At 61.1% G+C, this 57,671-nt stretch carries 50 protein-coding genes (1 of these 50 running past the window's edge); 30 read left to right on the top strand and 20 right to left on the bottom strand.

Annotation, left to right across the window (positions count from 1 at the left end; genetic code table 11):
- Together PMI37_RS07790 and PMI37_RS07785 are read right to left on the bottom strand one after the other, a co-directional pair.
- A protein-coding gene (locus PMI37_RS07790; protein ID WP_008079656.1) for a non-ribosomal peptide synthetase crosses the window boundary here: on the bottom strand, positions 1–222 show its start. It extends 12,789 nt beyond the left edge of the window; 222 of the gene's 13,011 nt are visible here — the first part of the coding sequence; its start codon is at positions 220–222; its stop codon lies beyond the left edge, outside the window.
- A gap of 251 nt (positions 223–473) precedes the next feature.
- The gene (locus tag PMI37_RS07785) at positions 474–6,884 is read right to left on the bottom strand and encodes a non-ribosomal peptide synthetase (RefSeq protein ID WP_008079655.1); all 6,411 of its coding nucleotides are present in this window, start codon (positions 6,882–6,884) and stop codon (positions 474–476) included.
- A gap of 486 nt (positions 6,885–7,370) precedes the next feature.
- Here PMI37_RS07785 and PMI37_RS07780 point away from each other — a divergent pair, with 486 nt between their 5' ends.
- The 6 genes from PMI37_RS07780 (at position 7,371) to PMI37_RS07755 (ending at position 11,705) form a co-directional block, all read left to right on the top strand.
- Positions 7,371–8,165, top strand: a complete 795-nt coding sequence (locus PMI37_RS07780; protein WP_008079654.1) for a helix-turn-helix transcriptional regulator — start codon at positions 7,371–7,373, stop codon at positions 8,163–8,165.
- Between the two features lie 190 nt (positions 8,166–8,355).
- Entirely contained in the window at positions 8,356–9,756 is a 1,401-nt protein-coding gene (locus PMI37_RS07775) for an efflux transporter outer membrane subunit (protein WP_008079653.1), read from the top strand.
- A gap of 156 nt (positions 9,757–9,912) precedes the next feature.
- A complete protein-coding gene (locus tag PMI37_RS07770; RefSeq protein ID WP_008079652.1) occupies positions 9,913–10,518 on the top strand; it encodes an SCO family protein in 606 nt (201 codons plus the stop codon).
- On the top strand, positions 10,518–10,997 hold the full coding sequence (locus tag PMI37_RS07765) for a copper chaperone PCu(A)C (RefSeq protein ID WP_008079651.1): 480 nt from the start codon (positions 10,518–10,520) through the stop codon (positions 10,995–10,997). Before PMI37_RS07770 ends, PMI37_RS07765 begins: the two co-directional genes overlap by 1 nt.
- A gap of 139 nt (positions 10,998–11,136) precedes the next feature.
- On the top strand, positions 11,137–11,511 hold the full coding sequence (locus PMI37_RS07760) for a hypothetical protein (protein ID WP_008079650.1): 375 nt from the start codon (positions 11,137–11,139) through the stop codon (positions 11,509–11,511).
- Positions 11,508–11,705 (top strand): helix-turn-helix transcriptional regulator, encoded by a 198-nt coding sequence (locus tag PMI37_RS07755; RefSeq protein ID WP_008079647.1) that lies wholly within the window; start codon positions 11,508–11,510, stop codon positions 11,703–11,705. The genes PMI37_RS07760 and PMI37_RS07755 overlap by 4 nt, the downstream gene beginning before the upstream one ends.
- Positions 11,706–11,811: 106 nt before the next feature.
- Here the strand turns inward: PMI37_RS07755 and PMI37_RS07750 are convergent, their stop codons facing one another.
- The gene (locus PMI37_RS07750) at positions 11,812–13,302 is read right to left on the bottom strand and encodes an aldehyde dehydrogenase family protein (protein ID WP_008079645.1); all 1,491 of its coding nucleotides are present in this window, start codon (positions 13,300–13,302) and stop codon (positions 11,812–11,814) included.
- Positions 13,299–13,691: a c-type cytochrome gene (locus tag PMI37_RS07745; protein WP_008079644.1), complete on the bottom strand. Its 393-nt coding sequence runs from the start codon at positions 13,689–13,691 to the stop codon at positions 13,299–13,301. Before PMI37_RS07745 ends, PMI37_RS07750 begins: the two co-directional genes overlap by 4 nt.
- 344 nt (positions 13,692–14,035) lie before the next feature.
- Here PMI37_RS07745 and PMI37_RS07740 point away from each other — a divergent pair, with 344 nt between their 5' ends.
- The 5 genes from PMI37_RS07740 (at position 14,036) to PMI37_RS07720 (ending at position 17,548) form a co-directional block, all read left to right on the top strand.
- The gene (locus PMI37_RS07740) at positions 14,036–15,184 is read left to right on the top strand and encodes an amine dehydrogenase large subunit (RefSeq protein WP_008079643.1); all 1,149 of its coding nucleotides are present in this window, start codon (positions 14,036–14,038) and stop codon (positions 15,182–15,184) included.
- Between the two features lie 12 nt (positions 15,185–15,196).
- The gene (locus tag PMI37_RS07735) at positions 15,197–15,736 is read left to right on the top strand and encodes a MauE/DoxX family redox-associated membrane protein (protein ID WP_008079642.1); all 540 of its coding nucleotides are present in this window, start codon (positions 15,197–15,199) and stop codon (positions 15,734–15,736) included.
- 3 nt (positions 15,737–15,739) lie between these two features.
- The gene (gene mauD / locus PMI37_RS07730; protein WP_008079641.1) at positions 15,740–16,366 is read left to right on the top strand and encodes a methylamine dehydrogenase accessory protein MauD; all 627 of its coding nucleotides are present in this window, start codon (positions 15,740–15,742) and stop codon (positions 16,364–16,366) included.
- A gap of 14 nt (positions 16,367–16,380) precedes the next feature.
- Positions 16,381–16,902: a methylamine dehydrogenase light chain gene (locus PMI37_RS07725; protein WP_008079640.1), complete on the top strand. Its 522-nt coding sequence runs from the start codon at positions 16,381–16,383 to the stop codon at positions 16,900–16,902.
- A gap of 124 nt (positions 16,903–17,026) precedes the next feature.
- Entirely contained in the window at positions 17,027–17,548 is a 522-nt protein-coding gene (locus PMI37_RS07720) for a c-type cytochrome (RefSeq protein WP_008079639.1), read from the top strand.
- Between the two features lie 3 nt (positions 17,549–17,551).
- Here the strand turns inward: PMI37_RS07720 and feaR are convergent, their stop codons facing one another.
- From feaR to paaY, 3 genes are all read right to left on the bottom strand, one after another.
- On the bottom strand, positions 17,552–18,466 hold the full coding sequence (feaR, locus tag PMI37_RS07715; RefSeq protein ID WP_008079638.1) for a transcriptional regulator FeaR: 915 nt from the start codon (positions 18,464–18,466) through the stop codon (positions 17,552–17,554).
- An 84-nt stretch (positions 18,467–18,550) separates the two neighbouring features.
- Positions 18,551–19,474 (bottom strand): phenylacetic acid degradation operon negative regulatory protein PaaX, encoded by a 924-nt coding sequence (gene paaX / locus PMI37_RS07710; protein WP_008079637.1) that lies wholly within the window; start codon positions 19,472–19,474, stop codon positions 18,551–18,553.
- A gap of 168 nt (positions 19,475–19,642) precedes the next feature.
- On the bottom strand, positions 19,643–20,236 hold the full coding sequence (gene paaY, locus PMI37_RS07705) for a phenylacetic acid degradation protein PaaY (RefSeq protein ID WP_008079636.1): 594 nt from the start codon (positions 20,234–20,236) through the stop codon (positions 19,643–19,645).
- A 370-nt stretch (positions 20,237–20,606) separates the two neighbouring features.
- On the opposite strand from paaY, the gene paaF reads away from it, so the two are divergent.
- From paaF to paaZ, 14 genes are all read left to right on the top strand, one after another.
- Positions 20,607–21,377, top strand: coding sequence for a 2,3-dehydroadipyl-CoA hydratase PaaF (paaF, locus tag PMI37_RS07700; RefSeq protein ID WP_008079635.1), 771 nt, complete (start codon positions 20,607–20,609; stop codon positions 21,375–21,377).
- 33 nt (positions 21,378–21,410) lie between these two features.
- On the top strand, positions 21,411–22,202 hold the full coding sequence (gene paaG / locus PMI37_RS07695; RefSeq protein WP_008079634.1) for a 2-(1,2-epoxy-1,2-dihydrophenyl)acetyl-CoA isomerase PaaG: 792 nt from the start codon (positions 21,411–21,413) through the stop codon (positions 22,200–22,202).
- Between the two features lie 2 nt (positions 22,203–22,204).
- The gene (gene paaH / locus PMI37_RS07690) at positions 22,205–23,719 is read left to right on the top strand and encodes a 3-hydroxyacyl-CoA dehydrogenase PaaH (RefSeq protein WP_008079633.1); all 1,515 of its coding nucleotides are present in this window, start codon (positions 22,205–22,207) and stop codon (positions 23,717–23,719) included.
- Positions 23,706–24,155: a hydroxyphenylacetyl-CoA thioesterase PaaI gene (paaI, locus tag PMI37_RS07685; RefSeq protein ID WP_008079632.1), complete on the top strand. Its 450-nt coding sequence runs from the start codon at positions 23,706–23,708 to the stop codon at positions 24,153–24,155. The genes paaH and paaI overlap by 14 nt, the downstream gene beginning before the upstream one ends.
- Positions 24,148–25,359 (top strand): 3-oxoadipyl-CoA thiolase, encoded by a 1,212-nt coding sequence (gene pcaF / locus PMI37_RS07680; protein ID WP_008079631.1) that lies wholly within the window; start codon positions 24,148–24,150, stop codon positions 25,357–25,359. The genes paaI and pcaF overlap by 8 nt, the downstream gene beginning before the upstream one ends.
- A 99-nt stretch (positions 25,360–25,458) precedes the next feature.
- Positions 25,459–26,784 carry a phenylacetate--CoA ligase PaaK gene (gene paaK, locus PMI37_RS07675; RefSeq protein ID WP_008079630.1) on the top strand — a complete coding sequence of 442 codons (1,326 nt, stop codon included), beginning with the start codon at positions 25,459–25,461 and terminating at the stop codon, positions 26,782–26,784.
- A gap of 268 nt (positions 26,785–27,052) precedes the next feature.
- Positions 27,053–28,042, top strand: a complete 990-nt coding sequence (paaA, locus tag PMI37_RS07670; RefSeq protein ID WP_008079628.1) for a 1,2-phenylacetyl-CoA epoxidase subunit PaaA — start codon at positions 27,053–27,055, stop codon at positions 28,040–28,042.
- Positions 28,043–28,204: 162 nt separating this feature from the next.
- Positions 28,205–28,486, top strand: coding sequence for a 1,2-phenylacetyl-CoA epoxidase subunit PaaB (gene paaB / locus PMI37_RS07665; protein WP_008079627.1), 282 nt, complete (start codon positions 28,205–28,207; stop codon positions 28,484–28,486).
- An 8-nt stretch (positions 28,487–28,494) separates the two neighbouring features.
- Positions 28,495–29,256, top strand: coding sequence for a 1,2-phenylacetyl-CoA epoxidase subunit PaaC (gene paaC / locus PMI37_RS07660; RefSeq protein ID WP_008079625.1), 762 nt, complete (start codon positions 28,495–28,497; stop codon positions 29,254–29,256).
- On the top strand, positions 29,243–29,776 hold the full coding sequence (gene paaD, locus PMI37_RS07655) for a 1,2-phenylacetyl-CoA epoxidase subunit PaaD (protein ID WP_008079623.1): 534 nt from the start codon (positions 29,243–29,245) through the stop codon (positions 29,774–29,776). The genes paaC and paaD overlap by 14 nt, the downstream gene beginning before the upstream one ends.
- 30 nt (positions 29,777–29,806) lie before the next feature.
- A complete protein-coding gene (paaE, locus tag PMI37_RS07650; protein ID WP_008079621.1) occupies positions 29,807–30,883 on the top strand; it encodes a 1,2-phenylacetyl-CoA epoxidase subunit PaaE in 1,077 nt (358 codons plus the stop codon).
- A 168-nt stretch (positions 30,884–31,051) separates the two neighbouring features.
- Entirely contained in the window at positions 31,052–31,360 is a 309-nt protein-coding gene (locus PMI37_RS07645) for a DUF485 domain-containing protein (RefSeq protein WP_008079619.1), read from the top strand.
- Entirely contained in the window at positions 31,357–33,003 is a 1,647-nt protein-coding gene (locus PMI37_RS07640) for a cation acetate symporter (protein WP_008079618.1), read from the top strand. The genes PMI37_RS07645 and PMI37_RS07640 overlap by 4 nt, the downstream gene beginning before the upstream one ends.
- Before the next feature lie 23 nt (positions 33,004–33,026).
- Positions 33,027–35,090, top strand: coding sequence for a phenylacetic acid degradation bifunctional protein PaaZ (paaZ, locus tag PMI37_RS07635; protein ID WP_008079617.1), 2,064 nt, complete (start codon positions 33,027–33,029; stop codon positions 35,088–35,090).
- A 36-nt stretch (positions 35,091–35,126) separates the two neighbouring features.
- Here the strand turns inward: paaZ and PMI37_RS07630 are convergent, their stop codons facing one another.
- Positions 35,127–36,143 (bottom strand): ABC transporter substrate-binding protein, encoded by a 1,017-nt coding sequence (locus PMI37_RS07630; protein WP_008079616.1) that lies wholly within the window; start codon positions 36,141–36,143, stop codon positions 35,127–35,129.
- Positions 36,144–36,652: 509 nt separating this feature from the next.
- On the opposite strand from PMI37_RS07630, the gene PMI37_RS07625 reads away from it, so the two are divergent.
- Together PMI37_RS07625 and katG are read left to right on the top strand one after the other, a co-directional pair.
- Complete coding sequence (locus PMI37_RS07625) at positions 36,653–38,863, top strand: LTA synthase family protein (RefSeq protein WP_008079615.1); 2,211 nt, start codon at positions 36,653–36,655, stop codon at positions 38,861–38,863.
- A gap of 222 nt (positions 38,864–39,085) precedes the next feature.
- On the top strand, positions 39,086–41,359 hold the full coding sequence (katG, locus tag PMI37_RS07620) for a catalase/peroxidase HPI (RefSeq protein ID WP_008079614.1): 2,274 nt from the start codon (positions 39,086–39,088) through the stop codon (positions 41,357–41,359).
- A 150-nt stretch (positions 41,360–41,509) separates the two neighbouring features.
- On the opposite strand, the gene pepN is transcribed toward katG, so the two are convergent.
- The 8 genes from pepN to PMI37_RS07580 form a co-directional block, all read right to left on the bottom strand.
- Positions 41,510–44,167, bottom strand: a complete 2,658-nt coding sequence (gene pepN, locus PMI37_RS07615; protein WP_008079613.1) for an aminopeptidase N — start codon at positions 44,165–44,167, stop codon at positions 41,510–41,512.
- A 10-nt stretch (positions 44,168–44,177) separates the two neighbouring features.
- Positions 44,178–45,008: a DUF2797 domain-containing protein gene (locus PMI37_RS07610; RefSeq protein ID WP_008079611.1), complete on the bottom strand. Its 831-nt coding sequence runs from the start codon at positions 45,006–45,008 to the stop codon at positions 44,178–44,180.
- On the bottom strand, positions 45,005–45,265 hold the full coding sequence (locus PMI37_RS07605; RefSeq protein ID WP_008079610.1) for a YeaC family protein: 261 nt from the start codon (positions 45,263–45,265) through the stop codon (positions 45,005–45,007). The genes PMI37_RS07610 and PMI37_RS07605 overlap by 4 nt, the downstream gene beginning before the upstream one ends.
- Before the next feature lie 107 nt (positions 45,266–45,372).
- A complete protein-coding gene (locus PMI37_RS07600; protein WP_008079609.1) occupies positions 45,373–46,296 on the bottom strand; it encodes a tetratricopeptide repeat protein in 924 nt (307 codons plus the stop codon).
- Entirely contained in the window at positions 46,296–46,781 is a 486-nt protein-coding gene (locus PMI37_RS07595) for a hypothetical protein (protein ID WP_008079608.1), read from the bottom strand. The genes PMI37_RS07600 and PMI37_RS07595 overlap by 1 nt, the downstream gene beginning before the upstream one ends.
- Positions 46,781–48,130, bottom strand: a complete 1,350-nt coding sequence (locus PMI37_RS07590; RefSeq protein ID WP_008079607.1) for an ATP-binding protein — start codon at positions 48,128–48,130, stop codon at positions 46,781–46,783. The genes PMI37_RS07595 and PMI37_RS07590 overlap by 1 nt, the downstream gene beginning before the upstream one ends.
- A 57-nt stretch (positions 48,131–48,187) precedes the next feature.
- On the bottom strand, positions 48,188–49,159 hold the full coding sequence (locus tag PMI37_RS07585) for a metallophosphoesterase (protein WP_008079606.1): 972 nt from the start codon (positions 49,157–49,159) through the stop codon (positions 48,188–48,190).
- Positions 49,159–50,049 carry an NAD(+) kinase gene (locus PMI37_RS07580; RefSeq protein WP_008079605.1) on the bottom strand — a complete coding sequence of 297 codons (891 nt, stop codon included), beginning with the start codon at positions 50,047–50,049 and terminating at the stop codon, positions 49,159–49,161. The genes PMI37_RS07585 and PMI37_RS07580 overlap by 1 nt, the downstream gene beginning before the upstream one ends.
- A 115-nt stretch (positions 50,050–50,164) precedes the next feature.
- Here PMI37_RS07580 and PMI37_RS07575 point away from each other — a divergent pair, with 115 nt between their 5' ends.
- A complete protein-coding gene (locus PMI37_RS07575) occupies positions 50,165–51,115 on the top strand; it encodes a DUF1853 family protein (protein WP_008079604.1) in 951 nt (316 codons plus the stop codon).
- 103 nt (positions 51,116–51,218) lie between these two features.
- Here PMI37_RS07575 and PMI37_RS07570 read toward each other — a convergent pair whose 3' ends face one another.
- Together PMI37_RS07570 and PMI37_RS07565 are read right to left on the bottom strand one after the other, a co-directional pair.
- Entirely contained in the window at positions 51,219–52,502 is a 1,284-nt protein-coding gene (locus PMI37_RS07570; protein ID WP_008079603.1) for an arsenic transporter, read from the bottom strand.
- Positions 52,503–52,694: 192 nt separating this feature from the next.
- Positions 52,695–53,252: an NADPH-dependent FMN reductase gene (locus PMI37_RS07565; protein WP_008079602.1), complete on the bottom strand. Its 558-nt coding sequence runs from the start codon at positions 53,250–53,252 to the stop codon at positions 52,695–52,697.
- Between the two features lie 184 nt (positions 53,253–53,436).
- Between PMI37_RS07565 and PMI37_RS07560 the strand changes: the two genes are divergently transcribed.
- On the top strand, positions 53,437–53,667 hold the full coding sequence (locus PMI37_RS07560) for a hypothetical protein (RefSeq protein WP_008079601.1): 231 nt from the start codon (positions 53,437–53,439) through the stop codon (positions 53,665–53,667).
- 85 nt (positions 53,668–53,752) lie between these two features.
- Positions 53,753–54,646 (top strand): LysR family transcriptional regulator, encoded by an 894-nt coding sequence (locus PMI37_RS07555; protein WP_008079600.1) that lies wholly within the window; start codon positions 53,753–53,755, stop codon positions 54,644–54,646.
- Here the strand turns inward: PMI37_RS07555 and PMI37_RS07550 are convergent.
- Both PMI37_RS07550 and PMI37_RS07545 read right to left on the bottom strand, forming a co-directional pair.
- Positions 54,612–55,226: a GNAT family N-acetyltransferase gene (locus PMI37_RS07550; RefSeq protein ID WP_008079598.1), complete on the bottom strand. Its 615-nt coding sequence runs from the start codon at positions 55,224–55,226 to the stop codon at positions 54,612–54,614. The two genes, PMI37_RS07555 and PMI37_RS07550, sit on opposite strands and share 35 nt — an antisense overlap.
- A gap of 14 nt (positions 55,227–55,240) precedes the next feature.
- Positions 55,241–57,496, bottom strand: a complete 2,256-nt coding sequence (locus PMI37_RS07545) for an Orn/Lys/Arg decarboxylase N-terminal domain-containing protein (RefSeq protein ID WP_008079597.1) — start codon at positions 57,494–57,496, stop codon at positions 55,241–55,243.
- Positions 57,497–57,671: the final 175 nt, after the last annotated feature.

The raw sequence follows: 57,671 nt of genomic DNA, 5'->3' as shown, positions 1-57,671 counted from the left end.
CACCAGTGGCAGCATGTCCGGGGTAATGCGAAAGGCCGGGCTCAGCCAGTCACCGCCGTGTTCGGCGACCAGTTCCAGCAATTGCGCCTTGTGCGCCGCGAGGCTGTCCCACAACGCGTCATCCAGCGCGTCGTCGCTGCCCAGAATGACCAGGTCTTCATCTTCCTGTTGAAGGCGGATCGCATGGGTGGAAATAACAGCCATCAGTTCGCTGAAATGCATGAGGTAACCTGCTGTAAATACGAAAAAAAGGAGCGCGCAGCAGCGAGTCCGTGCACGCGGCGCGCAGCCTGGAAAAACTAAAACATCGGGGCGTGGGTGTCTGACATGGGAAGCGGGGACAAGCCGCCCTGCCCATTAGCCGTAGCGCCTCGCTAACCCCTGTAGGAGCTGCCGAAGGCTGCGATCTTTTGATCTTGTTTTTAAAAGCAGATCAAAAGATCGCAGCCTGCGGCAGCTCCTACAGGGAGAGGTCAGAGGCGGCGTTTGCGGTTGAGGTTGGGGATGGTGGTCTGGGCGATCTCGACCTGCCTGGCCTGCCGCGAGGTCTGGGCCGCCAGCGCGGCCAGTGTCGGCTGGCTGAACAGCGTCCGCGCATCGACATGCAGCCCGGCCAGACGCATGCGCGCAACCAGACTCACCGCCAGCAACGAATGCCCGCCCAGCTCGAAGAAGTTGTCGTCGCGCCCGACCTGCTCGACCTTGAGCACCTGCGCCCAGATCTGCGCCAAAGCCGTTTCAACGTCCCCTTCGGGTGCCGCATAAGGCCGACTGAGCAGTGCCTCCGCCCCCGGTTCCGGCAAGGCCTTGCGATCAATTTTGTCGTTGGGCGTCAACGGCAGCGCCGCCAGCAGCACGTAAGCGCCGGGCACCATGAACTCCGGCAACCGCGCCAACACATGCGCGCGCAACGCTTCAAGCGTCGGAGCAGCCAGCCCGGCACGGACGCTGTAATAAGCCACCAGTCGCTCATCGCGCACCAGTACTACCGCCTCACGAATGGCCGAGTGTTCGAGCAGACGCGCTTCAATCTCGCCCAGCTCAAGACGAACCCCGCGCAGCTTGACCTGGAAGTCATTGCGCCCGAGGAACTGGAGATTGCCGTCAGCGCCGTAACGCACCAGATCCCCGGTGCGATACAAACGATCACCCGCCACGAACGGGCTGTCGATAAAACGCTCGGCCTGCAGTTGTGGCAGTCCCAGATAGCCGCGCGCCACGCCCACTCCGCCAATGTGCAAATGCCCGCTGACGCCAAGCGGCACCGGTTGATCGCAGCCATCAAGCACATACAGCCGCGTGTTGCTCAGGGCCTTGCCGATCGGCACCAGTGTCGGCGGCAGCGGCTCGCCGGGCTCCAGGGTCCAGCCGCTGCTGTCGACCGTGGTTTCGGTCGGCCCGTAGACGTTGTGCAGGCGCACCCACGGCAGGCGTTCACGCACTTGCCGGGCCAGCGCGACGGTCAACTCGCCGCCACCGTTGAGCACGTCGGTGAGGCTGGTGCACTGGCTGACGTCGTCCTGTTCGATGAACTGCTGCAACAGCGCCGGGACGAACTTGACCACCGTGATGTTCTGCTCGCGGATCACTTGCGTCACATACGCCGAATCGCGATTGCCATCGGCGCGCGCAAGGACCAGGCGCATGCCCGAACACAGCGGCCAGAAAATCTCCCACACCGAACTGTCGAAACTGTACGGGGCCTTTTGCAGCAACGCGCCGTGTTCAGTCGGCGGCGCCAGTTGCGAGCCCCAGTGCACCATGTTGCAGGCGCTGCGGTGCTCGATCATCACGCCCTTCGGCGTGCCCGTGGAGCCGGAGGTGTAGATCATGTAGGCCAGATTGGTCGCGCCGAGACCCGGCACCTGCGGATTGTCGTGCGGCTGCTCCTGCCAGGCGCCGAGGTCGAGATCGATCAGCGGCACGCCGGGTTCGCCGAGCAGATCGCGCGTCGCGGCATGCACCAGCAGCGCGACCGGCGCACTGTCCTGCAGCATGTAGTTCAGCCGTTGCAGCGGGTAATCCGGATCGAGCGGCACATACGCACCGCCAGCCTTGAGAATGCCCAGCAGACCGACCACCAGTTCCAGCCCGCGCTCGACGCAAATCGCTACCCGCGAATCAGGCTGAACGCCCAGCCCGCGCAGATGATGGGCCAAGCGGTTGGCTTGCTCGTTCAGTTCGCGATAGGTCAGGCACTTCTCGGCGAATTGCACCGCAATGGCATCCGGCTTGCGCAGAACCTGTTGTTCGAACAGCGCCTGCAGCGGCTGATCCATCGGGCAATCGACTGTCGTATCGTTGAACTCGATCAGCAGCTGTTGCAGCTCCTCTTGCGGCAGCAACGGCAGACTGCTCAACGGCCGTTGCGGGGTAGTTTCCAACGCCTCGACCAAACCGTTCAAAGCGGCCTGCACGTAAGCGCAAATCCGCTGCGCGCCAATGCTCGACAAGGTTCTGCTGGTCAGCCGCAAACCGCTGCCGAAGTCATCGACACTCAAGGTAAACGGGTAATTGGTGCGTTCCTCGTTGGCCAACGTTTCGATGCCCTGCCAGGTTTGCCGGGAGGTGTCTTGCTCGACATCATCGCTGTGCCGGTAGTTGAGCAAGGCGCTGAACAGCGGCGCGGGTGCGGCGACGCCACTGCAACGCTGGGCCAGCGCCAGAGAAGCGTGCTCATGGCCGAGCAAAGCACTCAGCCGGGCGTGGGTGGATTTCACCGCGCTGCGCGCGCCTTCGCCGACATCGACCCGCAGCGGCAAGGTGTTGATGAACACCCCCAGCGCACGGTCGGCCCCCGCGCCACCCTGCATGCGGCCCATCAGCACCGTGCCGAACACCACACTTTGCTGGCCGGACGTCGCCGCCAGCACCTGCGCCCAAGCGAGGTGGATCAGGCTGGCAACGCTCACGCCGGCCACACGCGCCTGTTGTTGCAGGCGCTGGTAAAGGTCGCTCGCCAGGGTTTGCTCGGCTTCTTCGATGTTGCTGCCGTCGCCCTGGACGTTCTGCAAAGCGAACGGCAAGGTCGGTTCGTCGATGTCGCCGAGCATCTGCCGAAAGAACTGTTCATGCTCCTGCTCGCTGACGCCGAATCGCGTTTGCGCCACATAGTTGCGGTACGGCACCGGTGCTGCCAGCGGTTCGCCGTGCCCGGACAGGCTGGCGTGAATTTCTTCGCGCATTGCCTCCAGTGCGACGTGATCCATCGCCAGATGATGGAATAGCAAAATGCCGACCACGCGGTTATGTGCGGGATCGCGGGCAAACATCAGGCGCAGCAGTGGAGCCTGACTCACATCGAGGCGATAGCGCCGCGCGTCAAAACGCTCGTGCAATTGATCGATGATCGCGCCGTGAGCAGGATCCAGTTCGACCTCCTGCACCGGCAAAATCGCCTCGCGCCACACCACTTGCACCGGTGATGTCAGCCCTTCCCAGACCACGGCCGTGCGCAGGATGTCGTGGCGCGCCATGACCTGACGCAACGCAGCGGCGAAGGCCTCGACCCGCTCGATGCTGTCGAACGCCAGCAGTGATTGCAGCAGGTACGGATCGCCCTGTGCGGCGGTGATGTGGTGATAGAGAATGCCTTCCTGCAACGGCGCCAACGGGTAGATGTCCTGCACATTGGCGGCACCGCCTGGCACGGTTGCGACGATACGCTCGATCATCGCCTGATCCAGTTGCACCAATGGCAACAGGTCCGGCGTGATGTGCGTGCAATCGGCGGCAATGCGGTTGGCCGGCACCTCGACTTCACGGCCGCTGCCCTCCGCCGCGGCCAACGCGGCCAGAGTCGGTTGGTTGAACAGCACCCGAACGTCGCTGCTCATGCCGATCTGACGCATGCGTTCGATCAGGCCGACGGCCAGCAACGAGTGGCCGCCCAGCTCAAAGAAATGATCGTGACGCCCTACCCGCTCGACCTGCAGGACTTCGGCCCAGATCTGCGCCAAAGCGATTTCGACATCACCCTGTGGCGCCTCGTATTCGCGACGGATCAACGCTTCCGGCCCCGGTGGCGGCAGGGCCTGGCGGTCAAGCTTGCCGTTGGCGGTCAGGGGCAGACTCGCCAGACGAACGTAAGCGGCCGGCAACATGGCGGCTGGCAAGCGCGAGGTCAGGTGCGCATGCAGTTGCAGGATGTCCAGCGATTGACGTTCGGTGAACCACGCCAACAGCTGGCCGTCACGCACCAACACCACGGCTTCCTGCACCGCTTCATGGCTGGCGAGTGCCGCTTCGATTTCACCCAACTCGACACGCACCCCACGGACTTTGACTTGGTCATCGTTGCGGCCGACGTACTCAAGGTTGCCGTCGGCGCGCCAACGGGCGAGATCGCCGGTGCGGTACATGCGCGCGCCTGGCAGTGCGCTGAACGGGTCGTCGAGGAAGCGTTCGGCCGTCAACTGCGGGCGATTCAGATAACCCCGGGCCACCCCGGCGCCACCGACATACAGCTCGCCGATGATGCCGATCGGCAGTGGGCGCTGCTGATCATCGAGCAAATAAGCCGTGGCATTACTCACCGGTTTGCCGATGTGCAACGTCTGCCCCGGCATGATCAGTCCTGAGGTGGCGACCACCGTGGCTTCGGTCGGGCCATAGTTGTTGATCACCGCAAAACCCTGCGCGCGGTTGAACTGGCGCAGGCGATCACCGCCGATCAGCAAGGTGCGCAAGGTCGGATGATCGAGTTGTTTGCTGAAGGCGTATTCGGCGACCGGCGTGGGCAAGAAGCTGACATCCAGCGGCTGCGCCCGCCACCACGCCAGCAGCGCATCGATGTCTTCGCTGCCGTCGGATGCCGGTGAAAAATGCACCGTTGCGCCGGCACACAGCGCCGGCCAGACCTCCCACGCCATCGCGTCAAAACCGAACCCGGCCAGGCTCGACGTGTGCAGCCCCGGGCCGAGACCAAATGCCGCGCAGTGCCAGTCGACCAGATTGCACAAGGTGCGGTGTTCGACCATCACGCCTTTGGGCAACCCGGTTGAGCCGGAGGTGTAAATCACATAAGCGAGGTTATTCGTGGTCAACCCCGGCACCTCGGGATTGGTGACGCTGTCGAGCGCCCACTCGCGCCGATCAAGCTCTATCACTGGCAGCGCTGTGGCGGGCAAACGCTCGCGCACATCACTTTGCGTCAGCAGCGCCACCGGAGCGCTGTCGCTGAGCAGATAACTCAGGCGCTCGGGTGGATGCGCCGGGTCGATCGGCACATAAGCGGCGCCAGCCTTGAGAATCGCCAGCAGCCCGACCAAGGTTTCCAGGCCTCTGCGGGCGACAATCGCCACCCGGTCATCGGGCCGTACGCCGAGGCCCAGCAGATGATGGGCCAGCGCATTGGCTTGCCGGTTCAGTTCGGCGTAACTCAGCGACCGCCCCTGATAAGTCGCGACCACGGCGTCCGGCTGTTCGGCCACGCGCGACTCGAAGCGTTGATGAATTGTCCGGGTTTGCGGATAGCTGACTCGGGTGTCATTCCACTCATTCAACCGGGCGAGTTCTGCCGGGCTGTTCAGGTTGAAATCGGCGACGATCCGCTCAGGAGACTCCAGGCCTTGCTCCAGGATCAGCAACAAGTGCTCGGTGAACGACGCGATCTCGTCAGCCGTGAAATAGCCTGGCGAATACACCAGATGCAGCCAGGCCTTGTCGTTGTACCGGTTGCTGCGCAGGTGAATGGCCAGCGGTGTCGCTTCGTGCTGGTTGGAGACCTTGACCACGTGCCCCGGTGCGTCGCCGTAACGGTAGTCATGGTCGTCCTGCTCGTAGGACACCGACAGTTCGAACAGCTGCGAACGGTCTTCGCGCAACAGGCCCAGCGCGCGGTTCATCTCGCTCAGCGGGTAGCGCTGATGACGGAAATCCTGCTTGAGGCCATCGCCGATTGCCTTGATCAATTCGCCAAAGGGCAACGCTCGGCCAAAGCCCATGCGCATTGCGCTGACCTGGGTGAACAGGCCCAGTGTGCTTTTGAAACGGGCACCGGAGCGATTGAGAATCGGCAAGCCGACCACCCACTCGTCGCGTTGCGCGGTGCGACTGAAATACACGTGCAGCGCCGCCAGCAACACATGAAACGCCGAGCCGCGCAACTGCCGCGCCGTGTCTTTCATGCGCTCGTGCAACGGGGTCGGAAACGCCTCGACATGGATGCGACCGGGCGCCGCTTCAGGGTCAAGGGGTTCGTGATGACGGGGGGTCAACAAGGGCTCGGGGACGCTGCGGTATTTGTCCAGCCAGTAGCGTTGATCAAGCTCATAGCGCGGTGATTGCTGGTAACGCGCGTCATCCTCGATGAAGCCGACATAGGACGGCGCTGCCACCCCTGATTGCTCGCCACGGCATAACGCGCTGTAGATTTCGCCCACCGACTTGAACAGCAGGCCGAACCCCCAGCCATCAATAATCAGATGGTGCGCCTGTGCCGCCAACCAGTGACGATTGTGATCGAGGCGAATCAGACAGAAGCGGAACAACGCCTGCCCGTTCAACGTGTAAGGCTGGGCCATCTGCTGTTCGACCAACGCCTGTGCCGCCGACTGTGGATCGCGCTGTTCACTGAAATCATGCAACGGCATAACCACCGGCAGCGCCCGCGCAAATCCCTGCAACGGCAACCCATCGTCACTGACGTCGCAGAGCAGAATCGTGCGCAAGGCATCGTTGCCTGCAACCAGTTGCTCAAGCGCCGAATGCAGCAACAACGGATCCAGCGGCCCGCTCAGTTCGACATAACCGCCAATGTTATACAGCGGCGAATCTCCGCGACTCAGTTGGTCCAGCCAGATATCCCGTTGGGCGGCAGTCAGCGGGAATGTCTCGACAGGCACGGACAGATCGTCCACCACGTTGGCAGAAGTAGGCTGCATAAGATCCTTCTCATGTGATTTTGCCGGTATTCAAGCATCGGCCCTGACGCCGACATGACACCTGAAACCCGGACATCACTGCGCGCTTGGGCGTCCATCGACCTGATTGGCCTGACTGGCGCAGGTATTGTCGAAAAATTCGGAGAGGAAATACTGAAAAGCTTGTAGGAAAAGAGCCACACACCAGCGCTGCCATTTGCCCGCGCGCTGTTGAGCCGCGATCACGCCGCACCCGGTTTTACGGGCTCGGACGTGACCGAGCGGTCACCTCCCGCCTGTCGACAGCCCCAGCCCCCGTCAGAACCCCGGCGCCAATCTTCAGAAATAGTGGCACTTTGTGTCCCTGTTTTCCCCTACAGACGTAGGACAAAGCCATGGGCTTAAATCCCGCCTCAGATCATGTTCAAGGAGAAATGACTGCGTGGGCGGCTTTTGCATAGACGGCGGACGATTCAGCGACGGCTCTGAACCAGGGATGACAAGGATATGAATCTGACCGGCAGTATTCGCAACATGGAAAACCCGCATTTTTATTGGCAACTGGGCGAACTGATTGCCAGCACCGGTAACGTTCACTTCGCCACGAACATGTTCCAGTTGGTCGACACGCTGGTGCCGGTCAACCGGGTCGATCTCAGCGAGTGGACGCTGGACGAGCGACAGGCCAGCGTCGTCGAGATCAAGGCACTGGGCAGTGCCGGATTGCCGCAGACCTTGCCGCCGCCGGATCCGCTGGAGCGCCCGGACGATCATCCGCTGCTGGAAAAGATGATCGAAATGAACGACTCGCTGTTGATTCAATTGAGAGCTTCGCTGCAATCGCAACACCCCTCGCACAGTGCTCATCAATGCAATCTGGTCTCGCGCACTTCCAACCGGCGCTGCGTCATTTCATTTTACCGACCGCGCACCCAGCGGGTGTTTTCCCTCCCGGAACTGTCGTTTCTCAAGAGTCTCTCCGACACCCTGCTGCCGCTGATCGAACGCCATGCGCAGATCAGTCGGCAAACTCTCGCCAGGCAACCGCGCCAACCTTTGGCCGAACTGGATCAGGCGCCGCTGGCGCAGGTGTTTGACGAGCGTCTCGGGGTGAACGGGATTGTTCTGTCAGCGCGCGAGAAAGAGGTGTGTCTGGGCTTATTGACCGGCGGCACCGTGCCGCAGATGGCGGAAAAACTGCGGGTCAAGAACAGCTCGATCGAGACTTACCTCAAACGCGCCGCGGCGAAACTGGGAGTCAGCGGCCGGCATGGGCTGGCGAAATGGATGGCCGGGGCCTGAGCCGGTTCAAAATCCCCCACTGACTTCACCCCCCCCCTGTAGGAGCTGCGGCACGCTGCGATCTTTTGATCCTGCTTTGTTAAAAACCAGATCAACAGATCGCAGCGTGCCGCAGCTCCTACAGGGGGGAGTGTCTGGCTTATGGGTTGTTCACTACAAGCATCTGCTCTTTCTTGAACGAGGCTGTTCGATGTCGACGTTGCGATTTTCTCTGCTGTCCATGGCCATGCTGATGGCCGGCTGCTCCCTGATTCCTGACTACCAGCGGCCCGCAGCCCCCATTGCCGCGCAATACCCGACGCCGACGCCGACGCTGGCCTCGGCCAGCACTGAAGACTGGCGCACGCTGTTCAACGATCCGGCGCTGCAACAACTCATCGCAAGCGCCTTGGTCAACAACCGCGACCTGCGCGTCGCGGCGCTCAATGTCGAAGCGTTCCAGGCGCAATACCGCATTCAACGGGCCGACCTGTACCCGGCGGTGTCGGCCAATGCCAGCGAATCACGCCAGCGCATGCCGCCGAGCGTGACCCAAGGCAAAGCGCTGATCAATTCGACCTACGCGGTCAACCTTGGCATCAGTGCCTACGAGCTGGACTTCTTCGGGCGGGTGCGCAGCCTCAGCCAACAGGCGCTGCAAACCTGGCTGGCGACCGAGCAGGCGCGGCGCAGTGCGCAGTTGAGTCTGGTGGCGAACGTTGCCAACGCTTACCTGACCTGGCGCGCCGATCAGGAACTGCTGGAGTTGACCCGCGACACCCTCGCCGCCGACGAGCAGAGCCTGCACCTGACCACGCGCAACCGCGAGGCCGGCAAATCTTCGGCACTGGAACAGGCTCAGGCGCAAACCAGCGTCGACAGTTCACGGGCCAACCTGGCGCGCTATCAGCGCCAGGTCGCGCAGGACCTGAACAGCCTGACCTTGCTGGTCGGTACGCCGGTGTCGGCGTCCTTGCCCGGGCAACCACTGGCCAGCGATCTGGTCGAGCAACTGCCGGCCGGCTTGCCCTCGGACTTGCTGCAACGACGCCCGGACATTCTCCAGGCCGAATACAAACTCAAAGCCGCCAACGCCAATATTGGCGCGGCGCGCGCGGCGTTTTTCCCCAGTGTCAGCCTGACAGCGAACGCTGGCACTTCGAGCCGCGACCTCTCCGGGCTGTTTGCGGGCGGTTCTGGCGCCTGGACTTTTCAGCCACAAATCAGCCTGCCAATCTTCAACGCCGGCAGCCTGCGCGCAAGCCTCGATTATTCAAAATTGCAGAAAGACGTCGCTGTCGCCGAATACGAAAAATCGATTCAAACGGCATTTCAGGAAGTCGCCGACGGGCTCGCGGCGCGTGCCACCTATCAGCAGCAATTGCAGGCGCAACGCGATCTGGTTGCGGCCACGCAAACCTATTACAACCTCGCGCAGAACCGTTACAAGAACGGCGTCGACAGTAGCCTGACGTTCCTCGATGCGCAGCGTTCGCTGTTCAGTTCGCAGCAAGGTCTGATCACCGACCGCCTCGCGCAACTGGTGGCCGAGGTCAACCTGTACACCGCGCTGGGCGGCGGCTGGCGGGGCGATGAATCGCGCGTGCAGTGAGCCTACGTCACTTTTTCTTACACCTTTTGTCGCCCTATCCCACACCGCATGGCGATCCGCAGCCGTCGTCTGGTCTCAGTTTGGTATCATGCGCCGCTTTTACGGTTAACCCCCCGCCAGTCCTGTCGACTGACGGGCTGCAAAAGGCGGTATTAGATGACGGCTTTGTTGACTCGCCGCAAGGTGCTTGCGGGAATGGGCGTACTCGGGCTCGGCCTGCTCGCCGGCTGCGACACCCGCGGCCAACTGTCGTACAAGTACGGCAAGGATCTGAGTAACAAGATAATGGGGCGCACCTTCAAACTGAAGAACACCGATGGCGAAACCATGACGCTGTCGAGCTTTCGCGGCATGATGCCGATGGTGTTTTTCGGCTTCACCCAGTGCCCGGCAGTCTGCCCGACCACCCTCGCCCGCGCGGCAAAAATCAAGAAGCTGATGGGCGCCGATGGCGACCGCTTGCAGGTGATTTTCATCAGCCTCGATCCCGAGCGCGACACGCCGGAAATCCTCGACGCCTACATGAAAGCCTTCGATCCGACCTTCGTTGCGCTGTACGGCACGCTTGAGGAAACCGCGGCCACCGCCAAGGAATTCGACGTGTTCTACGAGAAAGTCCCGGCCGGCGACACCTACACCATCTCGCATACCGCCACCAGTTACGTTTACGACTCCAACGGCGGTCTGCGCCTGGGTCTGTCCACTTCGCTTTCGGCAGAACAATGCACGGAAGATTTGCTTACTGTTATGGAGGTTTGCTGATGCACCCTGTTCTGAACCACATCAAACGCGCCGCACTGACCCTGTCGCTGATGGGCCTGGCGTTCCAGGCGTCGGCCCAGACCAAAGTCGACGACGCCTGGGTCCGCGCCACGGTGCCGACCCAGACCGCCAGCGGCGCATTCATGACCCTCACCGCCGACAGCGACAGCAAACTGCTCAGCGTCGCCACGCCGGTGGCCAAAGACGTGCAAATTCACGAAATGACCATGAAGAACGACGTCATGAGCATGGGCCCGGTGAAATTCGTCGAGCTGCCGGCCGGCAAAGCCGTCAAGCTTGATCCGAACGGCTACCACGTGATGCTGATGGGCCTGACCGGTCAACTGAAAGAAGGCGAAAGCGTGCCGCTGACCCTGACCGTCGAGAACGCCAAGGGCGAGAAAGAAACCATCGAGGTCAAAGCCCCGGTGCGCGCGCTGACCAACATGGAAGGTCACGATCACAGCAAAATGCACTGATCTGACTGACTGAAACACCCGCGGGGCGGCATGATTAACGATCATGCCGCCCCGTTTTTTTGCGCTGATGGAAAGCGTGCTTTACATCGGGAAATTCTTCGGCGAGGATGTAAAGGGTCTTTTACACAGGAAGTGAAGCATGAACCGTTACTACCTCGAAATGGGCGCCGCATTGGTTCTCTATGTGCTGGTGTTGAGCCTTTCCCTGATCGCCAGCCAACCCCTGCTGGACGCCAACATTTTTCTGCGATCCTTGGTGGCTCTGGCCCCGGTCATTCCGGCAGGCCTGATGTGTTGGGCCATCGTGCGCAACATGCGGCGCATGGATGAAATGCATCTGCGCATCCAGTTCGAAGCCCTCGGTTTTGCCTTCGCCGCCTCGGCACTGCTGACCTTCAGTTATGGCTTTCTGGAAAACGTCGGCGCGCCGCACATTCCGTGGACATGCGTGTGGCCGGTGATGGGTCTGATGTGGATTGTTGGTCTGCAGATTGCGCGACGCCGCTACCAATGAAAAACCGTCTGAAGGAACTGCGCGCTGAGCGTAAGTGGTCACAGGTCGATCTGGCGGAACGCCTGAACGTGTCGCGCCAGACCATCAATGCGATCGAAAACGAACGCTACGACCCAAGCTTGCCGCTGGCATTCCAGATTGCCCGCGCGTTCGAAATGCCCATAGAAAGCATCTTCAACGACGGTGAAGCCTGACCCGATCCCCCTGTAGGAGTTGCGGCACGCTGCGATCTTTTGATTTTGTTTTTTAAAAGCAGGATCAAAAGATCGCAGCGTGCCGCAGCTCCTACAGGATTTGATGTCAGTGGGCGATGCACACGGATTTTAGTTCGGTGTAGGCCTCGATCACCGTCCTGCCAAACTCTCGCCCCATCCCGGATTGCTTGACCCCGCCAAACGGCATTGCCGGGTCGAGCAGCACGTGCGCGTTGACCCACACCGTGCCCGCTTCAATACGCGGCACCAGGTTCATCGCTTTGCTCAAATCATTGGTCCACAAACTCGCCGCCAAGCCATACGGATTGTCATTGGCCAGTTCGATCATCGTGTCTTCATCGTCAAACGCAATCACCGCCAACACCGGACCGAACACTTCTTCACGGGCCACGGCCATGCTGTGATCAACGTCCGCCAACACCGTCGGCTGCACGTAAAAACCCTCACCCTCGAGCAACTCACCGCCACACACCACCCGCGCGCCTTCGCGCTTGGCCAGTTCGATGTGCTTGAGCACGCTCTGTTGCTGCTTGCGTGACACCAACGGATTGATCGCTGCCTCGCAGTTCATTCCCGCGCCAATCGGCATCGCCGAAACCACTGCCGCGAGACCTTCGACAAACTGGTCGTGAATCGACCGATGCACATAGAAGCGCGACGCGGCCGCACACACCTGACCGTTGTTCAGCAAGCCACCGAGAATCGCGCCTTGAATGGCTTTCTCAATGTCGGCATCAGCCAGCAGAATCATCGGGTTCTTGCCACCCAGTTCCAGCGCAAAACGGGTCATGTTGGCCATGCACGCCACGCCAACGGTTTTACCCACTGCAGTCGAGCCAGTGAACGACACCTTGCTCACCAACGGATGCGCCGTCAACGCACCACCGACCGAAGCACCGCTACCCGTGACCACGTTAAAAACGCCCGGCGGAATACCCGCCTCCAGTGCCAATTCAGCCAGACGCATTGCGGTCAGCGGGGTTTCCATCGCCGGTTTGATCACCACCGTGCAACCGGTGGCCAGCGCCGGCATCAACTTCCACGCGGCGATCATCAATGGAAAATTCCACGGCACGATGCCGACCACCACACCCACCGGCTCACGCTTGGCGAAGGTAGTGAATTTTGTTCCCGGCGGTAGCGGAATCGACACGTCAAAGGTCTGCCCTTCGATCTTGGTCGCCCAGCCGGACATGTAGCGCATGAACTCCACGGTGGCGTTGACGTCCAGCGCGCGGGCCATGTTGATCGACTTGCCCTGGCTGAGGGTTTCCAGTTGCGCCAGCTCTTCGCCGTGCTCCTCAACCAGGCGGGTGAAATTCAGCAAGATGCGCTCGCGATCGGCCGGGCGCAGCCCCGACCACACGCCAGACTTGAACGCGGCATGCGAAGACTGCACCGCGCGCTCGACCAGTTCGGTCGGCGCATCGAGGGTTTCGCACAAGATCTGGCCGGTGGCCGGATCGACCACGGCAATCGTCGGCCCGTCAGCGAATTGCCACTGGCCATCGATAAAGCAGCCATGTCGACGATCAATGAACGCCGCGACTTGCGGCAGCATTGCAACGTTGCTCATAAAGCCTCCTTGGATTTGAGGAAACACACCACGGCCTCACGGTCATCTTTCGAGGCCAGCCCCATGTAGGGCATGTAAGTGCCAGGCACGTAGGCCTGGGGTTGGGTGATCAGTTCGGCGATGGTCTCGGCCTGCCAGGTGACGTCTTTGCTGCGCATCGCCTGGGAATAGCTGAAGCCTGCCAGCGAACCGGACTTGCGCCCGATCACGCCGTTGAGGTTGGGCCCCATCATGCCGCTGACGTCTTTTTTAACCGCGTGGCAGACGCCGCATTCGGTATTGAAAATTTGTGCGCCGTGGGATGAATCCGCCGCGCAATCGGCGGCAACGGCGGCTTGGGCGAGTGTCAGAGAAAACAACGAAGCACATGCAAATCTGAGCAGGGACATAGAAGACACATCCAAAAAATCAGTGAATACACGTATCCACTGTAGGAGTGAGCCTGCTCGCGATGACGTCATCACATGCAACATCAGTGTTGGCTGACACACCGCTATCGCGAGCAGGCTCACTCCTACAAGGGGATTTGTGTTGCCAGTTAGCTGATGGGATTGTCTGACCTGCCGCCAAAGCAGGTTTTGCCCTGCCTGCCAGTCGTGTTGGCAAGGCTGCCAATTGCGACTGGCACAGACACACAAGCACTTGGCAGACACAGCAATTCCCCGGTTTCGCCGCAGAGGCAGAATCCACTGGCACCCACTTTTCAGGGCACCAGTCAGGGAGTCCCCCTTCAATGCGAACCAACCGGATCACCGTACCGTCAGCGCTGGGCTTGAGCCTGCTGATGCTCGGCTTGAACAGCGCCCATGCCGATCTGCCGCCCGACACCATCGGCCAGACCACGCTGGCGTTCCCGCCCGAAGCGCACCGCGCTTATGTGGTCGACGTCGAATTCGAAAGTTTCGTGATGGGCCGCGTCACCGTGGTCGATCCCGACAAGCAGAAAATCCTCGGCATGGTGCCGACCGGTTTTGCCGCGCCATCGGCCCTGAGCCATGACCGCAAAACCCTGTACAGCGCCGACTTGTTCTACTCGCGCGGCACTCGCGGCACCCGCACCGACGTGCTCACCGCGTGGGACACCTCGACGCTGTCGCCGTCCTGGGAAGTGGTGATTCCAAGCAAACGCGCCGAATCCCTGACCCAGCGCTACGGCCTGAAACCGAGCGGCGATGACCGCTTCGTGTACGTCTACAACTTCACCCCATCGACCTCGGTGACCGTGGTCGACACCCAGTCCCACGCAGTCAGCAGCGAAATCGCCATCCCTGGTTGCGTGCTCAATTACCCGGTCGGCAACCGCCGCTTCGCCTCGCTGTGCGGCGACGGCAGCCTGCAAGTGGTCACCCTCAATGATCAGGGCCAGGAAACCGCGCGCAGCCGCACGCCGTTCTTCGACCCGAATGCAGAGAAGCTCAACGAGCGCGCGGTCAACGTCGGCGACACTTACTACTTCGTTACCACCACCGGCACCGTGCGCCCGGTCGACTTTGCCGGCGACGCGCCGAAGATTCTGCCGTCGTGGTCGCTGGTCAACGATGCCGAAAAGAAAACCGGTTGGGCTCCTGGCGGCTGGCAGTTGATGGCGGTCGCACCGAAGCTCGATCGTTTGTACGTGCTGATGCATGACGCCCATGAAGCGATGAAGTGGGAAGACCCGAGCACGCTGATCTGGGCGTTCGATATCAAGACCGGCAAGAAGGTCGCGACCCTCGAAGCACCGACACCGGTCTGGAGCCTGCAAGCCACTGGCGACGACAAACCGTTGCTGCTCGGCGCTGACGTCGAGGGCGGTTTGCAGGTCTTCGATCTGAGCACCAACAAGCTTCAATCGAGCATGCCGAAAGTTGCGAAAACCGCGACGCAAGTCATGAGCTACTGAGGAGGTTCAGTCATGACCCTTGACCCGATTTTCATCATCGCCAGTGCGCTGGCCGTCGCCGTGCTGCTGGCCAGCGCGGCGACGCACAAGTTGCGCGCACCGGGGCGGTTTGCCCGGCAACTTGCGGACTATCAGTTGCTGCCTGAAGCGTTGGTGCGACCGATTGGCCGAGTGATTCCGTTGCTGGAATTGCTCATCGCTTTTGCCCTGCTGGTGCCGTTCAGCCGCGCGATCGCAGCGGTCAGCGCAGCGGTGTTGATCGCGCTGTACGCCGCGGCTATCGGCATCAACCTGTGGCGCGGTCGCCGCGACATCGACTGCGGCTGTGCCGGGCAGGATCAAGCGCAACCGTTGCGCCCGATTCTGCTGGCGCGCAACGCGGTGTTGGTGGCTTTGGCGTTACTGGCGACCAGCACTCCGATCGTTCGCGACCTGGGTTTCTTCGACGGTTTTGTCACCGTCGCCGCCAGTGCTGTTGCGCTGCTGATCTACGCCGCCGCCGACGGCTTGCTGGCCAACTCCCCTCTTCTGCTCAAATTGATTGGTAGGTGATTTATGCAAGGTCTGATGATTTCCAACGTGCTGTTGTGGGTGTTGCTGATTGCGCTGGCGTTCGCGGTGATGGGCCTGGTTCGGCAGATCGGCGTGCTGCACGGGCGCATTGCTCCGGCCGGTGCGCTGATGGTCGATAAGGGTGTGGCGGTCAACGAAGCGGCGCCGCAAGTCACCGCGGCTGATCGCCACGGTCGCCCGGTCAACTTCGGTTATGCCGGCGAGAAGAACCAGTTGCTGTTCTTCCTCTCGCCGACCTGCCCGATCTGCAAATCGCTGCTGCCGGCGATCAAATCCATCGCCAAGCAACAAGCCGATCGCCTCGACGTGGTGTTTATCAGCGACGGCGACATGGACGCCCAGCAAGCGCTGATCCGCGAACACAAACTCGACGACATGACCTACGTGGTCGGCCCGGAAGTCGGCATGACCTACCAGATCGGCAAGCTGCCGTACGCGGCGCTGATCGACAAATCCGGCACCTTGCGCGCCAAAGGTCTGGTCAATTCCCGCGAGCATCTCGACAGCCTGTTCGAGGTTGAACACCTGCACAGCGCCACGCTGCAGGAATACCTCAACAGCCAGCCGCAGCCGCATGACCACAGTCACGGCCATAGCCACAGCCACTGAGCAGGGAGACGATTATGAAACTGCTGGATCTGCTCTTTGAGCGCTCGACCCGCCGTGTGGCTGACACCACGTCGCGACGCAAACTGCTGGCGCGCATGGGCTCGCTGATGGTCGCCGGCGCCGCACTGCCGCTGCTGTTACCGCTAGATCGCACCAGCAAGGCGCTGGCGGCGGACAATCCCAAAGCGGGCGATCCGGGTGATCCGAACAGCTGCGACTACTGGCGTTACTGCTCGATTGACGGCTTTCTGTGCAGTTGCTGCGGCGGCTCAGTGACCTCGTGCCCACCCGGCACCGAAGCCTCGCAAGTGACCTGGATCGGCACCTGCCGCAACCCGGCGGACGGCAAGGATTACATCATTTCGTACAACGATTGCTGCGGTAAGCAGAGCTGCGCGCAGTGCGCGTGTACGCGCAACGACAGCGAAGAACCGGCGTACCGGCCGTTCAACAACAACGACGTGAACTGGTGCCTGGCGGCGAAATCGCACATCTACCACTGCACGGTTTCGATTATTCGCGGCGTCGCCGTCTGACTTGATCACCAAAAACCCCTGTAGGAGCTGCCGCAGGCTGCGATCATTTGACGTTGTTTTTAGATCAAGATCAAAAGATCGCAGCCTTCGGCAGCTCCTACCGGGGGAATTTTCAGGGGGTGTTATGCGTCATTTGTTCGTGATGGGTCTGGCTTTGGTGTTGGCCGCACCAGCGGTTTACGCCCGGGCCATTCCCAACCCCAATCAGCGGCATGCGCCGGGTAATGAATCGCCGCAAACGCCCATCGCCCAGGCGGGTTACAGCGTCGGCGTGAACTACCAATTGCAATGCGCCGGCTGCCATTTGCCCGACGGCACCGGCTCAGCCGCCAACGACACACCGCGCCTGACCGGTTTTGTCGGCAACTTCCTGAAGGTGCCCGGTGGCCGGGAGTTTCTGGTGCGCGTGCCGGGTATGTCGCAGTCAGCGCTGAACAACGCGCAACTGGCCGACCTGCTCAATTGGCTGATTCGCGAGGACGGCATGGCCGGTAAAAGCACACCCGCGCACTATCAGCCGTACAGCGCTGACGAGATTGCGCAGTTGCGCCACGAAACCATGCTCAACCTGCCGGGCACCCGCGCAGAGCTGATCAAAGCCATGCGCGCGCAAGGCATCGCCATCGACGACGGCATGCACTACTGAGCCTCAGGTGTGCTGCCTGCGGTACTCCCCCGGCGCAATGCCGAATCGTGATTTGAATGCCGTGGAAAAATGGCTCGAATCGGAAAAGCCCCAGGAATAACCGAACACCGAGAGCTTCTGCTCAGCCCCGGCTTGGCGCAGCGATTCGGCGCACAAATCCAGTCGCCGATTCTTGATGTAGCGCGCCACCACCAGACCCTTTTTTGCAAAGATCCGGTACAGCCCGCGCACCGACATCCCGACTTCTCGCGCAAGCCATTCCGGACAGAGTTCTTCGCAGCGAATGTGCTCGTCGATACACGCCAAGGTCTTCTGAAAGATCCGCTCATGCAGATCACTGCAATCTTCGCTGTGGCTGATCGCCGGGCGCAGCAGGCTGACAATCGCCTCCAGCGTCGCTTCGCTTTCGCTCAGGCTAAGGTTCTTCTGCCGCGTCGCGTCGAGAATCAAATGGTGCGAGAGCATGGCCATCGGCGAACTCGCCGGGATGCGGTGGCCGCACTTGACCTGATTGAAGCGCAGGGTCTTCTCGACCAGGTGCGTCGGCAGGATCAGCGACAGTTGCCGCGAGTTTTCGTGGTAAGTGAAATCGCTCGGGCGCGAGGCGTCGATCAGGGTGATGTCGCCCGCCGAGAGCAGCGCTTTGTTGTCGCCCTGAGCCATGCCCGCCGAGCCTTCGAGCTGGAACACGGCAAAATATTTACCGCCCTCGCCGGCAGCGATTTCCGTCGGCGTGCGATACAGCCGCGCTTGGCAGGCGTCGACAAAACTCAGCTTGAGCGCACCGCTTTGGTACTCGCGAATGCGCCCGGAGAAATCGGCGCCGAGGGTTTGCGCGTTGAAGGCGCCACAGATCTGATTGATCTGATGGATCCATTGATCGAAGCCGTCACGGCGTTGTGCAGTTGAAGAAATCATGTCTGGCCTCACGCAGGCTTGTTTTTATTATCTACGTCAATCCAAGCGTTCTTCCTGAACAGTGCGGCTCCCTCGTTGTGGAGCTTATTTCAAGCCGCCAAAACGTCGATAGAAACTCTCGCCGACATCCGGCAACGGCCCGTCAGCGGTTTCCAGCGCAGTGTTCAGCCACTCTTCGGCCTTGGCGTAGATCAATCGGTAAATGTTGCGGCACAACTGGCGGGCAGCGCGGCCTTCCCAATCGCCGGGGAGCAATTCGTCAGGCAGTTGCGGGTCGCGCAGCAACAGTTTGCGGTATTCATGAATAAGCAGAAGACGTGCCATGAAGCAGTCGGCCGGCAGCAGGTTTTCCTGCTCGCGCAGTGCTTGCCAGAGCGGTCGGAACAATTGGATGAACTCGCTGTAATGCGCCGCCAGTTCCTCGATGTTCCAGCTCTCGCGCACCTGTGCACGCAGGGCTTTGGAGGCCAATACGTCTTGCGCGGTGGTTTCGAAAACGATGGTGTCTTCGAGCGCGCCGAGGTCTTGCAGCGTCGCGTTGACGTCGGCGCGATCACTGCGCGGGCACGCCAGTACGGCCGGAGAAATCGCACCAAAACCTTGCCACTCGAGTTCTTCGCGCACTTGCTTGCGCTTGTCCTGGCTCAATTGCGTGAGCATCGCCAGGCACCACGAACCGTCCCACGCCGGCACGGTTGAGCTGTACACGCGCTTGAAGGCCTTATCGAAGCGTCGGCGCCCGGTGCCGGTGAGGCTGTAGTAACTGCGGCGGCCGACTTTTTCGGCGGTCAGCCAGCCTTCTTTGGTCAGACGAAAAATCGAGGTGCGGATCAGCCGTTCGTTGATGCCGATCGGTTCGAGCAACTGGATCAGACTGCCCAGCCACACCGTGCCGCCATGGGGCTCGATGGCATCCCCGTACAACGTGATGATCAAGGAACTGGCGCGGATCGGCGTCTGCTCCTGGAAACGGGTGATGAGGTGGTTCAAAGGTGTCAGCGATGACATGGGCGTACCGGACAATGAAAAAGGAAGGAATATACCGAATCAAAACCTGTAGGAGTGAACCCTGTGGTGAGGGGATTTATCCCCGATGGGTTGCGCAGCGACCCTGAAGATTTTGGGGCCGCTGCGCAGCCCAACGGGGATAAATCCCCTCGCCACAAAGGCTCCACCTCACAGGGATGCTTTTGGGCGCAAGCCGCTGTCGCTGATCCGCGGGCGATCCGCTTCAGGTTCGCTCAGCGGTTCGCACACCTGCATCTGCGTCAGGCAACGCTGGGCCAGCGCCTGATACTCGCGAGTACCGGCCTGTTTCCACGCCACTTCCTGATCGCTCAATTCGCGCTTGATACTCGCCGGTGCGCCCATCACCAATGACTGTTCCGGGCATTCAAATCCTGCTTTGACGAACGCCGCCGCCGAGACAAACGAGCGTGCACCAATTCGTGCGTTGTCCATCACCACCGCATTCATCCCGACCAGCGCATCAGCGCCGATCCGGCAACCGTGCAACACCGCGCCGTGGCCGATATGGCCGTTGCACTCGACCACCGTGTCGCTGTCGGGAAAGCCGTGCATCACGCAGGTGTCCTGCAAATTAGCGCCCTCTTCCAGCACGATGCGGCCGAAGTCGCCGCGCAAACTCGCCAGCGGCCCGACATAACAATGCGGGCCGATGATCACGTCGCCGATCAACACCGCTGACGGATGCACATAGGCCGAAGGGTCAACCACCGGGGTCAGTCCATCAAGGCTGTAACAGGTCATCGCAGGCTCCTTTGGTGGACGTTGTGCGGTGAGATACGCAAAGCGATGCGTAAACAGGCTTGATTTGTATCACATCATTTCGATGCAGTGAAGCATGAAAAGCGTATCGCTTTTGCCGAACACCGTTCTTCGGCATTCAGCGATCAAGCAAATCAAATAATATCCGTTCTATATCAATCTATTATCCAATTACATCGAACAACCAGAAACGTGATTTAAATTTTACCGGCCTACCTTTAAGACACATTAATCACATTTCAATCTTGCATTTACGTATCACGTTAAGCCTATACTCCGGCAAAACCGACGCCTGACGTCGAACCAACAACAAGCCGGCACTAGCCGAGCGTGCTCCGTGAGGGCCTTTGCCATGCCTCAAACACTGGCCGTTGAACAGTTGCAAGCTGTGCGCCTGATCACCCTGCAACGTCCGCAGGCCTTGAATGCCCTTAATACCGAACTGCTCGGCGAACTCGCCGCTGAACTGAGCGCCGCCGAAGCCGACCCCGACACCCGCGCCGTGGTGCTGACCGGCAGCCGCAAAGCCTTCGCCGCCGGCGCCGACATCAAGGAAATGGCCGAGCGCGATCTGGTCGGCATCCTCAATGACCCGCGCCAAGCCTCGTGGCAAACCATCACCCGCTTCAGCAAGCCGCTGATCGCCGCCGTCAACGGCTTCGCCCTCGGTGGCGGCTGTGAGCTGGCGATGCACGCCGACATCCTGATTGCCGGCGAAGACGCGCGTTTCGGTCAGCCGGAAATCAACCTCGGGATCATGCCCGGCGCTGGTGGCACCCAACGTTTGCTGCGTGCCGTGGGTAAATCCCTGGCGATGCAAATGGTGCTCACCGGCGAAGCCATCGACGCCCGCCACGCCCTGCGCGCCGGTCTGGTCAGCGAAATCACCCAGCCGGAATTCACCGTCGAACGCGCCGTGCAGATCGCCCACGCCATCGCCGCGAAAGCGCCATTGGCCGTGCGTCTGGCCAAGGAAGCGCTGCTCAAGGCGATGGACACCGATTTGGCCAGCGGCCTGCGTTTCGAGCGCCACGCCTTTACGTTGCTGGCCGGCACCGCCGACCGCGATGAAGGCATCCGCGCCTTTCAAGACAAGCGTGCGCCGCAGTTTCGCGGCCAGTAATCGAATCGAACGATCTCCCGGAGAGCCTTGCCCATGAACTTCGAACACATCCTGTTTTCCATCGAGGCCGGCGTCGCCCTGCTCAGCCTCAACCGGCCCGAGCAACTGAACAGCTTCAACACCGCCATGCACCTGGAGGTCAAAGAAGCGCTGAAGCAGGTGCGGCAAAACCCTGAAGTGCGAGTGCTGCTGCTGACTGGTGAAGGTCGCGGCTTCTGCGCCGGGCAAGACCTCAGCGACCGCAACGTCGCGCCGGGCACCGAGGCGCCGGATCTCGGCGTATCGATCGAAACCTTCTACAACCCGCTGATCCGCCAGTTGCGCGATCTGCCGATGCCGGTGATTTGCGCGGTCAACGGCGTTGCGGCCGGGGCCGGGGCGAACATTCCGCTGGCCTGCGATCTGGTGCTGGCAGCGCGTTCGGCGAGCTTCATTCAGGCGTTCTGCAAAATCGGCCTGATCCCGGATTCCGGCGGCACCTGGACGTTGCCGCGACTGGTCGGCATGGCCCGCGCCAAAGCCCTGGCCTTGCTCGGCAACCGTTTGAGCGCCGAACAGGCCGAGCAATGGGGGCTGATCTACCGCTGCGTCGACGATGCGCAATTGCGCGACGAAGCCCTGACCCTCGCCCGCCACCTGGCCACGCAACCGACTTACGGTCTGGCGCTGATCAAACGCAGCCTCAACGCCAGCCTCAGCAACACCTTCGATGAACAGCTTGAGCTGGAGCGCGACCTGCAACGGCTGGCCGGGCGCAGCGAGGATTACCGCGAAGGCGTCAGCGCCTTCATGGACAAACGCACCCCAGCGTTCAAGGGTCGCTGAACATGAGCGCACTCGACCGCAACGCAAAAATCGCCGTGATCGGTGCCGGCGCCATGGGTGCCGGCATTGCGCAAGTCGCGGCGCAAGCCGGGCATTCGGTGTTGCTGCTGGACAATCGTCCGGGCGCCGCCGCGCAAGCCATCGACGGCATCGATCGCCAGCTCGGCAAACGCGTGGAGAAAGGTAAACTCGCGGCGGATGAGCGCGGCGAAATCGTTGCTCGCTTGCACGCAGTGGAAGCCATCGAAACGCTGGCTGACTGCACGCTGATCATTGAGGCGATCGTCGAAAACCTCGAGGTCAAACGCGCGCTTTTCAAGCAATTGGAAAGCCTTTGCCGCGCCGACTGCATTCTGGCCAGCAACACCTCTTCGCTATCGATCACTAGCATTGCCGCAGGCCTGCAACGCCCGGAACGACTGCTCGGGCTGCACTTTTTCAACCCGGCGCCCGTCATGCCATTGGTAGAAATCGTCTCCGGGCTGGCCAGCGATCCCGCCCTCGCTCAGACCTTGTTCGACACCGCCAAAGCCTGGGGCAAGCAACCGGTGCACACCCGTTCGACGCCGGGTTTCATCGTCAATCGCGTGGCCCGGCCGTTCTACGCCGAAAGCCTGCGCCTGCTACAAGAAGGCGCAGCCGATTGCGCGACGCTCGACGCGCTGATGCGTGAGGCTGGCGGCTTCGCTATGGGCGCCTTCGAACTCACTGATCTGATCGGCCACGATGTGAATTACGCAGTGACCTGTTCGGTGTTCGACGCCTATTACGGCGACAGCCGTTTTCAGCCGTCGCTGATCCAGAAAGAACTGGTCGACGCCGGGCGTTTCGGCCGCAAAAGCGGTCGTGGTTTTTACGATTACAGCGAAGGTGCGCAACGTCCGCAGCCGCAACAGATCAGCAGCGATGCGAGCTTCGATAGCTGCGTGGTCGAAGGCGATCTCGGCGTCCTCAACGATTTGCTGCCACGCCTGAAAACCAGCGTGATCAAGCGCGATGGCAAAGGCCTGTTAAGGGTCGGCGACGCGGTATTGGCCCTGAGCGACGGGCGCATGGCCAGCCAACGTGCGAAGGAAGACGGCCTGCGCAATCTGATCCTGATTGACCTGGCTTTCGATTACGCCAGCGCCAAACGCATCGCCATCAGTTGCTCGGCGGGCATCAGTGCTGACGCCCGCGAACAAGGCATCGCCCTGCTGCAAAGCGCCCGCCTGCAGGTCAGTCTGCTCAGCGACACACCGGGCCTCGCCGTGCTGCGCACCGTCGCCATGCTCGCCAACGAAGCCGCCGACACCGTGCTGCACGACGTTGCCTCGGCAGCAGACATCGATCTGGCCATGCGCGCTGGAGTGAATTACCCGCAAGGCCCATTGGCCTGGGCCGAGCGCATCGGCCTGGCGCAGATCAGCCAAGTCCTCGACCACCTGCAAGCCAGTTACGGCGAAGAGCGCTATCGGCCATCGCTGCTGTTGCGCCGCAAAGTCGCCGAAGGGAGCACATTCCATGACCAGCCTTGAAGCCATGAGCCTCGCCAGCCGTTGCGCACAAACCATGTTCGACCGCGATGCCGCCACCCAAGGTTTGGGCATCCGCCTGATCAGCGCCGCACCCGGCAGATGCACCTTGGGCATGGGCGTGCGCGCCGACATGATTCAAGGCCACGGCACCTGCCACGGCGGTTTCCTCTTCGCCCTCGCCGACTCGGCGTTTGCCTTCGCCTGCAACAGTTACAACGACGCCACCGTGGCGATCGGTTGCAGCATCGATTACATCGCGCCCGCGCAGTTTGGCGACACGCTCACCGCACGCTGCACCGAGCAATCACGCTCGGGCCGCACCGGCAATTACGACGTGCGCATTGAAAACCAGCAGGGCCAGTTGATCGCCCTGTTCCACGGCAAATCCTACAAAGTGCGCGGCACCGTGCTGACGCCGGAGACTCCCCATGAATGACGCTCTGATCATCGACGCCGTGCGCACCCCGATCGGTCGCTACGCCGGCAGTTTGAGCAGCGTGCGCGCCGACGACCTCGGCGCCGTGCCGCTGCGTGAACTGTTGCGCCGCCACCCGCAAGTCGACTGGAGCCAGGTCGACGACGTGATCTACGGCTGCGCCAATCAGGCCGGCGAAGACAACCGCAACGTTGCGCGCATGTCGGCGCTGTTGGCCGGGCTGCCGGTCAGCGTGCCGGGCACTACGCTCAACCGTTTGTGCGGTTCCGGACTGGATGCGATCGGCACTGCCGCACGGGCGATTCGCAGCGGAGAGGCCGGGCTGATGCTGGTCGGCGGCGTCGAATCGATGTCGCGTGCGCCGCTGGTGATGGGCAAGGCCGAGACCGCGTTTTCCCGTTCGGTAGAAATGTACGACACCACCATCGGCTGGCGCTTCGTCAATCCGCTGATGAAGAAAGCCTTTGGCATTGATTCGATGCCAGAGACCGCAGAAAACGTCGCCGCACAGTTCAACATCTCCCGCGCCGACCAGGACGCCTTCGCCCTGCGCAGCCAGCAACGTGCCTCGGCCGCGCAGGCCAGCGGACGACTGGCGAAAGAGATCGTTGCCGTGGAAATCCCCCAGCGCAAAGGCCCGGCCAAAGTCGTCGAGCACGACGAACATCCGCGCGCCGACACCACGCTGGAACAACTGCAAAAACTCGGCACGCCGTTCCGCGAGGGCGGCAGCATCACCGCCGGCAATGCCTCGGGCGTCAATGACGGTGCTTGCGCCTTGCTGCTGGCCGACGCAAAAACCGCTCAGCGTTACGGTTTGAAGGCACGCGGTCGGGTCGTGGCGATGGCCACCGCTGGCGTCGAGCCGCGCATCATGGGCATCGGCCCGGTGCCGGCGACGCGCAAGGTGCTGGAACTGGCCAACCTCAGCCTTGCCGACATGAACGTCATCGAACTTAACGAAGCCTTCGCCGCGCAAGGCCTGGCGGTGTTGCGTGAACTCGGTCTCGGCGACAACGACCCACGCGTCAACCCGAACGGCGGCGCCATCGCCCTCGGCCATCCGCTGGGGATGAGCGGCGCACGACTGGTCACTACCGCCCTGCAGGAACTGGAAGAACGCAGCGGCCGCTACGCGCTGTGCACCATGTGCATCGGCGTCGGCCAGGGCATCGCGCTGGTGATCGAGCGTTTATCCGACTAAAGAACCGCGATTCCCGAGGTGCCGACAGGTATCCTTGGGGCATGCACTCAGAGCCCCGCGCAGGCGGGGCTGAAACACAAAAATAATTCGAGTGAAGTCATGAACATGCCAATTGCCCAAGCCGTGCTCAACCCTGAACTGGATCCGCTGGAAACCGCCAGCGTCGACCAGTTGCGTCAGCATCAACTCGAGCGCCTGCGCTGGAGCCTCAACCACGCCTACAACAATGTGCCGCTGTACCGCCAACGCTTCGATGCGCTGGGCGTACACCCGGATGACATTCGCTCGCTCGACGATCTGGCGAAGTTTCCGTTCACCACCAAATCCGACCTGCGCGACAACTACCCCTACGGCATGTTTGCCGTGCCGATGCATGACGTCGTGCGCCTGCACGCTTCCAGCGGCACCACCGGCAAACCGACCGTGGTCGGTTACACGCAGAATGACATCGACACCTGGGCCAACATCGTTGCCCGTTCGATTCGCGCCGGCGGCGGTCGCCGTGGCGACAAGGTGCACATCTCTTACGGTTACGGCCTGTTCACTGGCGGCCTCGGCGCGCATTACGGTGCTGAGCGCCTCGGTTGCACAGTGATCCCGATGTCCGGCGGCCAGACCGAAAAACAAGTGCAACTGATCAAGGATTTCCAGCCCGACATCATCATGGTCACGCCGTCGTACATGCTCAACATCGCCGACGAGATCGAACGCCAGGGCATTGATCCGCACAAACTGGCCCTGCGCCTTGGCATCTTCGGCGCCGAACCGTGGACCGCCGAACTGCGCAGCGCCATCGAGGCTCGTCTGGGCATCACTGCGCTCGACATCTATGGCTTGTCGGAAATCATGGGCCCGGGTGTGGCCATGGAATGCGCGGAAAGCCGCGACGGCCCGACGATCTGGGAAGACCACTTCTACCCGGAAATCATCGACCCGATCACCGGCGAAGTGCTGCCGGACGGACAGATGGGCGAACTGGTGTTCACCTCGCTGAGCAAAGAAGCCCTGCCGATGATCCGCTACCGCACCCGCGACCTCACTCGCCTGCTGCCGGGCACCGCACGCCCGATGCGCCGTATCGACAAGATCACCGGCCGCAGCGACGACATGCTGATCATCCGTGGCGTCAACGTGTTCCCGACCCAGGTCGAAGAGCAGGTATTGAAAGTCAAACAGCTGTCGGAGTCGTACGAGATTCATCTGTATCGCAACGGCAATCTCGACAGCGTCGATGTCCACGTCGAACTCAAGGCCGAGCATCAAGGCTTGAGTGATGAACAGCAGAAAGCCGTGTGCGGCGAGCTGAGCAAGCACATCAAGACCTACATCGGTATCAGTTCACGGGTACTGCTGCAGCCGCCGTTCTCGATCAAACGCTCGGAAGGCAAGGCCTGCCATGTGATCGACAAACGCGCGAAAGCTTAATCGCAATAACAGCGGCGAAGGTGCAAGGCCTTCGCTGCTCGCTGCACTCCTTCCCTCCCCCTGCAAAACCACGGCAATGCTCTGCCGAGCATCGCCGTGCGCGTTTTTCCGTTTTGCAAAAGCTAGGCAACTTTCACCATTCATCCGAAGCGATACAGAAAAAACATACGACACGTTATTTTGTGTTTGATATTAATTTCCGTATCACTTATAAAGTTCTCCATGCCCTCGAACATGCCTTCGAAAAACCTGAGGCAGGAGAACAATAATGTACGCACAGCTTGTAGAAACCGGCGTCAAGCGCATCAAAGACCTTGCGGAGATGTCCGACGAGGAACGCGCCTTCCAGGAAAAAATCGATTCAGAAATCAAGATTGAAGCGAAAAACTGGATGCCCGATGCATATCGCCAGACGCTGATCCGGCAGATTTCCCAGCACGCCCACTCCGAAATCGTCGGCATGCTCCCGGAAGGCAACTGGGTGACTCGCGCACCGTCACTCAAACGCAAATTGCAATTGATGGCGAAGATTCAGGATGAGGCTGGCCACGGTCTGTACCTCTACAGCGCGATGGAAACCCTCGGTGCCGACCGCGATGAAGAGATCGCCAAGCTGCACAGCGGCAAAGCCAAATATTCGAGCATCTTCAATTACCCGACGCTGAACTGGGCCGACATGGGCGCGGTGGGCTGGCTGGTCGACGGTGCCGCGATCGTCAATCAGGTGGTGTTGCAGCGCACTTCGTACGGCCCCTACTCGCGGGCAATGGTGCGCATCTGCAAGGAAGAGAGTTTCCACCAGCGCCAGGGCTACGAAATCCTCCTGACCATGATGCGTCACGGCACTCAGGCGCAAAAAGACATGGTGCAGGACGCGATCAATCGCCTGTGGTGGCCGTCGCTGATGATGTTCGGCCCGAGCGATGAGCACTCGCCAAACAGTGCGCAATCGATGGCCTGGAAGATCAAGCGCCAAAGCAACGACGAACTGCGCCAGCGCTTCATCGACCAGACCATCCCGCAGCTTGAACTGCTCGGCTGCACCTGCCCCGATCCTGACTTGAAGTGGAACGCCGAGCGCGGTCACTACGATTTTGGCGAAATCCAGTGGAACGAATTCTACGAAGTGCTCAAGGGCAACGGCCCGTGCAATCAGGAACGAGTAGCCACCCGCCGCAAAGCTATCGAAGACGGCGCCTGGGTCCGCGAAGCCGCCGTCGCCCACGCCCGCAAAAAGAACAACAAGAACGCCGCCTGACCCAAGGCACGACTGCTGATCGTTCCCACGCTCTGCGTGGGAACGCCTCAAGGGACGCTCTGCGTCCAGTGACGCGGAGCGTCACGGGCTGCATTCCCACGCAGGAGCGTGGGAACGATCGATTGTCAGCCGCACTAACCGAACTGATGTGGAGTGAATGACATGTCCCAATGGACCCTTTTCGAAGTTTTCGTGCGCAGCAAGCACGGCCTCAATCACAAACACGTCGGCAGCGTGCATGCCGCCGACACCACCATGGCCATCGAAAACGCGCGCGAGCTCTACACCCGCCGCAGCGAGGGCGTGAGCCTGTGGGTGGTGCCTTCGGCGCTGATCACCGCCTCGTCGCCGGATGAAAAGGATCCGCTGTTCGATCCGGCTGACGACAAGGTTTATCGCCACGCCAGTTTCTACGAACTGCCGGCCGAAGTCGGGCACATGTGAGGTCGACCATGAACGATAAAACCGATCTGATCGAATACCTGCTGCGCCTCGGCGACAGCGCCCTGATTCAGGGCCAGCGCCTGTGCCAATGGTGCGGCAAGGCGCCGGCGCTGGAAGAAGAACTGGCGCTGATGAACGTCGGCCTCGACCTCGTCGGCCAGGCGCGGCACTGGCTGGAATACGCTGCCGAGTTGCTCGATGACGGCCGCGATGCCGATGATCTGGCCTTCCGCCGCGACGAGCGCGCCTACCGCAATCTGCTGCTGGTCGAGCAACCGAATGGCGATTACGCCGTGACCATGCTCAAGCAATTCTTCTACGACGCCTGGCATCTGCCAGTGTTGCAGGGCCTGAGCCAGTCGAGCGACGAACGCATTGCCGGGATCGCCGCCAAAGCGGTCAAGGAAGTCACCTATCACCTGCGCCGCTCCGGCGAGTGGATCGAACGCCTGGGCGACGGCACCGAAGAAAGCCATCAGCGCATGCTCGCGGCGATCCCGGAAGTCTGGCGTTTCACCGTCGAACTGATCGCTGCCGACGACAGCGAACAACGTCTGTGCGCGGCCGGTATTTCGCCGGACATCGCCAGCGTCGCTGCGCAATGGCAAGCCACGGTCAACGAAGTATTCGCCCGCGCCACCCTGCCCGTCCCGGCGGCGCCGAGCTACTTCTATCTGAATGCCCGTCGCGGTCTGCACAGCGAACACCTGGGCATTTTGCTCGCAGAAATGCAGTTCCTGCCCCGAGCGTACCCCGATGCAACCTGGTGAGTTGATCACCAGCGACCGCGGCGGCCGGCCGGCGCTGCTCGGTGATCTGGACAAGGCCTGGGCGACCCTCGCCGAAGTCATGGATCCGGAAGTGCCGGTGGTCAGTGTGGTCGATCTGGGCATCGTCCGCGATCTCGACTGGCAGGCCGGACATCTGCACGTGGTGGTCACGCCGACCTACTCCGGTTGCCCGGCCACCGAAGTGATCGAGGATGACATCCGCACCGCGCTGGAACAGGCCGGATTCAATGCGCCGAAACTGGAGCGCAAATTGACCCCGGCGTGGTCGACCGACTGGATCACCGCCGATGGCCGCGAACGCCTGCGCGCTTACGGCATCGCCCCGCCCGATGGCAGCGCAAGCAAACGCACGCTGCTCGGCGAGAGTCCGACGGTGCTCTGCCCGCAGTGCGGCAGCGCCCACACCGAAGTGCTCAGCGAGTTCGGTTCGACCGCGTGCAAAGCCTTGTACCGCTGCTGCGATTGCCGCGAGCCCTTCGACTATTTCAAGTGCATCTGAGCGGCCCTGCGCCGTGTCGGGAGAACAATAATGAGCAAATTTCACAGCCTGACCATCAAGGATGTACGCAGCGAAACCCGTGACGCCGTGTCCATCGCCTTCGACATTCCGCAGCACCTGCAGGACAGTTTTCAGTTCACACAGGGCCAGCACCTGGTGATGCGCACGCAGATGGACGGCGAAGAAGTGCGCCGCTCGTATTCGATCTGCACCGGGGTCAATGACGGCGAACTGCGCATTGCGATCAAACGCGTGGCCGGCGGGCGGTTTTCGGCGTTTGCCAACGAGCAATTGCAGACTGGGCACACGCTGGAAGTGATGCCGCCGGCCGGGCATTTCCATGTTGATCTGGATCCGGCGCGGCACGGCAATTATCTCGCCGTGGCAGCGGGATCGGGTATCACGCCGATTCTGTCGATAATCAAAACCACGCTGGAAAACGAACCGCACAGCCGCGTGACGTTGCTGTACGGCAACCGCTCCAGTTCGGGCGCATTGTTCCGTGAACAGCTGGAAGACCTGAAAAACCGCTACCTGCAACGCCTCAATCTGATCTTCGTGTTCAGCCGCGAGCAGCAGGATGTTGACCTTTATAACGGTCGCATCGATGCACAGAAATGCGAGCAACTGTTCAGCCGCTGGCTCGACGTCAAAGCCCTCGACGCGGCGTTCATTTGCGGCCCGCAAGAGATGACCGAAACCGTGCGCGACAGCCTCAAGGCCAAGGGCATGGGCGCCGAGCGCATCCACTTCGAACTGTTCGCCGCTGCCGGTAGCCAGCACAAACGCGAAGCCCGCGAGGCCGCGCAGATGCTCGACGCCGGGGTCAGCCAGATCACCGTGATCAGCGACGGCCGCGCCGTGGCGTTCGAACTGCCGCGCAACAGCCAGAGCCTGCTTGATGCCGGCAATGCGCAGGGGCTGGAACTGCCGTATTCGTGCAAGGCCGGCGTGTGCTCGACCTGCAAGTGCAAAGTCATCGAAGGCGAAGTCGACATGGACAGCAACCATGCGCTGGAAGATTACGAAGTCGCGGCGGGCTATGTGCTGTCGTGCCAGGCGTACCCGGTGAGCGACAAAGTCGTCCTCGATTTCGACCAGTTCTAAAGGATTCACACCCATCCCCTGTAGGAGTGAGCCTGCTCGCGATAGCGGTATGTCAGGCGGCATCAATGGTGAATCTGATGACGCTATCGCGAGCAGGCTCACTCCTACAGGGGGCTTTGTGTTGCAACTGTTTCACCCAAAACAAAAACAACAAACAAGGAAACGATCATGAGCCCCGAAGACGTCGAACGGATCCGCCAACACCCCGATTTCATCCAGTTGGTACGCCGCAAACAGCGCCTGTACTGGTCGCTGACCGCGCTGATGCTGGTGATCTATTACGGCTTCGTCCTGCTCGTGGCCTTCTCCCCCGCCACCCTCGGCCAATCCCTCAGCGGCGGCGTGACCAGCGTGGGCATGCTGGTCGGCGTTGGCGTGGTGTTGCTGGCCTTCACTTTGACCGGGTTCTACGTGTACCGCGCCAACAACGTCATCGATCCGCTCAACGAAAAACTCAAGCAGGAGTGCGCACGATGAAGCGTCTCGCCGCGTCACTGCTGATCCCCGGCATCATGGTCGCCGACCTCGCCCTCGCTGCCGAAACCGCCGCGCGCCCGCTGAACTGGAACGCCATCGGCATGTTCATGGTGTTCGTGCTGTTCACCCTCGGCGTCACCCGCTGGGCGGCGCTGCGCACCCGTTCCACCAGCGATTTCTACACTGCGGGCGGCGGCATGACCGGGTTTCAGAACGGTCTGGCGATTGCCGGCGACATGATCTCCGCCGCGTCATTTCTCGGCATCTCGGCGATGATGTTCCTCAACGGTTACGACGGTTTGCTCTATGCCCTGGGCGTGCTCGCCGGTTGGCCGATCATTCTGTTCCTGATCGCCGAACGCCTGCGCAACCTTGGCAAATACACGTTCGCCGATGTCGTCTCCTATCGCCTCGAACAGATCCCGGTGCGGCTGACCTCGGCGTTCGGCACCCTCACCGTGGCGCTGATGTACCTCGTTGCGCAAATGGTCGGCGCCGGCAAACTGATCGAACTGCTGTTCGGCATCGACTACCTCTACGCGGTGGTTCTGGTTGGCGTATTGATGGTGTTCTACGTGACCTTCGGCGGCATGCTCGCCACCACATGGGTGCAGATCATCAAAGCGGTGATGCTGCTGTTCGGCACCACGTTCATGGCGCTCATGGTGCTCAAGCACTTCGGTTTCAGCTTCGAAGCGATGTTCGCCGGCGCCTCCGCCGCACACACCAAAGGCACGGCGATCATGGCGCCGGGCGGTTTGCTGTCGAACCCGATTGATGCGATTTCCCTTGGGCTCGGCATGATGTTCGGCACCGCCGGTTTGCCGCACATCCTCATGCGTTTCTTCACCGTCAGCGATGCGAAACAGGCACGCAAAAGCGTGTTCTACGCCACCGGGTTCATCGGCTATTTCTACCTGCTGCTGATCATCGTCGGCTTCGGTTCGATCGTCATGGTCGGCACCGATCCATCGTTCCGTGATGCCAGCGGTGCGATCATCGGCGGCGGCAACATGGTCGCCGTGCATCTGGCGCAAGCGGTCGGCGGCAATCTGTTTCTCGGCTTCATTTCGGCAGTGGCGTTCGCAACGATTCTGGCGGTGGTCGCAGGGCTTGCGCTGTCCGGTGCCTCCGCCGTTTCCCACGACCTGTATGCCTGCGTGATGCGCAAAGGTCAGGCCAGCGAGAAAGAAGAAATCCGCGTCTCGCGTATCGCCACCCTGTGCATCGGCGTGCTCGCCATTGTGCTTGGCTTGCTGTTCGAATCGCAGAACATCGCCTTCCTGTCCGGGCTGGTATTGGCCATCGCCGCTTCGGTGAATTTCCCGGTGCTGTTTCTTTCGATGTACTGGAAAGGCCTGACCACCCGTGGCGCGGTAATCGGCAGCCTGGCCGGTCTGGTTTCGGCCATCGTCTTGCTGATTCTCAGCCCGGCGGTGTGGGTCAACGTCCTGCATCACCCGCAAGCGCTGTTCCCGTATTCCAACCCGGCACTGTTTTCCATGAGCCTGGCGTTTTTCAGCGCCTGGCTGTTTTCCGTCACGGATCGTTCGCCCCGCGCAGCCCTTGAGCGCGGCCGTTATCTGGCGCAGTTCATCCGTTCGATGACCGGCATCGGCGCGTCCGGCGCCAGCCAACATTAATTTCAAGCACAGGAGCTTATTTCATGTCCCACGCCCCTACCCTGCAAAGCTTCCTCGCCGGCCGCTGGATCGGCCAGCACGGCGCGCAAATCCTGCGCAGCGCCATCGACGGCCACGAACTGGCGCGCACGCATGAAGAGCGCCCGGACTTCGCCGAAGCCATCGATTTCGGTCGCCGCCAAGGCGTCACCGAACTGATGAAGCTCGACTTCCAGCAACGTGCGCAACGCCTCAAAGCCCTGGCGCTGTACCTCAGCGAACGCAAGGAAGAGCTTTACGCGCTCTCGCACCACAGCGGCGCCACCCGCGCCGACAGCTGGATCGACATCGAGGGCGGCAACGGCACGCTGTTCACCTACGCCGGCCTCGGCGCGCGTGAATTGCCGTCGGGCAACATCGTCCATGAAGGCCCGGCGCTGCCCTTGGGCAAACTCGGCACCTTTGCCGGCACGCACATTCTGGTGCCGCGCGGTGGCGTCGCGGTGCACATCAACGCGTTCAACTTTCCGATCTGGGGCATGCTGGAAAAATTCGCGCCGTGCTTCCTCGCGGGCATGCCGTGCATCGTCAAACCGGCCAGCGCCACCAGCTATCTGACCGAAGCCGTGGTACGCATGATGGACGCCTCGGGCCTGTTGCCGACCGGCAGCCTGCAATTGGTAATCGGCAGCACCGGCGACCTGCTCGACCGCATGCAAGGCCAGGACGTGGTGACCTTCACCGGTTCCGCCGACACCGCCGCCAAGCTGCGCGTCAACCCGAACCTGATCCGCAACTCGGTGCCGTTCAACGCCGAGGCCGACTCGCTGAACTGCGCGATCCTCGCGCCTGACGTGACGCCGGACGACGAAGAGTTCGAGCTGTTCATCAAAGAAGTCGCCCGCGAGATGACCACCAAGGCCGGGCAGAAATGCACCGCGATTCGCCGCGCCATCGTGCCCAAGCAACACATCGACGCCGTCGCCACACGCCTGCGTGATCGTCTGGCAAAAGTCGTCGTCGGCGATCCATCCGTGGAAGGCGTGCGCATGGGCGCATTGGCTTCCCATGATCAGCAGAAGGACGTCGGCGAACGCTTGCAAAGCTTGCTGCAAAGCTGCGATCAACTGTTCGGCGCTGAGGACGGTTTCGAACCGCGCGGCGCAAACGTCAGCCAAGGGGCATTCTTCGCTCCGACGCTGTTGCTGGCCCGTGACCCGCGCGCCGAAGGTGGCGCGCACGACATAGAGGTCTTCGGCCCGGTCAGCACACTGATGGCTTACGACGATCTCGATGAAGCGCTGGTGTTGGCCGCGCGCGGTAAAGGCAGCCTGGTCGCCAGCCTGGTGACCAAAGACCCGAAAATCGCCGCCAAAGCCATTCCGGTTGCCGCTGCCTGGCACGGGCGTCTGTTGGTGCTGGATCGCGAATCCGCCGCCGAATCCACCGGCCACGGCTCGCCACTGCCGCAACTGAAACACGGCGGCCCGGGTCGTGCCGGTGGTGGTGAAGAGTTGGGTGGCTTGCGCGCGGTCAAACACTACCTGCAACGCGCCGCCGTGCAGGGCTCGCCGACCATGCTCGCGGCCGTCACCGGCGAACACGTGCGCGGCGCCAAAGTCATCGAGACCGAAGTGCATCCGTTCCGCCGGCACTTCCAGGATCTGCAGATCGGCGAGTCGCTGCTGACTCATCGCCGCACCGTCACCGAGGCCGATCTGGTCAACTTCGGCTGCCTGTCCGGCGATCATTTCTACATGCACTTCGACGACATCGCCGCAAAGGAATCGCAGTTCGGCAAACGCATCGCCCACGGCTACTTCGTGCTGTCAGCGGCCGCCGGCCTGTTCGTCTCCGCCGCGCCTGGCCCGGTGCTGGCCAACTATGGCCTGGATACCTTGCGCTTCATCAACCCGGTCGGCATCGGCGATACCATCCAGGCGCGCCTGACCTGCAAACGCAAGATCGACCAAGGCAAGAAGAGCCCGCAAGGCATTCCGCAAGGGGTGGTCGCGTGGGATGTGGAAGTCACCAACCAGCTCGGCGAGCTGGTGGCCAGTTATGACATTTTGACGTTGGTGGTCAAGCGCGAGGAAAGCGCGGTGTAACGAAAAAAGGGGCAACGCAACGTTGCCCCTTTTCTATCAACTGCCAGCGCCTTCATGCGCCTCTTCAAAGAAGTAATCCTTCCAGCTCCCTGCCTTGTTTTTCAGCACGCCCAGCTCCTGCAATTTCTCCGCGTAGATGAATGTGCGTTGCGGCACCACGGTGAAATCGATTTCCGGGTCCTTGACGATTTGTTCGACCAGCGCCAGCGGCAACTTCGACTGTTCGACGCGGATGTAGGCCTGAGCGGCTGCGGGTTTGTCGGCCTTGATGATTTTCTCGGCTTCAGCCAGTGCAGCGTAGAAGGCCTTGTAGGTCTTCGGGTTTTCGTCGTGGAATTTTTCCGTGGTGTAAAGCACGTTGAACGTGGCCTGACCGCCAAGGATGTCGTAGGAACTCAGCACCTTGTGCACGTTGGGATTCTGCAGCGCCTGGTACTGGAACGGCGGGCTGGAGAAGTGCGAGTTGATTTCCGAACCGCCGGCAATCAACGCCGCCGTGGCGTCGGGGTGCGGCAGGCTGACCGAGATGTCGTCGAATTTCTTGTACTGGGCGTCGCCGAATTCCTTGGCGGTTTCGATCTGCAAGGTGCGCGACTGGAAGCCCACGCCGGCCGCCGGCACGGCGATCCGGTCCTTGTCGCTGAAGTCCTTGAGTGTCTTGATGTTCGGGTTGTTGGTCAGCAAATAATTGGGCATCGAACCGAGCGCGGCGATGGCTTTGACGTTCTGTTTGCCTTTGGTGCGGTCCCACACGGTGAGCATCGGCGGCACGCCTGCCGAGACCACATCGAGCGAACCGGTCAGCAGCGCCTCGTTCATCGCGGTGGCGCCAGAGATGCTGTTCCAGTCGACCTTGATGTCGAGGCCCTGTTCTTTACCGTGCTTTTCGATCAGTTGCTGATCACGCACCACATCAAGAATCAGGTAACCGATGCCGAATTGCTGGGCGATGCTGATCTTGCCTTCGGCCTGGGCGCCGGTGCTGAACAGCGCGCTGGCTGCCAGGGATGCGGCCAACAGAGTCAGCGCGGAACGTTTGAACGGTGTGGCCATGACAACCTCGCAGCAGGGGGTGGTGTGCTGAAAGGCCTGACTTTATCGCTATAAAAAATAGAAATTAAATACCTTTATCGAATATCTATAGCACGGGGACGTTCAGCGGGCCAAAAACGTCGCGTTGCCTCGACGAAGGGCGTGACGGTCAGGCTGTACAGCGTCAGGTAACGTTGGCAGTCAGCCTCACCGCCCCCCCCGTAGGAGCTGACGAGTGCAACGAGGCTGCGATCTTTTGATCCTGACTGTTAAAAAACAAGATCAAAAGATCGCAGCGTGCCGCAGCGCCTACAGGAGATTTGGGTACGGGTTAAACAGCCTGAAACAATAAAACCATCGACAGCAATATCGCCAATTGCCGAGGCAGACGAGAGCCACTCAGGGCTGCAAGCCATCCAGCACCTGCCAAAACCAGATCACCCAATTGTTTTAAAAGACGATCAGACCGCTCACCCTTGGTATCATCGCGCACACTTTTATGACGTTTTAATGGCTGGAAGGTCTTTTTTGTGAGCGCTCTTTTTAACCGGTTACGGCGGCCGTCTGCCCGCCTCTTTTCGCTGACTCTCCTGGTGCTGATCGTGCCGGTGTGCCTGCGCGCGGCGCTGGGTTGGTCGACGCCGTTGGGCTATTTGTCAGACTTGGCCATCGGCAGCCTGTTGATTGTGTTGCTGCATCGCCGGGCGTGGTGGCTGGCGCTACCGGTCTTGCTGTTCTGGGGCCTGCTGGCGGTGGCGACCGCCGAACTGGTCAGCGCGGTCGGGCGTCTGCCGACGCCTTCCGACATTCACTACCTGATCGATCCGCAATTCGTCGAAAACTCCACCGGCGGCGGCCTCGCCCATCCGGCGCTGGGCCTCACGCTGCTGCTGGCCCTGCTGTTCTGGCTGCTGACGCAAGTCACCGCGCGCGGTAAGGCGCGCCCAGCCCTGCCGCGTGCGCTCTGGAGCGCGCCGCTGGTGTTGTTCGCCGCTCATTGGGGCGTGCAGAACCTCTGGCCGAGCGAGGCTGATCCTTGGCGCGCCTACAACCTGCCGCATCAACTGATGGCCAGCGAAGTCGCGGATCTGCAGATCCGCGCCGAGGAATGGCTGGACGGCGATGTCGAAGAACCTGCGCCGGTCATGACCGGGCTGACCGATGTCGACCTCAACGGCCAGAAACTGCTGGCGGCGCCGGGTCAGGCGCGCAATGTGTTGATCATTGCGCTGGAAGGCATTCCCGGCGCCTACATCCGCGCCAATCGCGAAGCCATCGGCAGCCATTATCAGGAAGACCTGATGCCCAACCTCAGCCGCTGGGCCGAGCGCGGCATGAACACCCCCGATTACGTGCTGCACACGCACCAGACCATTCGCGGTCTGTACGCGATGCTTTGCGGCGATTACGACAAGCTCAACAACGGCACGCCCAAAGGCGTGGAAATGCTCACCCTCAACGAACGCAATCAAGCGTGCCTGCCGGCGCAATTGCGTGAACACGGTTTCAGCACCCACTACCTGCAAGGTGCCGGGCTGCGCTTCATGGCCAAAGACAAGATCATGCCGCACATCGGTTTCGATGCGACACACGGTCTTGAATGGTTCACCAACAGCAACTATCTGGAATTCCCTTGGGGCAAGGACGACAAGGCCTTCTTCGAGGGTGCGCTGGACTATGTCGGCCAACTGAAAAAACAGAAAAAACCGTGGATGCTGACGCTGCTGACCGTGGGCACGCACCAGCCCTACTCCGCACCGGAAGACTATCTGGAGCGTTATGAAACGCCCAAGCAAGCCGCCGTCGGCTACCTCGACGACGCGCTGGAGCAGTTCCTCAGCGGTCTCGAACGCCAAGGCGTGTTGAAAGACACGCTGGTGGTGATTACTTCGGATGAATCCCATGGCATCGATGGCGTTCGCCTCGCCTCCTCCTGGGGTTTCAACCTGACGCTGGCGCCGGAGCACGAGCAACTGCCACGGCTGAACAAAGGCGTGTATGGCCACATCGACTTGAGCACGTCAATTCTCGACTATTTCGACCTGCCGGTTCCGACCGCGCTGAGCGGTCGTTCGTTGTTCCGCGACTACGAGACTGGCCGCGAGATCATGTCGTTCACCAACGGCAAACTGCGCTATCACAACGGTCAGGGGATCTTCGCCGAATGCGACATGCCGCGCCGTTGCCGTTATTACGAAAGCGCCGGTTTCATCGCTGAAAGCGCTACGTACAAGGGCAACTATAGCGGTCACCCGGCCCGCCAGATCGCCGCCCGCGCCAACGCGCTGGACCTGTCGCTGCTGCGCACCCCGCTCAATCACCGCTACCAGTTCGGCAGCACCAACGTCATCCCGCTGCAGGCGCAGATCAAGGACGACTGGGCCGACAACCTAATCGGTGCGCAGTATCTGGAAATGCCCAAGGGCTCGCACACCCGCGTGCGCCTGACCGTGCGCTCGGTTGATCCGCAGCAAGCAGCGTACATTCAACTCAAGGCCAAGGAGTTTGAACAGGACGTGCAGATTGGTTTGCCGCAGGAAATGGTGGCGACTGCCGAACAGCCACTGGAGATGAACTTCAGCTTCGACAATCCGAAGGAGCGCAAGGCGTTTTCCTTCCATTTGCTGGGTTACGGCCTGGGCGCCGTCGAAGTGACGGACTTCAGTGTGGTCACTGAATTGCCGGGGCAGGAGGACATGCTTGACGACGTGCCCGACGACGATACCGCCCAATCCACCTGACTTGTACAAGAGCTGTCGAAGGCTGCGATCTGTTGATCCTGATGATTATTCAAAATCAAAAGATCGCAGCCTTCGGCAGCGCCTACACATGCAGAGCAATAAAAGACTTTGCCTATCAGCGTCCATCAGTCGGCCTATTAGCTGACTTGCCCAGTCGGGTCTAGCCTTACAAGTCCGAAGTCGGCACGAGCCGGCCGTAGCAGACCTGATAAGGACCCGAACATGGCAAACGAATCGAAATGCCCGTTCAACCACGCCGCCGGTGGTGGTACGACGAACCGTGACTGGTGGCCGAATCAACTCAACCTGAAAATCCTGAGTCAGCACTCGCCCAAGTCCGATCCGCTGGGCAAGGACTTCGACTACGCCAAAGCCTTCAAGAGCCTCGATTTCCAGGCACTCAAACAAGACCTCACCGCGCTGATGACCGACTCCCAGGACTGGTGGCCGGCGGACTTCGGCCACTACGGCCCGCTCTTCGTACGCATGGCCTGGCACAGCGCCGGCACCTATCGAACCGCGGATGGTCGTGGTGGCGCCGGCTCCGGCCAGCAACGCTTTGCCCCGCTCAACAGCTGGCCGGACAACGTCAGCCTCGACAAGGCCCGACGCTTGCTGTGGCCGATCAAACAGAAATACGGCCGCAATATTTCCTGGGCTGACCTGATTGTGCTCACCGGTAACGTTGCGCTGGAGTCGATGGGCTTCAAGACGTTCGGCTATTCCGGCGGCCGTGCCGATGTCTGGGAACCGGACGAAGATGTCTACTGGGGCTCGGAACACGAATGGCTGGGCGGCGACAGTCGCTATGGCAAAGACAAGGCGCCCATGCAGGAGCCCGGTGACGGCACGCTGGTCGCCGAGCCGGACTTGCACGGCAAAGAAGAAAGCCGCACCGATCAGGGCGAACGCAATCTGGAGAACCCGCTCGCCGCCGTGCAGATGGGTTTGATCTATGTGAACCCGGAAGGCCCTGAGGGCAATCCCGATCCCGTCGCTTCCGCTCACGACATTCGCGAAACCTTCGGCCGCATGGCCATGAACGATGAAGAAACCGTGGCACTGATCGCCGGCGGTCACGCCTTCGGTAAAACCCACGGCGCCGGCCCTGCCGACAATGTCGGGCCTGAACCGGAAGCGGCTGGGCTGGAAGAACAAGGCCTGGGTTGGAGAAACGCGTTCGGCACCGGCAAGGGCGCTGACACCATTACCAGCGGCCTGGAAGTCACCTGGACCACCACGCCAACGAAATGGAGCAACAACTATCTGGAGAACCTGTTTGGCTTCGAATGGGAATTGAGCAAGAGCCCGGCCGGTGCCCACCAGTGGATTCCGAAGAACGGCGCCGGTGCCGGCACGGTTCCACATGCCCATGACCCGAGCAAGAAACTCTCGCCGACCATGCTCACTTCCGACCTGGCGCTGCGTTTCGATCCAGCTTATGAGCAAATCTCGCGGCGCTTCCTGGCCAACCCCGATCAACTGGCCGACGCCTTCGCCCGCGCCTGGTACAAATTGATCCACCGCGACATGGGCCCGCTGTCCCGCTACCTCGGCCCGGAACTGCCCGCCGAAGAACTGCTCTGGCAGGACCCTATTCCGGAGGCGACTCATCCGCTGATCGACGACAGCGACGCCGCCGCGCTGAAAAGCAAAATCCTCGCCTCAGATCTTTCGGTTTCGCAGCTGGTTTCTACTGCCTGGGCGGCACTCTCGACGTTCCGTGGCTCGGACAAACGCGGCGGCGCCAATGGCGGGCGTCTGCGTCTGGCACCGCAGAAGTTCTGGCAGGCCAACCAGCCTGAGCAACTGGCCAAAGTGTTGCAAACCCTTGAGGGCATCCAGAACGAATTCAACGGCGGTGCCGCTGGCAAAAAAGTTTCGCTGGCGGACCTGATCGTGCTGGCGGGGAATGCCGGGGTCGAGCAAGCAGCGAAAAACGCCGGGCATTCGATCAGCGTGCCATTCAGTCCAGGACGCACCGATGCCACTCAGGAGCAAACCGACGTCGACTCGTTCGGTTTCCTTGAACCGATTGCCGATGGTTTCCGCAACTACAGCAAAGGCAAATACACGGTTTCGGCGGAGGCACTGTTGATCGACAAGGCGCAACTGCTCACCCTCACCGCGCCGGAAATGACTGTGTTGCTGGGTGGTTTGCGGGTGTTGAACACCAACGTCGGGCAAAGTCGCCATGGCGTGTTCACTTCCCAGACGGAAGCGTTGACCAACGACTTCTTCACTAACCTGCTGGACATGGGGGTGGAGTGGAAACCGACTTCGCGGGATGCGGATGAATTTGAAGGGCGTGATCGCAAAACCGGTAGCGTGAAATGGACGGCGACGCGGGTGGATCTGGTGTTTGGTTCCAATGCGCAATTGCGGGCATTGGCCGAGGTGTATGCCAGTTCGGATGCGAAGGAGCAGTTCGTCAAAGACTTCGTCGCTGCCTGGACGAAAGTCACCAACCTTGATCGTTTCGACTTGAAAAACTGAAACCTGAAACATGTAGGAGCTGCGGCACGCTGCGATCTTTTGATCTTTAACATCAAAATCAAAAGATCGCAGCCTCGTTGCACTCGTCAGCTCCTACAGAACGCGATGAGTTGGTGACGCAAAAACCTGTGGGATTGTTTTTAGATCGGGTTACGCCAAGCTCTTGCTCACCACTTCGTATACATCACTCGACAACTGTCCCGACGCCCGGATCCGCTCCAGCTCAGCTTTCATCAACGCCTGACGGGCGCTGTCATATTTGCGCCAGCGCGTCAGCGGTGCCAATTGGCGAGAAGCGATTTGCGGGTTGAACCCGTTCAACTCAATCACCAGATCCGCGAGGAAGCGATAACCCGAACCATCCGCCGCATGGAAGTTGATCAGGTTCTGCCCGGCAAACGCACCGACCAGCGCACGCACCTTGTTCGGGTTCTTGATGTTGAACGCCGGGTGCTGCATCAGCGCTTTCACACGCTCCAGACCGCCCGGCAAAGTGCTGCCGGCCTGCACGCTGAACCATTGATCCATGACCAGCGGGTTATCCTTGAAGTGCTCGGCAAAACTGGCCAGCGCCAGTGCTTTCTGCTCTTCGAATGGCGAGTTGACCAACACCGCCAACGCGGTCAAACGCTCGGTCATGTTGTCAGCCGCTTCGAATTGCTCCAGCGCCACCGCCAACACTTCTGGCTTGCCGCTGAGCATCAGATAAGACAGCGCAATGTTCTGCAGCGCGCGACGGGCAAAATGCTCGGCCTCGGCCACGTACGGGGTTTGCTTGGACAGGTCACGATTGGCCTGATAACGCAGCCACAGCGCCTCGAACAACCCTTCCGACAATTGCTTGCGCGCGAACTCACGGGCGATATGGATCGCATCAACATCCGCCACTTCGCTGATTTCCGTGAGGTACGCCTCACCCGGCAGCGAAAGCATCTCGGCAACCATCGCCTGATCCAGCGATTCGTCCGACAGCACCGTGCGCAGTGCCGAGACCAGACGCGGATCGAGCTTCAGGCTCTCGCCCTTCTGTTGCTGAGCGATCAGCTCTTGCAGCACCTGTACCGACAATTGCTGGCCAGCATCCCAGCGGTTGAAACCGTCGCTGTCGTGCTGCATCAGGAACATCAATTGATCACGGTTGTACGGGAAGCTCAGTTTCACCGGCGCCGAGAAGCCGCGCAGCAGCGATGGCAGCGGCTGTTCAGCGATGTCGACGAAGGTGAAGGTCTGCTCGGCTTCGGTCACCGAAATCACGCGGGTGGTGCCTTGCGCCGATGCTTCGCCGCTCAGACGCAGGGCAATTTCGTTGCCTTGGCTGTCCAGCAGACCCAACTCGACCGGAATCACGAACGGCAGTTTTTCAACTTTGTCCGGGGTTTCCGGGCAGCTCTGGCGGAAGGTCAGGCTGTAGGTTTTCGCCGCAGCGTCGTAAGACTCGCTCACCGCCAGACGCGGCGTGCCGGCTTGGCTGTACCAGCGCTTGAACTGGGTCAGGTCGACACCGTTGGCATCTTCCATCGCTTTGATGAAATCGTCGCAGGTCACGGCCTGGCCGTCATGGCGATCGAAGTACAGATCGCTGCCCTTACGGAAGCCTTCGGCGCCGAGCAAGGTGTGGATCATGCCGACCACTTCCGAGCCCTTTTCGTACACGGTGAGGGTGTAGAAGTTGGAAATCTCGATGAAGCTGTCCGGGCGCACGGCGTGGGCCATGGGACCTGCATCTTCGGCGAACTGGTGGGTACGCAGGTAAGCCACGTCCTGAATGCGCTTGACCGTGGCCGAGTTCATGTCGGCGGAGAAGCCGGAATCACGGAACACCGTGAAACCTTCCTTCAGCGACAATTGGAACCAGTCGCGGCAGGTCACGCGGTTGCCCGACCAGTTGTGGAAGTATTCGTGGGCAACGATCGCCTCGACGCGCTGGTGGGCAGCGTCGGTGGCGGTTTCGGCGCGAGCGAGCACGGCGCTGGAGTTGAAGATGTTGAGGCCCTTGTTCTCCATCGCGCCCATGTTGAAGTCGTTGACGGCGACGATCATGAAGATGTCCAGATCGTACTCGCGACCGTAAACCTCTTCGTCCCAGCGCATCGACTTCTTCAGGCTGTTCATCGCGTGCTGGCACTTGTCGATGTTTTCCGGCTCGACGTAGATGCGCAGCGCGACGTTGCGCTCAGTCATGGTGGTGAAGGTGTCTTCGACGCACCACAAATCACCGGCCACCAGCGCGAACAGGTACGCCGGTTTCATGAACGGGTCTTCCCACGTCGCCCAGTGCCGGCCGTCTTCGCCCGGGCCCGAGGCAATCGGGTTGCCGTTGGAGAGCAGCACCGGATAGCTGTGCTGTTCGGCGACCACGGTGGTGGTGAACTTGCTCATCACGTCCGGGCGGTCGAGGTAATAGGTGATCTTGCGGAAGCCTTCGGCCTCGCACTGGGTGCAGAACATCGTGCCGGACTTGTACAAGCCTTCCAGCGCAGTGTTGGTTTCCGGGTGGATCTTGACGCTGGTGTCGACCGTGAAGGTTTCGGCGGTCGGCTGCAGGGTCAGGTGGTTTTCGGACAATTGATAGTCAGCGGCGCCAAGCTCCTGATCGGCCAGGGTCACCGAAAGCAGTTCCAGCTGCTGGCCGTCGAGCACCAGCGGCGGCAGGCCCGGGCCACGCGCCGGGTTGCGGCGCATGACCAACTGCGCGTGCACCAGGCTGTGATCCTCGAACAACTCGAAGGTCAGGTGTGTTTCGTCGATCAGGTACTCGGGCGCCTGATAGTCCTTCAGGTAAATCATCTTCGGTTGTTCGGTGCGCATGCTGGAGTCCTTATTGATGCACGGCGAGTTGATAAGCCGTGTACTTGCGAATGTTGATGACGCCGGTGTCGAAGATCAGGTACTGGCCTTTGATCCCCATCAACGTGCCTTCGGCAATCGGGTTCTTGTCCAGGTTGAAGCTGACGATTTTGGCCGGGTATTGCTCGATCGGATAGCGGATTTCCAGCGGTTGCACGTCGGGAATCGTCTGAATTGCCTGTAGGCCGAATCGCTGTTGCAAAGCCAGCAAGCCTTCGGCGCAGCTGTCGAACAGTTGATCGCGCACCTGCGCCAGATCCACCGCCGCTGCATCGCCCTTGAGCAATGCCCGCCAGTTGGTTTTATCCGCGACCTGACTGCGAAACAGGTCTTCGACGAAGCCCGACTGCTGCCGCGTCGACACGCGCATGATCGGCAAGGCCTGACACGCGCCCTGATCGATCCAGCGGGTCGGCAGTTGCGTTGCACGGGTGATGCCAACCTTGACGCCCGACGAATTGGACAGGTAAACCACATGATCGGTCATGCAGAACTGCTCGCCCCACACCGGATCGCGGCACGTGCCGGCGTCATAGTGGCAACGCTCCGGGCTCATGATGCACAGGTCGCACTGCGCCAGTTTGGTCATGCACGGGTAGCAATAGCCCTGACTGAAACTGGTTTTGGTCTTACGCCCACAATGGGTGCAGTGGATCGCCCCCAGGTATTCCAGACGCACCGTCGTGCCGATCATGGGGTTGACCGGCACCTCGACGTCATCCAGACGAAACGCGTATTGCACGTTCGGCCCGTCGAGGCGCGCCGACATTTTGCTGATTGCACCGCGGCCAATCTCGATCAATGGATAGCGTCCGACTTGAACAGGATGTTCGGCACTTCGATCGACTTCGACGCACACTCTTGCGGGCCCATGTAACCGGTGCGCTGGTCTTCAGGCAGGTTCTGGATTTCCCAGGCGATCATCGCCTGCAACGACAGCTCGCGCTGCTCGGCGGTGAGCTTGCCACCGTCGGACCACTTACCGATTTCCACGGCCAGTTTCAGGCTCTCGTAGATGTCCGGGGTGATGTTTTTGATCATTTCGGCAAAAGACGACATGTTTGAACACTCTCCAATGAATGTCGCTAGTTTAACGGCGCTGAAGCGGCAAGACACTGCCGGGCATCAGGTCAGCGAGCGGAGCGCCGGGCGCAAGGCCCGGCGTCCTAGAACTCCCTTGAAAGTTTTACCTGGGTCAGTTCTTTCTCCAGCGCACGGCGGAAAATCTGCGGTGCGGTGAAGGTATACAGCGCGAAGGCCAGCCACACCCAGTCAATCACCTCGGCAGCCCCGGGGTAGCCTTGGGCGGTGACGGTGATCACGGTGACGCGATAAACCACAAACATCGCCAGCAACAGAATGATCGCGCCAGTCGCACTGCGCTCGGTCATCCAGCTGTTGAACCGCCACCAGAAACCCATGAACACATTGCTGCGCGCCTTGACGGCGGTCAGCAGGCTCAGCGCCGAGACATTGCTGGCGTTTTCCTGCAGGGCCCAGATCGCGTGTTCGCGCGCACCGTTGATATCACCCTGGCGCAGCAGCAAACGACCAAGCACCACCACGGCCCCGGCATGCCCGGGATCAGCCTGCAGCGCCTGGCGGGCAAAACTTTCCGCCTGCTGCCAATGACCACAGGCCTGATGATATTCAGCCATCGCCACCAGGTTGGCCGGATCGTCAGGTTGCAGCTCGAGCGCTTTTTCCAGCAGTGGCTGACTCTGCGCCAGGCGTCCGGTCAGTTGAAACAGGTCGGCGAGGCTGCGGTAGTAGCGCGGCTCCGTCGGCTCCATGTCGAGCAGTTGCAGCAAGTGCTGTTCGGCGGTCTTGAATTGCCGCGCGGCCATGTCGATGTGCGCGGCGGCGTAATGCGCCAACGGCAAGGCCGGGTCCATCGCCAGCGCCATCGAGGCTTCGTGACGCCCGGCATGCAGACGACGCATGTTGAGCAGACACAGCGCCAGCAAGGCGTGGGCTTCGGCACATTCCGGGTCATCGGCCAGCAGTTGTCGCAGACTGTCGATGGCGCCGTCATTGTGGCCGGACTGCAAACGCTGATAGGCCACTTGCAACAGATAGGAGGTATTCATCAGCTCACCACCAGGTACCAAAGGGTCGCCGGCACCAGCGTGACCACGATCCCTTTGAGCAGGAAGGCGCCGGCGAGCGCGACCAGCGGCGCGAAGCGATTGAGCACGCCGCCATAATATTGGTACAGCTCGATGGTCGAGTTCTGCAGGGTGTACAGCACGTAACCGACGCTGAGTTTCCACACCACCAGCACCAGCAAGGCGTACTGGATCTGTGCCTGAGTGCTCAGGTAGCCGTTGTTCAACAAGCTGATCAAGGCCAGACCAATGAGCACGCTGCCCACGGCACCGACACCGACCCAGATCCACTCACGCTTGCGCGTCGGGCTGCCCACCGCCACCGAGTTGAGCACGAACCACGGTAAACCCAACCACAGTCCGCCCATCATCAGCGCCAGCAACGGCCAGAACGGCGACACCGCAAACCGCGCCAGGCCGCCCGGACGCGGCTCGTCTTCAATGCGGTAAATATTCTGGGTACCCATCAGCGTCCCTTGCCATGTTTGTCGAGGAAGGCCAGCACTTCATCGTACTGATTGCCTTCATTGGCATAGCGCGCGTAGTTGCGCGCGGTGGTCAGCCATTCCAGCGTCGTCGCGCGGACTTCTTTCAAGGCCTGCTTGAAGTGACGGTCGCAGATCGGCTGCTCGGCGCCTTCGCTGATCGATGCTTCGATGGCTTCATCGGCAGCGGTTTCCACCAGCTCACTGAGGTCGGCACCGGAGAAGCCCGAAGTGTGTTTGGCGAGGAACGCGAAATCGATATCCGCCGCCACCGGACGGCCCTTGACCATCAGTTGCAGCATGTTTTCACGGGCGGCACGATCCGGTGGCGGCACGAACAGCACGCGGTCGAAGCGGCCGGGACGGCGGAACGCCGAATCCACCGACCACGGCACGTTGGTCGCGGCGAGGATCAGTACGCCGTGATTGTCATGGGTGAAACCGTCCATTTCCGAAAGGAACTGGCTGACCAGTTTCGACGACGTCGACTCACGGGTATTCGAGCGTTTGCCGCCCAGCGCCTCGACTTCATCGAAGAACATCACCGCCGGAGCCTGCGCCCGTGCCTGCTCGAACAAGGCGTGCAGCTTGCGCTCGGATTCGCCGATGTACATGTCCAGCACATCGGAAATCGCCACGTTGAAGAATTTCGCCTTGCACTCGCCGGCCGTCGCTCGCGCCAGCAGAGTCTTGCCGCAACCCGGTGGCCCGTAGAGCAGCACACCGCCACCGACGCGCTTGCGAAAGCGCTCGAACAGCCCGGGTTTCTGATACGGCAGGATGATCTTTTTATGGATGGTCTTCTTCAGATCGTCCAGACCACCGATGTCGTTGAAGGTCACGGTCTCGCTGTCGGGCACCAGCAGGCGGCGCACTTCCGCCTGGTCGGTGTCATCGTTGGAGATCACGCGCAACTTCGGGCGACCTTCGCCGGCGGCGAAATCCACCACCGACACGTTCAAGCGACGCCACAGCGCCATGTCTTCCAGCGCCGGGTTGGCACTGATGGCCGCGCGGTATTCGACCAGCGCTTCCTTGAGGCGGTCAAGGTCGGCCAGTGCGCGTGCGCGCAGCAGTTGCAGCGAGGCGCCCTCACCGTCCGCCAGGCTCAGGGCCTTATCAGCCTGGCCGGCGGCCAGGTACAACTGGGCGGCGATCGGCTTCAGTGCCTCGGCGTCCGGCAGTTGGTGCAGGTCGGCCGGCACCAGCTTGAGGCCGCGCTCGTGGTCACCGCGCTCAAGGCAGGCCTTGAGCACCAGCGTGAGCAGCGCGACGTTTCCCGGCGAGGCGCGCAAGGCGGCCTCGAGTTGATCCAGCGTCGTGTCATCCATGGTGAATCCTTGTGACAGCCAGTTGCGAATTGAAATAGCAGAACGAGCAGGCCGCGATCATTGCAGCACCTCCGGCCGCTCGACATCGACCCAGACAAATTTAAGCGGATCCAGACGGGTTTCCTGATCCAGACGGTAGGCGACGAGTTTGCCGTAGAGCACCGCGCTGTAATCCAGGCACGCGAGGTTCGGGCGGATCGGCGCCGGTTTGCCGCTGCGCCAGTAGTGGCCGACGAACAGCAAAGGCTCGTCGACGCCGTAGCGCAGCAGGGAATTCTTTTCGGTGGAGGTCAGCGGCGTCTGCGCCACTGGCTCCGGCAAGGCATCGGGCTGAAAGACGATGTCGCCGTAGGTTTTCGGATCGTCTTCCCAGAACTTGGTGCGGAAGAACGAACGCACCAGACCGTCGCCGCTGGTCATGGTCAGACCATCGGGCAGACGCATGTCGGTGCCGCGCAGCAGGCGATCGAACACCGTGCAGGCAAAGCTGTCCGGCACGGCCGAGGCCTGGAGAAAGTGTTCGTCGATGCAGCCATTGGGGAACAGCGCGCGCAACGGCTCGATCAGGCCGGCATCCCAACAGGCGTGGACAACGCGGAATCGTCCGGCGTCGACAAACAGCGGCAGCTCGTAGAACCAGCGCTGGAAATCGTGCCAGTCACCGGGGTGGCCTTCGAACTGGGTCAGGGTTTCGTGCAGCAGACGCGCATGGCGTGGCGTGTGCTCGCGGACGAACTGCTTGCCACTGCCCGGCAGCGCCGGGGTGCTCCAGCCGAGGGCGTTGAATTCGTGGTTGCCCATGATGCACAAGGCCTGACCGGCCTCGACCATGTCGTGGACGATGTGCAGTGCCTCGCGAATCCGCGGGCCACGGTCGATGATGTCGCCGACGAACACGGCCATGCGCGATGGATGCCGCCAGACCCCGCCCTGCTTGTGATAACCGAGTCGGTCAAGCAAGTGTTCGAGGGTCAGGGCGCATCCGTGCACGTCACCAATCAGGTCATAACTGCGCGCGGGATCGAGCATCAGTCGCCTCCACCACCCAACTTGCTGCCCCAGCCGAGCTTGGTGCGGCAGACTTCGTAGTAGTTGTGGTCGAGCGGGTGAATCAGCCGCAGCTTCTGCGCTTTTTTGCTGACGGTGATGGTGTCGCCCGGTGCGCAGGTGAAGTGGTTCTGGCCGTCGCAGGACACCTGCGGGTAGATCTGCATATCTTTGGACACGACGATTTTCAGCTCACTGTTGCCATCGACCACAATCGGCCGTCCCGACAAGGTATGGGGGTACATCGGCACAATCACAATAGCGTCGAGCTTGGGATGCATGATCGGCCCGCCGGCAGACAGCGCGTAGGCGGTGGAACCGGTCGGGGTCGCGACGATCAGGCCGTCGGCCTTCTGGCTGCAGACGAACTGGCCGTCGATGTACAGCTCGAACTCGATCATCCGCGTCGATTTGCCCGGGTGCAGCACCACATCGTTGAGCGCATCGCCCTGACCGATGGCCTCGCCATGGCGGCGGACTTCGGCTTGCAGCAGGAAGCGGTTTTCCACCAGATAGTGGCCGTCGAGCACTTCGGCGACTTTGACTTCCAGCTCGTCCGGGCGAATGTCGGTCAGAAACCCCAGGCTGCCCCGGTTGATCCCGAGCACCGGAATATTGTGCCGCGCCAGCGCCCGCGCGGCGCCAAGCAGGCTGCCGTCACCGCCGACGACGATGACCATGTCGCAGACTTCGCCGAGCATCTTGCGTGACGAGGTTTGCAAGCCGTGGCCGGGCAGGACTTCAGCGATGGTGTCTTCGAGAATCACATGCAGGTGACGATCGAGCAGAAACCGTTTCAGTCGGCGGACGGTATCCAGCACCTGGGAACTGCCCAGGCGACCGATGATGCCGATATTACGAAATTGCTCCATGGGACCTCTGCGGACAATCGAAAACGCGAAAAGCACGATTATGGGCGAAAGCCTGCGATAGACAAAATCCTTTCAGCCTCAGGGGTGCGCGCGTGTTTAAGGCTATGCTCGCAAGATGATCCTATTTCCCGACTTGCTGCAGCTGCCCCACCAATTACGCCATCCGGAAGTGCGTGATCTGGCGTGGGTGATCCTCGCCCCGCCAATGCTCGCGGCCACACCATGGCCACAGCGCCACCCGCTGGCCGGCAGCGACTGGGTGGCTGATCCCGAGCGGCTGGAACGCTGGTTGCGTCAGCTCGACCGCGACAGTTATGGCTTGCTGCACTGGTTGTCGCAGGCACGCACGCGGCGGCTGGGCTTGTATTACGAGCGCTTGTGGCAATTTGCCGTTCAGCAGGCGCCGGGGATCGAGTTGATTGCCGCCAACCTGCCGATCCGGCGCGAGGGGCATACCCTCGGCGAACTGGACATGCTGCTGCGCGACCGCGACGGCGTGCATCACCTGGAACTGGCGATCAAGCTCTACCTCGGCCCGCAAAACGGCAACGGGCGCGATCCGGCGCAATGGCTGGGGCCGGGTTGTCATGATCGGCTGGATCGCAAACTGGCGCACCTGGCCGAGCATCAACTGCCGATTTCCGCGCGCCCGGAAAGCCGTGAAGTGCTGGCGGCACTGGACATCGAAGTGTTCAGCGCGCAGCTGTGGCTGGGCGGTTATCTGCTGTATCCGTGGCCTGGCCAGGCCGAGTCACCGGTTGGCGCGCATCCACAGCATTTGCGCGGCAGTTGGTTGCATCAGAAGGACTGGCCGGCGTTCGTGGCGCAGCGCCCGGCTGGACGCTGGCAACCCCTGCCCCGCCATGCCTGGCTGGCGCCGGCGCATTATCCGGCGGATCAGACCTGGACTGCGGAGCATTTGCGAATGTGGCTGGAGGATCTTGAGCCGCTGGCGCCGGCGCAACTGATGGTGCGCCTGATTGAAAATGCGCGTGGGGAATGGGAAGAGGCGGAGCGCTTGTTTCTGGTCTCGGACCTTTGGCCGAACGTTCCCGGCCAGGCCTGAGTTTTGGGGCGTTTGTACCGGCCCCATCGCGAGCAGGCTCACTCCTACAGGGGAACGCATTCCAATGTAGGAGTGAGCCTGCTCGCGATGGGGCCCACTCGGTCTACAGGGAAAGCCGCACAGCCAAAGCCGCCAACGTCACCAACAACACCGGCACCGTCAACACGATCCCGACCCTGAAGTAATACCCCCAGCCAATGTGGATGCCCTTGCGCTCCAGCACATGCAGCCACAACAACGTCGCCAGACTGCCAATCGGCGTAATCTTCGGCCCCAGGTCGCTGCCGATCACGTTGGCGTAGATCATCGCCTCCTTGATCACCCCGCTCGCCTGACTGGCATCAATCGACAGCAAACCGATCAGCACCGTCGGCAAGTTGTTCATGATCGACGACAGCAACGCGGTCAGCACCCCGGTGCCCATTGCCGCGCCCCACACACCGTGACCTGCGAAAACATCCAGCCAACCGGCCAGATACCCGGTCAGCCCGGCATTGCGCAGGCCGTAGACCACCAGGTACATGCCCAGCGAGAAAATGACGATCTGCCACGGCGCCTCTTTCATCGCTTTGCGCGTGGAAATCTTGTGACCACGCGCGGCAATGCCCAGCAGCAGCGCGGCGCACACGGCAGAAATCGCGCTGATGGGAATGCCCAACGGCTCCAGCGCGAAACAGCCGATCAACAGAATCGCCAGAACCGCCCAGCCGGCATAGAACGTGGCCTTGTCGTGGATCGCGGTTTCAGGATGTTCGAGTTGCTCGGGGTCGTACGCCTTGGGAATATCGCGACGGAAAAACCACAGCAACATGCCCAGCGTCGCCGCCACGCTGACGAAGTTCACCGGCACCATCACCGCCGCGTAGCGGTTGAAGCCGATGTGAAAGAAGTCTGCGGAAACAATGTTGACCAGATTGGACACCACCAGCGGCAGGCTCGCGGTGTCGGCAATGAACCCGGCGCCCATGACGAACGCCAACGTCGCCGCAGGGGAAAAGCGCAGCGCCAGCAGCATCGAAATCACGATCGGCGTAAGGATCAGCGCCGCACCGTCATTGGCGAACAACGCCGACACCAGCGCACCGAGCAGCACCATGAAGGCAAACAGCTTGCGCCCGCTGCCACGCCCCCATCGCGCCACATGCAACGCGGCCCAGTTGAAAAACCCGGCCTCGTCGAGCAGCAGACTGATGATGATCAGCGCGACGAAGGTGCCGGTGGCATTCCAGATGATCTGCCACACCAGCGGGATATCGCTCAGGTGCACGACGCCGAAGATCAACGCCAGCACGGCGCCAAGCGTCGCGCTCCAGCCGACGCCGAGGCCTTTGGGTTGCCAGATGACAAGGGTAATGGTCAGCAGGAAAATCAGTGACGCAGCCAGCATCCGCAACAGCCTTGTTCAATAGAAAATTTTGAGAAACGGCAGGATACCTGTGGTGAGGGGATTTATCCCCGATGGGTTGCGAAGCAGCCCCCTGCGCCATTCAGTCAAACCGTGCTCGCAGGTTTTGCGACTGCTGCGCAGCCGATCGGGGATAAATCCCCTCACCACAAGGAATTCACCAATGTGCATGGATTATTTTTTGTGTTGCTCGACGAATTGTCCGTAAGCATTGATAAAGCTTTGCAGGAAAGGTTTCACCGTCTCGCTCAACTTGCCTGATTCATCGAACGCCGAGCCCGCGCCGCCCAGATAGGCCTCCGGCTGCTGCATGCACGGCACATTGAGGAACACGAACGACTGGCGCAGATGCTGATTTGCCCCGAAACCCCCAATGGCGCCAGGCGATACACTGATCACCGCCCCCGGTTTGCCACTCCAGACGGCCTTGCCATACGGCCGCGAGCCAACGTCGATCGCGTTCTTCAACGGCGCCGGCACCGAACGGTTGTACTCAGGCGTCACAAACAGCACCGCGTCGGATGAACCCACTTTTTGCCGGAAAGTACTGTAGGCTGCCGGCGGTGAATCGCCGTCGATGTCTTCGTTATACAGCGGCAGATCGCCAATCTCGACGATCTCCAGCTTGAGGTTGGCCGGTGCCAGCTCCGCCAGTGCCAGGGCGACCTTGCGATTGATCGACGCTTTGCGCAGGCTACCGACTACTACGGCGACGTTGTAGACATTGCTCATGGAAGACTCTCGACTGTCCGTGGGAAGGAGCCTGTAGTTATAGATGATTCAATGACGACTCCACCAGTCGACGAGGGAAATTCCCGCGTCCGGATTATTTTTTTCCTGTAGGAAAACTTACCGCGCTTGATGACGGTCTACCAAGCCGCAAATCAAGCGTTTTATCTCCAGAGGTTCTAAGCAGATGGCAGCAGTACTCGTCGGTCAGTTCCATGCAAGAGATGCGGAAGGCCGCGTTTATTCCGTGCATGAATTCCAGGAATCCACCCCGTCGGTCGACGGTCTCACTGGCTCGGAGCCGATTTACAAACTGGCCATTGGCGATCGCATCAAAAAGATCGATGACCAGACGTTCGAACTGGTTCAGTCGGGCATCACCCTGATTCGCGAACCTGAGCCAACCGTCGCTTCATAACTGGCCGTTATGAGCAGAAGTCATATGCGCAGACTTGGGGTAGGATTCAGCCACTGACCCCACCTGCTGAACATGGACTTCACGCATGCGTTTACGTCATATCGAAGTGATTCAGGCGCTCTTGCAGACCGGTCACCTGGGCACTGCCGCCGAATGGCTGCAGTTGCCAGTGACCGAGGTTGAAGAGCGTTTGCGCGAAGCCGAGAGTCAGCTGGGGTTCATGCTGTTCGCCAGCGTTCGCGGACGCCTGCAGTCAACGCCCGAAGCGCGGGCGTTGCAGGTCGAGATCGCCCACGTGTATGAGGCGCTGGAGCCCGTCCAGCGTCTGGCCAGCAGCCTCAAGCAATACCTCGCCCCGCCCCTGCGCATCATCGGCACCCCGCCGCTGGCGCAACAACTGTTACCGCAAAGCCTGGCCGCCCTGCGCCGACGCCTGCCCGATGCACCGTGCAGTCTGCTGAGCGCGCCCACCCGCGACATCGTCCGCAGCCTGCTGCTGCGCGAAAGTGACCTGGGCCTGAGCCTGCACGATCCCGAGCATCCCGATATCGATTGTCAGCCGCTGGCCCAAGGCAAGCTGCAACTGCTCGCGCCCCACGGCTGGCTGCAACCGAAACAGAAATACATTTCCCTGCAGGATCTCGCCGGCCAGGCCATGGTCGGCCTCGAAGGCCAGGACCCGTTGAACCCGGCGCTGGAAAACAAACTCCAGGCGCTGCGCCCGTCGCCGAGCATCCAGACCCGCGTGCAAACTCATCAAATGATGCGCAGCATGGTCGAGGCCGGCGAAGGCCTGGCCATCGTCGACCCGTTCACCGCACTGGGCGCGCGTGCCGCCGGACTTGACGTGTGCCCGCTGTCGCCAGCCGTGCCGATCAGCCTCTATGCCCTGACCTTCAAGCACGCCGCGCCGTCATCAGCGATTCAGACGTTGCTGGCGATCATCACGGAACAAGCCGAGGCGATGCTGTCGAGCTGAGCGAATTTTCCAACGGGTTATCAAACAGGCGATACCAGAACAACGCCACCTCGGCGGTGTTCGGGTCGATGCCGCGATAGCGCAACTGGTCGACCCCGCCAATCACATAACCGCAGCGCTCATATAACCGACAGGCCCCGAGGTTGTTGTTCTGGGTTTCGAGCATGATCCCCGGCAGCTTCTTCTTGCGACTCCAGAATTGCGCGACATCGAGCAATGCCTTGGCCACGCCGTGACGGCGGGCCGGCGCATGCACCGCCAGTTCGTCGATGTGGGCAAAGCCGTTCCAATTGGTACTGATCACCAGATGGCCGACCGGCTCGTCATCCAGATAGGCCATGAAAATGGCGCTGTCGGTGGCGTTGTGGAAGCTGCTGAATTCTTCGGGATCAATGCCGTAGCACTTGCGGTACGGCACGATCGACGTGACCCGCCATTGCTCGACCGGCATGCCGATCACCGCCTCACCGTAGGCGCCGACCTCGAAACTGAAGTCGCTGCCCCAGATATACGGCGCAAAACCTTCATCGGCGACCCGCACCGACAACCCTGGGTATTTCGGATTCATGACCGGTTGCATACTGGGAAAAGTCCTCATTCCTTGACGCAATCGACGGTGTAGTGCCGTCCATTGCCTTCGTCTTCGTGCTGCAATCCATGCACATCCGCGACAAAACCGGGGAAGCTGCTATCGAACGTGCGAGCAAATTTCAGGTAATCGATGATCGAGCGGGTCGCCTCGGTAAAGCGTTCGCCGGGCATGATCAAGGGGATGCCCGGCGGGTACGGTACCAGCATCACGGCGGCGATCCGCCCTTCCAGTTCATCGATGGGCACCGCTTCGACTTCGCCACGCACCAAGTGGTCGTAGGCGTGGGCCGGCTTCATGGCGATCTCGGGCAGCACGGTATACATGCGCTTGAGGTGTTTGGCCGTGGCATTGCTGCGGTAGCAGGCGTGCAACTGATCACAGAGGTCGCGCAGGCCCATGCCGCGATAGCGCGCAGTGTCTTCTTGCGCCACGCACGGCAGGCAAGTGTCGAGACGGACGTTGGCGTCGTAACTGCGCTTGAACTCCAGCAGCTCGGTGAGCAACGTGCTCCACTTGCCTTTAGTGATGCCCATGGAGAACAACACCAGAAACGAATACAGGCCGGTCTTTTCGACCACCAGTCCGCGCTCCCAGAGGAATTTGCTGACCACCGCCGCCGGAATGCCCTTCTCGCTCAGCGCGCCACCGGCATTCAGCCCCGGCATCACCAGCGTGACCTTGATCGGGTCGAGCAACACGTAGTCGTCGCTGACCTCGCCGAAACCGTGCCAGTCGGCCTCCGGTTTCAACAGCCAGTCCTCAGTCTGTACTCGATCAATGCCTTCAACACCCGGCGGCTGCCAGATCGAGAACCACCAGTCATCGGCGGCAATGTGCTGGCGCAGATTGGCCAGCGCACGACGGAAGCTCAGCGCTTCGTCAAAGGTTTCCTGCAACAGCGAACGCCCGGCCGGTCCTTCCATCATGGCCGAGGCCACGTCCAGCGAGGCGATGATGCTGTACTGCGGCGACGTCGAAATGTGCATCATGAACGCTTCGTTGAAGCGGTCACGATCCAGCTGTCGCGCGCCGCCATCCTGCACGTGAATCATTGAGGCCTGGCTGAACGCCGCGAGCAGTTTGTGCGTGGAATGGGTGGTGAACACCAGCGGACTGTCTTCGCCGCGCGAGGTGGCCATGCCGTAGCGCCCGGCGAAAAACTCATGAAACGCCGCGTAGGCGTACCAGGCCTCATCGAAATGCAGCACTTCGACGCTGTTGCCGAGGCTTTGCTTGATCAGCTCGGCGTTGTAGCAGAGGCCGTCGTAGGTCGAGTTGGTGACCACCGCGAGCTTGACCTTCGGCGCACGGCCCTTGGTCAGCGGACTCGCGTCGATCTTGGCCTGGATCGATTCACGGCTGAATTCGCTCAGCGGAATCGGTCCGATGATCCCCAGTTCATTGCGCTCCGGGCACAGGTACAACGGGATCGCGCCGGTCATGATGATCGCGTGCAACACTGACTTGTGGCAGTTGCGATCGACCAGCACCAGATCGTCGCGCGCGACCATCGAGTGCCAGACGATCTTGTTGGCGGTCGAGGTGCCATTGATCACGAAAAAGGTGTGATCGGCGCCGAAATTACGCGCCGCACGCGCCTCAGCTTCGGCGAGTGGCCCGGTGTGATCGAGCAGTGAGCCGAGTTCCGGCACCGAGACCGACAAGTCCGAACGCAGGGTGTTCTCACCGAAGAACTGATGGAACGCCTGCCCCACCGGACTCTTGTGATAAGCCACGCCGCCGCCATGGCCCGGTGTATGCCAGGAATAATTGGAGTCGGCGGTGTGCTGCACCAGCGCTTTGAAAAACGGCGGCAGCAAGCCATCCAGGTACTTGCGCGCCGCTCGCGCGACCTGCCGGGCGAGGAATGGCACGGTGTCTTCGAACAGGTAGAGAATGCCGCGCAATTGATTGAGTTCGGCCATGGCATCGGCCGGGGCGTTTTCCAGGGTGACCTGCTCGCCCAAGGCAAAGATCGGCAGATCCGGGGCACGCACCCGCGCCAGGCCGATCAGTTCGGCCATGTTCTGCAAGAGATGGGAGTTGGTGCTGGCGTCCTCGGCGGCAATCAACATGCACGCGAGGCCATGATGGGTCGACGCGACCAACCGCCCTTCGGCGTAGTCGGTGGCCGAGACGATACTGAAACCTTCCTGCTCCAACTCCCGGGCGATGCCACGGATACGGTCACCGGCGACCGTGTCGGTCTTGATGTCGCGGTGGACGATCAGCACCGGAAATTTCAAATCTTTGTACATGGGGCTCAGTGTCCTGAGGCGGCAGGTTTGCGGCTGCCAATGCACTCAGGGTAGAGGGTTGCAGCGAATGTGGCGAGGGTGGCCAGTTGTCAGTATTTCCAGAAACAAAAAGATCGCAGCCTTCGGCAGCTCCTACATTGGAATGTGATCCCCTGTAGGAGCTGCCGCAGGCTGC

Origin of the sequence: Pseudomonas sp. GM80 (assembly GCF_000282515.1) — a bacterium.
Classification (GTDB): domain Bacteria; phylum Pseudomonadota; class Gammaproteobacteria; order Pseudomonadales; family Pseudomonadaceae; genus Aquipseudomonas.
Note: the sequence above shows the minus strand (reverse complement) of the source record. Positions and strands in the feature narration are given on the sequence as shown.

Excerpts from the sequence above, each read along its gene's own strand:
- paaE (WP_008079621.1), top strand. The coding sequence starts at position 29,807 with ATGAGCAAATTTCACAGCCTGACCATCAAGGATGTACGCAGCGAAACC.
- PMI37_RS07780 (WP_008079654.1), top strand. The coding sequence starts at position 7,371 with ATGAATCTGACCGGCAGTATTCGCAACATGGAAAACCCGCATTTTTAT.
- paaC (WP_008079625.1), top strand. The coding sequence starts at position 28,495 with ATGAACGATAAAACCGATCTGATCGAATACCTGCTGCGCCTCGGCGAC.
- paaG (WP_008079634.1), top strand. The coding sequence starts at position 21,411 with ATGAACTTCGAACACATCCTGTTTTCCATCGAGGCCGGCGTCGCCCTG.
- paaB (WP_008079627.1), top strand. The coding sequence starts at position 28,205 with ATGTCCCAATGGACCCTTTTCGAAGTTTTCGTGCGCAGCAAGCACGGC.
- PMI37_RS07545 (WP_008079597.1), bottom strand. The coding sequence starts at position 57,496 with ATGTACAAAGATTTGAAATTTCCGGTGCTGATCGTCCACCGCGACATC.
- PMI37_RS07645 (WP_008079619.1), top strand. The coding sequence starts at position 31,052 with ATGAGCCCCGAAGACGTCGAACGGATCCGCCAACACCCCGATTTCATC.
- paaA (WP_008079628.1), top strand. The coding sequence starts at position 27,053 with ATGTACGCACAGCTTGTAGAAACCGGCGTCAAGCGCATCAAAGACCTT.
- PMI37_RS07720 (WP_008079639.1), top strand. The coding sequence starts at position 17,027 with ATGCGTCATTTGTTCGTGATGGGTCTGGCTTTGGTGTTGGCCGCACCA.
- paaH (WP_008079633.1), top strand. The coding sequence starts at position 22,205 with ATGAGCGCACTCGACCGCAACGCAAAAATCGCCGTGATCGGTGCCGGC.
- PMI37_RS07630 (WP_008079616.1), bottom strand. The coding sequence starts at position 36,143 with ATGGCCACACCGTTCAAACGTTCCGCGCTGACTCTGTTGGCCGCATCC.
- paaX (WP_008079637.1), bottom strand. The coding sequence starts at position 19,474 with ATGTCATCGCTGACACCTTTGAACCACCTCATCACCCGTTTCCAGGAG.
- PMI37_RS07585 (WP_008079606.1), bottom strand. The coding sequence starts at position 49,159 with ATGCTCGATCCCGCGCGCAGTTATGACCTGATTGGTGACGTGCACGGA.
- PMI37_RS07735 (WP_008079642.1), top strand. The coding sequence starts at position 15,197 with ATGACCCTTGACCCGATTTTCATCATCGCCAGTGCGCTGGCCGTCGCC.
- PMI37_RS07750 (WP_008079645.1), bottom strand. The coding sequence starts at position 13,302 with ATGAGCAACGTTGCAATGCTGCCGCAAGTCGCGGCGTTCATTGATCGT.
- PMI37_RS07580 (WP_008079605.1), bottom strand. The coding sequence starts at position 50,049 with ATGGAGCAATTTCGTAATATCGGCATCATCGGTCGCCTGGGCAGTTCC.
- paaZ (WP_008079617.1), top strand. The coding sequence starts at position 33,027 with ATGTCCCACGCCCCTACCCTGCAAAGCTTCCTCGCCGGCCGCTGGATC.
- PMI37_RS07640 (WP_008079618.1), top strand. The coding sequence starts at position 31,357 with ATGAAGCGTCTCGCCGCGTCACTGCTGATCCCCGGCATCATGGTCGCC.
- feaR (WP_008079638.1), bottom strand. The coding sequence starts at position 18,466 with ATGATTTCTTCAACTGCACAACGCCGTGACGGCTTCGATCAATGGATC.
- paaD (WP_008079623.1), top strand. The coding sequence starts at position 29,243 with ATGCAACCTGGTGAGTTGATCACCAGCGACCGCGGCGGCCGGCCGGCG.
- PMI37_RS07555 (WP_008079600.1), top strand. The coding sequence starts at position 53,753 with ATGCGTTTACGTCATATCGAAGTGATTCAGGCGCTCTTGCAGACCGGT.
- pcaF (WP_008079631.1), top strand. The coding sequence starts at position 24,148 with ATGAATGACGCTCTGATCATCGACGCCGTGCGCACCCCGATCGGTCGC.
- paaY (WP_008079636.1), bottom strand. The coding sequence starts at position 20,236 with ATGACCTGTTACAGCCTTGATGGACTGACCCCGGTGGTTGACCCTTCG.
- paaF (WP_008079635.1), top strand. The coding sequence starts at position 20,607 with ATGCCTCAAACACTGGCCGTTGAACAGTTGCAAGCTGTGCGCCTGATC.
- PMI37_RS07590 (WP_008079607.1), bottom strand. The coding sequence starts at position 48,130 with ATGGATGACACGACGCTGGATCAACTCGAGGCCGCCTTGCGCGCCTCG.
- paaI (WP_008079632.1), top strand. The coding sequence starts at position 23,706 with ATGACCAGCCTTGAAGCCATGAGCCTCGCCAGCCGTTGCGCACAAACC.
- paaK (WP_008079630.1), top strand. The coding sequence starts at position 25,459 with ATGAACATGCCAATTGCCCAAGCCGTGCTCAACCCTGAACTGGATCCG.
- PMI37_RS07600 (WP_008079609.1), bottom strand. The coding sequence starts at position 46,296 with ATGAATACCTCCTATCTGTTGCAAGTGGCCTATCAGCGTTTGCAGTCC.
- PMI37_RS07775 (WP_008079653.1), top strand. The coding sequence starts at position 8,356 with ATGTCGACGTTGCGATTTTCTCTGCTGTCCATGGCCATGCTGATGGCC.
- PMI37_RS07560 (WP_008079601.1), top strand. The coding sequence starts at position 53,437 with ATGGCAGCAGTACTCGTCGGTCAGTTCCATGCAAGAGATGCGGAAGGC.
- PMI37_RS07570 (WP_008079603.1), bottom strand. The coding sequence starts at position 52,502 with ATGCTGGCTGCGTCACTGATTTTCCTGCTGACCATTACCCTTGTCATC.
- PMI37_RS07745 (WP_008079644.1), bottom strand. The coding sequence starts at position 13,691 with ATGTCCCTGCTCAGATTTGCATGTGCTTCGTTGTTTTCTCTGACACTC.
- PMI37_RS07575 (WP_008079604.1), top strand. The coding sequence starts at position 50,165 with ATGATCCTATTTCCCGACTTGCTGCAGCTGCCCCACCAATTACGCCAT.
- PMI37_RS07725 (WP_008079640.1), top strand. The coding sequence starts at position 16,381 with ATGAAACTGCTGGATCTGCTCTTTGAGCGCTCGACCCGCCGTGTGGCT.
- PMI37_RS07595 (WP_008079608.1), bottom strand. The coding sequence starts at position 46,781 with ATGGGTACCCAGAATATTTACCGCATTGAAGACGAGCCGCGTCCGGGC.
- PMI37_RS07770 (WP_008079652.1), top strand. The coding sequence starts at position 9,913 with ATGACGGCTTTGTTGACTCGCCGCAAGGTGCTTGCGGGAATGGGCGTA.
- katG (WP_008079614.1), top strand. The coding sequence starts at position 39,086 with ATGGCAAACGAATCGAAATGCCCGTTCAACCACGCCGCCGGTGGTGGT.
- PMI37_RS07740 (WP_008079643.1), top strand. The coding sequence starts at position 14,036 with ATGCGAACCAACCGGATCACCGTACCGTCAGCGCTGGGCTTGAGCCTG.
- pepN (WP_008079613.1), bottom strand. The coding sequence starts at position 44,167 with ATGCGCACCGAACAACCGAAGATGATTTACCTGAAGGACTATCAGGCG.
- PMI37_RS07785 (WP_008079655.1), bottom strand. The coding sequence starts at position 6,884 with ATGCAGCCTACTTCTGCCAACGTGGTGGACGATCTGTCCGTGCCTGTC.
- PMI37_RS07565 (WP_008079602.1), bottom strand. The coding sequence starts at position 53,252 with ATGAGCAATGTCTACAACGTCGCCGTAGTAGTCGGTAGCCTGCGCAAA.
- PMI37_RS07550 (WP_008079598.1), bottom strand. The coding sequence starts at position 55,226 with ATGCAACCGGTCATGAATCCGAAATACCCAGGGTTGTCGGTGCGGGTC.
- PMI37_RS07760 (WP_008079650.1), top strand. The coding sequence starts at position 11,137 with ATGAACCGTTACTACCTCGAAATGGGCGCCGCATTGGTTCTCTATGTG.
- PMI37_RS07605 (WP_008079610.1), bottom strand. The coding sequence starts at position 45,265 with ATGTCGTCTTTTGCCGAAATGATCAAAAACATCACCCCGGACATCTAC.
- PMI37_RS07765 (WP_008079651.1), top strand. The coding sequence starts at position 10,518 with ATGCACCCTGTTCTGAACCACATCAAACGCGCCGCACTGACCCTGTCG.
- PMI37_RS07755 (WP_008079647.1), top strand. The coding sequence starts at position 11,508 with ATGAAAAACCGTCTGAAGGAACTGCGCGCTGAGCGTAAGTGGTCACAG.
- mauD (WP_008079641.1), top strand. The coding sequence starts at position 15,740 with ATGCAAGGTCTGATGATTTCCAACGTGCTGTTGTGGGTGTTGCTGATT.